Consider the following 57,671-nt stretch of genomic DNA (forward strand, 5'->3'; position numbering starts at 1 on the left):
TGACCGTCAGCGGAGTCTGGCTGTCCTCGAAGAGTATGTAGAATATAGCGGGAAGTTCGTTTTTATTCTATTCTCTGCACAATTATCAGAATAAAATATCATTATATTGGTGTAAATAGTATCTGCCCGGTAAGTCCTTGCCGGATTGAATGGGCGCTGGGGATAAGCATCAATCAGTGTCTGCCGGTGTACGCTGCCGTTGGGTTGTGTGTTGCGGATTAACTGCGATGTGGTCAGGGGGGATAGAAAGATGATAGATATAACAACGGCTTTTTTTGACATACTGATTCTGGCAGGGTTCGCACTGCTGATGTTTCTGATAACGCGCATCTATAAAAAGATAACCGGTAAGAATCTGGATTTTTCAAAAACCTCGGCGGACTTTGAGAAGGAGCGGCAGGAGCGCGATACCGGGCAGAAAAAGGCGGGGCTTGCGGAGCGCTATCTTAACGACGACAAGCTGACGAAGCGCTGGCAGAATGCACAGGACATGAAGCTGGCGAATGAAGGGAAGCTGCCGGTGGGAAACAAGGAGGATCGTTTCCATCTGACGCCGTCCGACCGGGATGTCACCTCTGAGAGCACAAAGGAAAATAACGCAGAAAATGCATAGAGATGCGGTGTGGAAAGTGTCCGGAGTCTCGCAGAAACCGGTCATGACTGAAACCGCAGTTGAAAGCAGGTGAAAAAAGAGCCGTTCAATGTGAACAGCTCTTTTTGAGTGTGAAGCCGCGACCTGCCGGATTGCCGGTCGGACGCGTTTTGTATGCGGTGCCGAATTTCCGCTATTTTCCGATGTAGCGGCTCTCGATGTAGTATCTCTTCTCGTTGGCTTCGCCCATGGAGAATGTCTTGCGCGGCAGCGCGCCGTCTGCGGCAACCGCAGGGAACAGCATGGATTTGTCCATGGCCGGAAGCATGAACCCGGCGTTCCCGGGTTTGCCGGAAAGCGTCTCAACAGCCTTTGTGCCGTGAATATAGTCGATATCCGCATCCCCGCGTTCCTTGACGATAACGTCAAGCGCGTTCTGCAGCGCGCCGACCTCCAATTTGTTCGCAGGATGTTCCACGATAATCGTGCCCTTCTGCTCCGCCGTCAGATAAGGAATCGCGAAGCACCCCTCGCGCGCCTCGGCACCTTCCTCTGCCAGATGCGCACCGCCGTTCTGAGACGCCAGCAGTTCCACAGTCTCGTTGACCAGATCCATGCCGCTCTGACCTTTTTTGGCGAAGATCACGCGGTGAATCGGTTCGAATACGATGCCGTCGTCGTGGATGTTTTCGATCTCACAAAGCGCATAGCGGGCAGGATGTGTCTTCTGTTCCTCGGGGCTAAGTGTCTTCTTCAGGTTTTCCCAGTTCGTTTTGGCGGTAGCCAGGGAATGGTTTCCGTCCCCCATGGCCTGGAAGATGACGTTGCCGTCGCCGTATTTTTCAACGGCCTTGTCGTAGAGATCCGAAAGTGCCTGGCGCATGCCTTCCAGATCAGCTTCTTTAATGAAATCGCCGGTGATATGGCCGCCCTCCAGCATCAGATCGGTATCGTAGATCCGTTTTTTCGGAGCGTCGACCAGCGGTTCGATGACGGTTTTTTCCGGATCATCGATCAGAATCATGATGTGCGGCATTTCCAGAGGTGCACCCTCGCGGATGCGCAGGCGCGGCGGGATGCGCTCTACCACGGTCCCTTCCGTTGCACGGGTCAGAGATGTGGAGCCTTTGCTGAAGTCGTAGCTCTCCAGATCGGTGGCAATGACCAGACCGAGGCGGGTGCGGCCTGCGGCGGTCCGTTTGACCAGCATGCAGCCTGCCGGCAGTTTTTTCAGGATGCCGTGTTCGATGTAGTCGTCCATGGCTTTGCGGATATCACGGATGCGTTCCGCTTCGCCTTCCTTCTCCAGATAGATTTCCGGGAGCATCAGGCGCAGAGTCGAAGGCGCGTCACCCACGATTTTTTCCGCCTCCTGCCAGTATTCCGGCTCGGAAGTGTACTGGTCACAGGCCACGACAGCCCATTTGCTGTAATCGGTTCCCTCCCGCGGAATCATGATCTCCGGGATATGAAGCCCGAATTTTCCCCAATCGTATTTCGACATTGTTAACCTCCTTTGTAATGAGATTCGGTCATATCAGTTCAAAAAAATCTATAGTTCAATTATAGATAAACTGTGTTGAAATTGCAATATAATTGTGACTACTGCTGGTCATTCCCTTTCCGAGGCGGCCATCCCCGAGCCAGCCGACGATGCTCGTGCGGCCAATGCCGGCTATTCCTCAAGACAGCCGGCGACGGCCGAACGACTACTGGCGGTCATCCCCCGAGGCGGCTATCCTCCGAGGAAGCCGATGACGCTCGCACGACTACTGGCGGCCTCCCTTGACGCGTCCCTTCGGGTCGAAAGACGTCAGGTCACGAACGACTTCTGCTGCGATCATCAGTCCTGCGGCGGCGGGCACAAAAGCCGTTGACCCCGGAACGCTTCTGCGCTGCAGGCAGGTTCGCTGAACTCCCGGCGGGCAGATGCAGTGGCTGTGGCACGAATTTGCCTCGCTGATGTAAGGCTTGATCGGAGGTTCCGTCGAATAGACAACCTTCAGCCCGCGAACGCCTCTTTTTTTCAGTTCTCTGCGCATGACTTTGGAAAGCGGATCCATTTCTGTTTTGTAAATGTCCGTGCATACCAGCCTGCCCGGGTCCACGCGGTTTCCGCAACCCATGGCGGCAATGATGGGTACGCCGTGTTTCTGCGCCTGCATGACGAGATCCAGCTTCGCTGAAACGGTGTCAATGGCATCTACAATGTAGTCGTAGTGAACAAAATCAAATTCGGCTGCTTTCTCCGGCAGATAGAAGGTCTGGTGCTTGTGGACGGTCACATCGGGGTTGATCGAAAGGATGCGTTCCTCGCAAACGTCCACTTTCTGTCTGCCAACGGTATCTCTGGTTGCGATAATCTGACGATTGAGATTGGTCAGACACACTTTGTCGTCATCAATAATGTCCAGTTCGCCGATTCCGCTCCGCGTCAGCGCCTCCACCACGTATCCGCCCACGCCTCCGACACCGAAGACCGCTACGCGACTTCTGTTCAGAATCTCCAGGGCTTCTGCCCCCATAACAAGTTCCATCCGCGAAAATTGATTCATTACTGTCTCCTGTTGATATTCTGCTGATAAATTTACGTTAATATGTGTTTTGCCAGTGATTACGAGCACCATGGCACTGCTGACGAGCGAGCACCGGGGCACATCAAGTCCGGCAGGGACTTAATGAGCTGCGCTATTTAATAGTTTATCGCTATCCTTAGTTTTCGTAAAGGTATTTCTTTGTGACGGCGGTGTGTTGCTTTCTCGACTGGAAAGGTAATGGCGACAAAACAACTGAGAATCTGATTCGTTCAGGTACGGATCGGCGGAGGTGAGTTAGATGGCACTCAGGGTTGCCACATTTCTGTTTTTTTTCGAGAAATGTGGCAGATCTTTTGGTAAAAGGTCTTTTAAAGGGATTTGATATCGCTAATTTACGATGCGATATCCGCCGCTGGCTGCAGATTTTTTAGAGAGGGTGGCAGATTCGTTGAATCTGAAACTGCACGTAAATCTTCTATTGTAAATTGGCGATAAAGGTGGGAATTCGGGTCGTTGTTACGCGAGGCGCGAGCGATGTGGCTCAAAAGGATTTTCTGGAAAATGGAGGATTTCGCTGCCCGCGCCGTGCAGGAATTTTGTTGGAATCAGTCATGAGTATAACGAGGCATATAATGCCTGCCTGCGTCTTGCAGGAGTTTGTTGAAAAAACAAGGGCGAATTGGAAGTTTACAATTTTCTGATTCTAATGTAAAATATAACAACAGAAAGGAGGCGTCGAGTTACTCATTGGGGGAGGTGTTATTATGAGCAAGGAGAATATCTTGAGAAAGGCTTATAGGAACGCAACATTCAGAGGCGCGGTTTACCCCTCCGACGAGAAGGTCGCAAAAAAAATCATCGAAAACAACATGATGGAGTTTTTTGAACGATATGACCGGAACGTTACGATTGAGGAGATCCGATACTATATCAATGAGCAGTTCAACGACGTCTCACGTCTGAAGTGGCCGGTTTGGCCAAAGAGAGAGCCGCGGACATAGTCCGTGGTTTTTTTTACAAAGAAAACCCTGCGCTGCAAAATGCTGTGAAGCAGTAAGCATTTCGCAGGCAGGGAGCATGCGGCCGCCGTGCCGTTACACGACGTGGATGTCCGGGGTCTGAGGCTCGCCCTCGTCCGGCATCTGCCAGCTTTCGTGGTCGGTGTGCAGAAGTTTCTCGGCGGCGTCGCTCATAGGTTCACCCAGGGCCTCGGAATAGAGACGCTGGATGTCGGGGTTTTCGTGGCTGAACCGCATCTGCATGTGCTCGTCCAGATTGCGGAGTACTTTGCCGCGGGTTGCGCCGCGTTCAACGTCGTCACGGTGGAAGGGTTGCCCGCCGCCGCCGGCGCAGCCGGTGGGGCAGGCCATGACTTCCACAAAGTCATATTTCACCTGACCGCGGAGCAGCGCCTTACAGAGTCTGTCCGCATTGCGCAGGCCGCTGGTGACGGCGACGCGGATTTTGCTGCCGCCGATGGTGTAAGTGGCCTCCTGCCAGGGATATTCGCCCTCTGCGAACTTTTTGCCTGCGTGGACAAAACCGAATGCGCCTGTGGACGGATTTTTGCCGGTGACCATGTAGCTGGCCGTGCGGAGCGCGGCCTCCATGACGCCGCCGGTGGTGCCGAAGATGACGCCGGCGCCGGAATAGTCGCCCATGATGCGGTCAAAGGGCTTTTCCTCGACCTTGTCAGGCGTGATGTCGCTGAGCCGCAGCATACGGATGATTTCCCGGGTCGTCAGAACGTAGTCCACGTCCTTGACGCCATATTCGTCGCGCATGGCAGGAATATCACACTCCGCTTTCTTCGCGACACAGGGCATCACGGAAATACAGCAGATTTTTTCCGGCGGGACGCCGATGCGTTCCGCGAAATAGCTCTTGATTACAGACCCGAACATCTGCTGCGGGCTTTTGGCGGTGGAGAGCTGAGGAACCAGTTCCGGGTGGCGGCTCTTCAGGAACCGGATCCAGGCCGGACAGCAGCTGGTGAACATCGGATATTTCGCCAGATCACCCTTCTGCAGCCGATGAAGGAATTCCGTCGCTTCCTCCATGATGGTTAAATCCGCAGAGAAACTGGTATCAAACACGTAGTCGAAGCCCATCTGCTTCAGCGCTCCGGCCAGCTGGTTGACTGTGGCTTTGTCAGGCGGAAGGTCCAGCGCTTCACCCCAGGCGGTGCGGACCGCCGGAGCAATCTGGACCACCGTCGTGATTTCCGGATCATCCAGAGCTGCCATGACCTTGGTGGCGTCTTTGCGCTCACGGAGAGCGCCTACCGGACAGTGGACGATGCACTGCCCGCAGAGACTGCACTGAGCTTTGTCGATGGAGCGGTGCTGTGAAACGTCTACCCGGGTGCGCCCGCCGGTGGACATCAGTTCCCAGACGCCCAGCTTCTGGATCTTGTCGCAGACCTGAATACAGCGCATACATTTGATGCACTTGGCCGGATCCCGGATAAGAGGGAAATCCTTGACCCACATCCGGTCTTTGTCGGTGGGGAGGTCGGTGACATACAGGTTTTCAAAGAAATCGTAGTCGTTGGTCAGCTTCTGCAGCTGGCAGGTTCCGCTCCGATCGCAGAGGGAACAGCGTCCTTCATGCTGCGACATGATCAGCATCAGATTGGTGCGGCATGCAGAACGGACGCGTGCAGAGTTGGTGGTGACCTTCATGCCCTCACGGACGGCCGTATTGCAGGAGGGAACCAGCGAAAGCTCGCCCTCCACCTCGACGCTGCAGATGCGGCACGCGCCGATATCGTTGATGCCTTTCAGGTAGCAGAGATGCGGAATCGAGATCCCCGCTGCCTTTGCTGCCTCCATAATCGTGGTGCCGTCCTCCACGGCAACCGGGAGGCCGTTGATTGTCAGTTTTACCATTGTATTTTCCTCCCTCCTCTGAAGCTTCCGAATCCGAAGTGGTCACAGCGCAGGCAGCGCCCGCACTCCTGCTTGACGCCCTGAGGGGTCATTCCGATGCTGACAAGATCGAAGTTGCCCTCGATGTTGTCAATCATCTGGCTCGTCAGATTGACGCGGCCGCAGGGAGGGTTGTTGGTCATCTGAGGATCCGGAACCTCGACTCCGGATTTGATGACGTGGTTATAGCCCAGGAAATAGTCGATATTGTTTGCCGCCACTTTGCCGGCCGCCACCGCCCGGATGACTGTTGCAGGTCCGGAAACCGCATCGCCTCCGGCGAACACGTTGCCGCTGCCGGGAACAAAGCTTGAACTCTCCGCGGCGATGACGCCGTGTTTCAGCTTCAGGCCGCTGCCCTCAAAGGGCTGGGAATGAATGGACTGACCGATGGCGACGATGATGTAGTCGCATTCGATGGGAAAGGCCTTCTCCTCGGCTTTGCGCACGGAGGTGCGGCCGTCCTGGCCGATCAGGGAGATCAGCTGAGGCTGAACCCACAAAGCCTTGGCCCGTTTGGTTTTCTTGTCGAGTTCGATGTGATCCGGCGCAAGAAGCGTGCGGATCTTGACTCCCTCCGCCTGTGCTTCCGCGATTTCCTCCGGAAGCGCGGTCATGTCCGCGATACGGCGGCGGTAAACGCAGGTGACGGAGGATGCGCCCAGTCTGAGCGTGGAGCGGGTCGCGTCCATGGCGACATTTCCGCCGCCTACGACGACGACCTTTTTGCCCTTCAGGTTCGGCGCCTCGTCTTCGCCGATGGCGCGGAGAAGCTCGACAGCGCTGTATACATTAGGGGCGTCCTCGCCCGCAAGCTTCAGTTTTTTGTCATCGTGAGCTCCGATGGACATATAGACGGCGTCGTACTTCGCCTTCAGTTCGTCGATAGACATATCCTCGCCGATATTGGTGTTCAGAATGACGTTGACGCCGGTGTCCAGGATGTACTGGATATCCCGGTCCAGAATGTCGTTGGGCAGCCGGTAGTCGGGAATGCCGTAGCGGAGCATTCCGCCCAGATGATGCCTTTGTTCATAAACGGTCACCTCGTGCCCCATGACAGTGAGGAAGTAAGCCGCGGTCAGTCCTCCCGGACCGCCGCCGATGACCGCCACGGTTTTCCCGGTGGCCGGAGCGCACTGAGGAACCGGAATGTCTCCGGCGTGATCCACAGCGTACCGCTTGATGCCGCAGATATTGACGGAATCATCCACCATCTGGCGGCGGCAGCGTTTCTCACAGGGATGCTCGCAGACGTAGCCGCAGACAGCAGGGAACGGATTGTCCTTGCGGATCAGACGCACCGCGTCTTTATAGCGGCCGGCCTTGACCAGCGAAATATAGCCCGGGACATCGACGTGAGCGGGACATACCGCGGTGCAGGGGATGGCCTGCTCGATGCCGTAGAGACAGCGGCCTCTTTTGATATGCTCTTCCATATCCTTGCGGAAGCCCTGCATCCCCTCAAGCACCATGTTCGCCGCTTCATAGCCGATGGCACAGTCCGCGGACACGCGAATGATGTCGGCGGTTTTTTCGATGAGATCGATGGTTTCCATGTCACCGGTGCCGTTTCGGATGGTTTCCAGCATTTCAGTAAGATGCCACAGCCCGATTCTGCACGGAGAACATTTGCCGCAGGATTGCGCGTGGCAGATGCGAAGATAATTCAGCAGCATATCCACCGGACACAGGCCCAGCGGGCTGGCGCTTATTCTCTTCTTGAAACGTCTGCCGATCTGTTCCAATACCTGCTGACCCTCTTCAGGAGTCTCAATTACAAGTCTTTCCATAAATTAACCTCTGGAATTTCGCAGGAGCACAAATTTTGTGCGCCCACACAACAAATCAATATATACTTTAACATTACGGCATATATTATATACGCATAGGAAACCTCAGACAAGAATAGATAAAAAATTAACGAGATATGTGCGGGCAGTGCGTTCGCCGTTACAAATCCGGGGGAAGATCAGAGCGTTCGCCGTAACGGAATACAGCGAAAACAGCGCTTTCGTCCGGGGTGCTTTTCCGGAAACAAAAAAAGGCCGCCGTCTGACCTCTGATCTGCGCTCTTTCAGGCAGAGCGCTTATCGGTTCTGCGGCGTAAGCCTGTATCGCATGATGCTGCCGCGCCGCAGCCTGCAGAGAATGTCGGCAGTCCAACATTCCGAATCTCCGGTTTGCAGTGCAGAATGATCCGGAATGTGCTATTGCTGCTCGAATACGAGAGTGATGCCGCTCATCGTCGCTGTGGTGGCCTTCCATGTGCCGAGGTATTCACTGTCCGCATACTTAGCACCGCAGGCAGTGAAGAAAAAGACCATAGCACAGAGCGCCAGAACGGGCAGAATCCGGCGCAGACGGTTCCCGGCTGATGCTGCAGGAAATTTTTGTTTCATAGATACCCCCCCATCATGTCATAAATCAATGCTGACTTTGTAAAAAATCCGATTGGGGGATGCGGCGGTTCTTACGCACATCAAACCACATCGAGCGGCTGAACCGGGAACTGAAGCGGCGATCGAAAGCCATCGGGATCTTTCCGAATGATGCCTCACTGGTCCGGCTGATTGGATCCGTCCTGCTGGAGCAGAACAGTATCTGTCAGGCTGGAAGGTCCATCTTCAGTAAGGAGACATACAGCAAACTTCTTGTATCAGATGTAAGGAACAGGCTCCACCTGATTGCGGAGGAACAGGCCTCCCTCTTACAGGTTGCCTGACCAGAATGAACCTAAAGGCAATTTACACACAAATTTGGATTTGACTCTCCGTCGGAGAAAACAGAGGCTTCGCCGGGCTGATATGATCCGGGTCTGCGGGGAGCGTATCACCTTCTAAGGACAGTTTAAACACTTTTGCTCTGAGACGTAACATCGAATTGAATTATGGGTGATGGAATGCCGCCTTCGATTCTTTCCTATGGACGCACAAAGCATTTTGTGATACCATTAAAGGAAGTTAAAGCGATGGCAGGAGGTGCAGAATATGCTTGATAAGAACGTGAAAGAACTTTTGAACACACAGATCAACAAGGAATTTTATTCCGCTTACCTTTATCTGATGTTTGCGAACTATTATGAGGATGAGGGACTGAGCGGATTCAACAACTGGTATACAGTTCAGGCGCAGGAGGAGCGTGACCATGCGATGCTGATGCTCCGGTATTTGCAGATGAACGGGGAGTCCATCGTGCTGGAAGCGATTGACAAGCCGGTGGCAGAGCTGAATAACCATATGGATCCGCTCCAGGAGGCGTATAAGCACGAGCAGTATGTGACGGGACTGATTAACAATATCTACAGTGCGGCCTACGATGTTCGCGATTTCCGTACCATGCAGTTCCTGGACTGGTTTGTCAAGGAGCAGGTTGAAGAGGAAGATAACGCCAGCAATCTCATCAAGAAGATGGAAATGTTCGGTACAGACGCCAAAGGGCTGTATATGCTGGATCAGGAACTGGCCGGCAGAGTTTACGCCGCGCCGTCACTGGTTTTGTAAGAACCGCAATTGACTTAACCGACTGGTCGTCGTGATTCACGGCGCCGGGGCAGGCAACCGTCTGCGTCATGGACGCCGCACGGAGGTCTGCGGCAGTTTCGAACAACGAGTTTGCCGTCCCGCACGGGACGGCATTTTTAGAGAGTCCGCGGCGGCTTCCGGATCGTTTGTCCTCGAGATGCCCGGATACGGGATGGTGCGGAACCACGGCGGAAATATCAGGAGAGCCATGAAAATTCAGATACCGGAAAAAGTGAATTATGTTCTGCGGACGCTCTGCGAGCACGGCTATGAAGCCTTTGTTGTAGGAGGATGCGTGAGAGACAGCCTCCTGAACAAAACTCCCGCTGACTGGGATATCACGACATCGGCGTATCCGGAGGAGGTGAAGGCGTGCTTTCCTCATACGGCGGACACTGGCATTCAGCACGGCACTGTCAGTGTGATCGTGGAGCATGAGCCCGTGGAGGTGACAACCTATCGTGTCGATGGAACCTATTCCGACGGGCGGCATCCCGACAGTGTCCGGTTCACTCGCAGTCTGGAGGAGGACCTGGCGCGCCGGGATTTCGCCATCAACGCGATGGCCTATAATGAAGAGATCGGTCTGCAGGATCCCTGCGGCGGCAGAGCCGATCTGCGGAACGGGGTAATCCGGTGTGTCGGGGCGCCGGAGCGGCGTTTCAGCGAGGATGCTCTGCGGATTCTGCGCGCGCTGCGTTTCGCGTCGGTACTGGGGTTTTCCATTGAACAAAGCACAGAATCGTCAATGTACGATCTGGCTGATCGCGTCCGGCTGGTGGCTGTGGAACGTATTAACGTGGAGTTCAGCAAGCTGATTCTGGGTCAGTGCGCGGATCTGATTCTGACCCGGTATCGTGGCGTGCTGAGCCGGGCGACGGGGCTGCGGATTCCGGCGGTGAATGATCTGGACCGGCTGCCGGCTTCGGTTCCTGTGCGGCTGGCGTCTATGACGGATGTGGATCCGAGGCGTCTGAAATATGATAACCGGACGGTTCGCCTTGTGAGTGATATCCGGAACGCGCTTCTGGCTCTGGGGGATTTCTCCGGCGGTTACAAAGAAAACAGCGCAGATGGAACTGCAGGCGACAAAGAAAACAGCATAGACGGCGCAGGAGGCGCCGGCCGGGCGGTGCCTTTGTACAAAAAAGAGAACCGGAGCGGTGAAGGCACGGAGCCCGCACGCGTACAGCTCCGACATCTGCTTCGCATGTTTGGCGAGGATGCGGTCCGGGGCGCACTGGAAATCCGGGGAGACGATACGGCGCTGCTGGAAAGGATTCTGACAGACGGTGACTGTTTCAGTCTCAGACAGCTTGCAGTGACAGGCCGAGACCTGGGACTTCCGCCGGGACCGAAGGTGGGAAAACGATTGAACCGTCTGCTGGATGCGGTGATCGAAGAGGAACTTCCCAATGAGCGAGAGCTGCTGCTGCGCCGGAATGCGGCCTGGACCAATGAAGGGTGAACAGTGTCGGGCAAGTTGACCGCCCTGTATGAGTGCCTCGGGAGCATTTGCTTCGCCGCGATTTTTCGCTTTACTATGACGCGAGGACGCGTTTTCTGAAGTGGCTTTTCCGGCTGTTTTTTCCCTTCTGTAATATTTGCAAATGCAACCCCTGTATGGTATTATAATTTAGTTATGAGCAGAAAAACAAGGGATTTAGATAACGCACACTATAGTCCGGAGCTGATCCGGAAATATGAGAATCCGGAATATGCCCGCCGGGCAGAAGAATATGAGCGTCAGGCCCGTGCAGAAAAAGGGGGAAGGCACGGGCGGCAGAGGACCTCGCGCCGGGCGGAAAGTCAGCGGAACTATAGTTATGATGAGGGATATTACGATTCGCGGAATTCCCAGGGTGACCCGGCTCGCTATCAGGAGCAGGGTTATTCGTATGAGGATTATCTGGCGGCCCGGGGAGAATCCCGGCAGGGGAAACACGGAGTATCCCGCCGCGCTGGGCGGGGAAGCCGGAAGCAGCCTAAAGCGCCGCGGCAACGGAAACGACATCGTTTCCATCTGGGCCGGCTGATCCGTAACCTTATTATTCTGGCACTGATTTTGGCAGTCGCTTTATTCGCATATATACTTTCGCTGACAAAGAATCTGGATCGCGTTGATACCAGCGGAAAGAATTTCGCGATTAACGACCAGGTTGCTTCAGATCTGAAAGGATACCGCAACATTGCTATCCTTGGTTCGGACGCCAGGAGAGGGGAAAGCTACACGGGAAGCCGCACAGACGCCATTATCATCCTCAGTATCAAGAGAACCACCGGGGAAACGCACATGATTTCCGTGATGAGGGACTCCTATCTGAAGATCCGTGACGGAAGCGGCAACCTGATGCTTGATAAGGTGACGCACGCACACGCATACGGAGGAGGAGTGGACACCATCAGCTCCCTGAACCGGAACCTGGATCTGAATATCCGGGAATATGTAGTGTTCAACTGGCAGGCCGTCGCAGACACAGTGGACACCCTGGGCGGCATAGAGGTGGACGTAAAAAGGAATGAGATCGCAGATCTCAACAAATGGGGACCCGAGACGGGACGTAACGTAGGAAGTAAATATCATAAGATCACCCATACCGGCGTGCAGACGCTGGACGGCGTGCAGGCGACAACCTACTGCCGGATCCGTAAGACTTCAGGAGGCGATACGGGGCGCGCGCAGAGATACAAAAAGATCATGAGCGCAGTGATGAAGAAGGCCGCCTCTTCGCCGACAAAGCTTTCAACGCTTTCAAAGGAAGTAATGCCGGAGATTCGGACGAACATGACGCAGACGCAGCTGGCGACGCTGATGCTGCGAGCTCCCATGATGGACATGCAGAAGAGCATCAGCTGGCCGAAGAGTTATTACGGCGGCATCGTAAACGGTGTCTGGTATGCGATTCCGACGACGCTGAATACCAACGTCAAGAGACTGCACCGGCAGGCCTTCGGACAGACGGACTACGTTCCGACTGCGACCTGCCGTGCGATCAGCGATGAGATAGTTTCCCAGACGGGCATCGCTTACGGCAACAATTAGCCTGCAGACAACTAACTGAACGGAGAAGAAAATGAGCGAGAAAACAAATGAAAACAGGTCTTTGAATTTCATCCATCAGATTATTGAGAAGGATATTGAGGAAGGCACCTACGGCGGAGAGGTGTATACCCGTTTTCCGCCGGAACCCAACGGCTACCTTCATATCGGCCACGCCAAATCCATCTGTCTGAACTTTACCACCGCACAGAAGTACGGAGGCAGGACGAATCTCCGGTACGACGATACTAATCCGGTGAAGGAGGACATGGAGTACGTGGACTCCATCGAGGAAGATGTGAAGTGGCTCGGGTTCACGTGGGATAAACGCCTGTGGGCCTCGGATTATTTCGACACCATGTATGAGGCGGCGATGGAGCTGATCCGCAAGGGTCTGGCTTATGTTGACGACCTGAGTCCCGACCAGATCCGGGAATATCGGGGAACGCTGAAGGAGCCCGGAAAGGAGAGCCCATGCAGGAGCCAGAGCGCTGAAGAGGCGGCGGCTCTGTTTGAGCGTATGCGCGCCGGAGAATTCGCCGACGGCGAACGGGTTCTGCGGGCGAAAATCGATATGGCATCGCCTAACATCAATATGAGGGATCCCGTCATTTACAGAATCGCCCATACGCATCATCATAACACCGGAGATAAATGGTGCATTTATCCCATGTACGATTTCGCACATCCCATCGAGGACGCTATCGAAGGAATCACCCACTCCATCTGCACCCTGGAATTTGAGGATCACAGGCCGCTCTACGACTGGGTCCTGAAAAACGTCGGATTCTGGCCCCATCCGCCGAAGCAGATTGAATTCGCCAGACTGAATCTGACCAATACAGTGATGAGCAAGCGCCTGCTGAAGGCCCTGGTGGATGACGGCACTGTGGAGGGATGGGACGATCCCCGGATGCCGACGATCGCGGGTCTCAGGCGGAGGGGCTATACGCCGCAGGCTATCCGGACCTTCTGCGAGGAGATCGGCGTGGCCAAAAGCAACAGCACGATTGATATTGCCATGCTGGAGCACTTTGTCAGAGATGACCTGAAGGACAAAGTAGAAAACCGGAATGTAGTTGAAGACCCCATTAAGGTGGTCATCACAAACTACCCGGAGGGCAGAACGGAAATGGTCGAGGTGGAGAACAATAGAAACGTGCCTGAGATGGGAAACCGTGAGATTCCCTTCTCCAGGGAGATATACATCGACGGAGCGGACTTTATGGAGGTCCCGGTAAAGAAATATTTCCGCCTTTTCCCCGGAAATGAAGTCCGGGTGAAGGGCGCCTATTTCATCAAGTGTGAGGACGTCATTAAGAATCCCGACGGGACCATAAAGGAGCTGCACTGCACATACGATCCGCAGACCCGCTCGGGAAACGGATTCGAGGGGCGGAAAGTAAAGGGGACGATTCACTTTGTGGACGCCGCCACGGCAGTGCCCGTCCGGGTACGGAACTACAATTACCTGTATGTTGAAAATGAACAGGGCGAGCAGGTCCTGAACCCCGACTCGGTGGAAGAGAAGATATGCTATGCGGAACCGTCCCTTGCAGAGGCAAAGCCCGGCGAGCGGTTCCAGTTCTTCCGCCACGGGTACTACATCGCGGATGAAAAACTGACGAACGACAGGGAGAAGGTCTTCAATCGGATCGTTGACCTGAAGAGTTCCTTCAAGCCGAAGAATAACAGATAAAAACTGATAAGGACAGGAAACTACTGAAACACGCAATTTGTATTTGACAATGTGAGGAGGAAGATCCGGAAATGGAAATCAGAGATATTGAGTTGAAAGAGCTTCAGCAGCATGCTGAACAGTATGCGGACCGGGAGGTCACGGTGAGAGGCTGGGTACGCCAGAACCGCAGCTCCAACCGGTTCGGGTTCATCGCCCTGAATGACGGAACCTGCTTCAGCCCGGTTCAGATCGTCTATGAGGCGGAGGAGCTCGGCAATTTCGAAGAGATCGCCAGGGCGCCTCTCTCCGCCGGGATTCTGGTGAAGGGACGTCTCCTGTTGACGCCGCAGGCCAAGCAGCCCTTCGAGATTCATGCGGAGGAGGTTACGATTGAGGCGGATTCCGCTGCGGATTATCCTTTGCAGAACAAAAGACATTCCATGGAATTTCTCCGGGAGATCGCTCATCTGCGGCCGAGAGCCAATACCTTTCAGGCGGTCTTCCGCGTGCGTTCCCTGGTCGCCTACGCAATTCATCAGTTCTTCCAGGAGAGAGGGTTTGTATACGTCCACACGCCGATTATCACCGGAAGCGATGCGGAGGGTGCCGGCGAGATGTTCCAGCTCACCACGCTGGATCTGAACGACCTGCCCCGGACAGAGGACGGGAGCATCGACTATACAAAAGACTTTTTCGGCAAGGAGTGCAACCTGACGGTCAGCGGTCAGCTGGAGGCGGAGATCTTCGCTCTGGCGTTCCGCAACGTCTATACCTTCGGTCCGACCTTCCGCGCTGAAAATTCCAACACGGCCCGTCACGCCTCCGAGTTCTGGATGATCGAGCCGGAGATTGCCTTCGCAGACCTGGCGGACGATATGGCGCTGGCGGAGGATATGGTGAAATACATCATCAATTATGTGCTGGAGCATGCTCCGGCCGAGATGGACTTCTTCAACCGCTTTATTGACAAAGGCCTGCTGGATCGCCTTCAGCACGTGGCCGGCTCAGAGTTTGAGAGGGTCACTTACACCAGGGCAGTGGAAATCCTTCAGAGCTGCGGTGAGAAATTCCAGTATCCGGTGGAGTGGGGGATCGATCTGCAGACGGAGCATGAGCGCTACCTGACGGAGACCGTTTTCAAAAAGCCTATCTTTGTTACAGATTATCCGAAGGACATCAAGGCGTTTTACATGCGTCTGAATGACGACGGAAAGACGGTCGCCGCATGCGATATGCTTGTGCCGGGCGTCGGTGAGATTATCGGCGGCTCTCAGCGTGAGGAGAGGCTGGATGTGCTGCAGGCGAGGATGAAAGAGCTGGGACTCAGCGAGAAGGATTACTGGTGGTATCTGGAACTGAGGAAATACGGCGGCGTTAAGCACGCCGGCTACGGTCTGGGCTTCGAGCGGATTATCATGTACATTACGGGAATGAGCAACATCCGCGACGTGCTCCCGTTCCCGAGGACGCCCAAGACGGCAGAATTCTAGACGAAGGCAGAACCGGCGTGATATTGAAGAAAAAAGAGGCTGCTGCACGAACGATGAATAATCGCCCGATGCAGCGCCTCTTTAAGTTTACGCCATATTTAGTCATACTGCCGCTGATCGGAATTCCCTTCCCGCTTTCACAGCTTTGATCATCGGTACTGCGTGAGCAGAAAATTCGTGGAGCACTTGATACGACCCGGAATATCTGACTATTCAAAAAGCCATTGTACAGAGGACACATTTATGTTAGAATATTTTTGTTGACTGAAACGGCGGGAGCCCCGCCGAATAATATGTACGAGGAGGTCTTATATGAAAGGCTATACGAGCGAAACCATTAGAAACGTCGCCCTGCTGGGTCACGGCGGATGCGGGAAAACCACTTTCCTGGAAGCTGCGCTTTATGAGACGGGAGTCATCAAGAAGCTCGGCAAGGTCGAGGACGGGAACACTGTATCCGACTATGACAAGATGGAAGTCGAGAAGGGCTTTTCCATCAACACCTCGGTCGTTCCGATCGAGTGGAAGGGCAGCAAGATCAATTTCATAGATACGCCGGGATATTTCGACTTCATCGGCGAAGTCAATGCGGCGCTGAGAGCTGCGGAAGCCGCTGTAATCATGGTGGACGCGGGCTCCGGAATCCAGGTGGGTACGGAAGCAGCATGGAAGGCATGCGAGCGTTACAGTACGCCGAGATTCATCGTCATCAACAAGAGAGATAAAGACGAATTCGATTTCTACAAGACCTTCGGCGAACTGAAGGAGAAGTTCGGGGATGCGCTGATTCCGCTGAGCTGGCCTTTGTCCGCGGAAATCGATGAAGATCTGAAGGAAGCCATCGCCTCGGCGGACGAGGAACTGATGGAGAAATATTTTGAAGGTGAGGACTTTACAGACGAGGAAATCAAGAACGGCATGGTCAAAGGCATTTCCGAAGGCGTGATCGTTCCGGTCTGCTCCTCTGCCTTTGAACTGGGACAGGGCGTTGAAGGTCTTCTGGATCTGCTGCTGACCTACGTTCCCACGCCGCTTCAGCACGGCGCGTATAAAGGCTTTAACGACAACAACGAGCCGGTGGAGAGAATGTGTGTCACCGACGCGCCCATGTCGGCCTTTGTATTCAAGACAATCGTCGACCCGTTCGTCGGCAAGATCTCAATTATGAAGGTCGTGACGGGCAAGATGGAATCCGGTACCGAGGTATATAACGAGAGAGCGGGGAAATCCGAGAAATTGGGCAAGCTGTTCTTCCTGAGAGGAAAAGAGCAGACGGAGCTGAATTATGCGGAGGCGGGCGACATCTGTGCCGTTGCCAAGCTGCAGTACACTAAATCGGGCGATACCCTTTGTGACAAGAGCGACATCATCCGCTACCTGCCGCTGGATTATCCGTCGCCGACATATTTCATCGCCATCGAGGCGGAGGACAAGAACGACGAGGAGAAGATGGGCACCGGTCTCGCCAGACTGCGTGAGGAAGACCCCTCCTTCGTGGTGGAAAGAAATCCTGAGACCCATCAGACGCTGCTGGGCGGACAGGGCGATATGCAGCTGAACATCATCATGGCCAAGCTGAAGGATCGTTTCGGCGTTTCCGTCCGGACCGTTCCGCAGAAGATCGCATACAGGGAGACCATCAAGGGCAGTTCCGACGTGCAGGGCAAGCACAAAAAACAGTCCGGCGGAGCCGGTCAGTACGGCGATGTCCATATCCGGTTCTCTCCCTCGCAGGAGCCGGGTCTGGAATTTTCAGAGGAACTGTTCGGCGGTTCGGTGCCGAAGAACTACGTTCCCGCCGTCGAAAAGGGACTGCAGGAATGCATGGAGAAGGGTCCCCTCGCCGGCTGCAAATGCGTGAACATCAAGGCGGTGCTGTATGACGGCTCGTATCATGAAGTGGATTCCAACGAGGTCTCCTTCAAGCTGGCGGCGGCGCTGGCCTTTAAGAAGGGCATCGTCGAGGCAAATCCGTGCCTGCTGGAGCCGATCATGCACCTGGACATCTATGTTCCGGATGACTACATGGGCGACGTCATGGGCGACATGAACAAACGGCGCGGAAAAATTCTGGGGATGGAACCGCAGAGCAACGGCGAACAGAAACTGCTGGCAGAGGCGCCTCAGTCCGAGCTATTCGACTATGCGCTGGGACTGCGCTCCATGACGCAGGGCAGAGGAACCTTCGAGATGAAGTTCGACCGTTATCAGGAGGTGCCGAAGGCTCTTGCAGAAAAGATTATCGCAGAGCATCAGGCCGAGAATGAGAAATAAACCGATATAACAAAGGCAACCAACAGAGACAAGCATTTCGCGATGCTTGTCTTTTGGGTTAGCGCGCTATGGGCGCGCTTTAACGGGAGAAGAGTGACAATATGGCAAAAAAAGCGAAAACGGTATTTGTTTGCCAGGAATGCGGTTACGAAAGCCCCAAATGGATGGGGAGGTGTATCTGCGGTGCATGGGATTCCATGGTGGAGGAGAAAATACAGGAGGTTCCGGAGAAGGATGCACGGCGCAGGGGCAGTTCCGGTGCGGGAGGAATGGCGGTGCCTTCTCCTCTGACAAAGGTTGGGTCGGCGGATCATCATCGGGTCGATACCGGAATCGGCGAGCTGAACCGGGTTCTTGGAGGCGGACTGGTGAAGGGTTCATTGACACTGATCAGCGGTGAGCCCGGCATAGGAAAGTCCACTCTGATTATCCAGGCGGCGGCCAATATCGCAGAGAAGGGAGAGCCTGTGCTGTATGTATCCGGAGAGGAGTCAGAGGAACAGATTAAAATGCGGGCGGACCGTGTCTGCCCGCAGATGAGCGATTCGCTGCTGGTGCTGGCGGAGACGAACATGGAAAATATCATTGCCGCCTGCGAAAAGGTCCGGCCGGGATTTCTTATCATCGATTCTATTCAGACCATGTATACTCAGGAACTTGATTCTGTACCCGGCAGCGTTTCCCAGGTCCGGGCCTGCGGAAATCTGCTGATGAAGGTGGGAAAAAGCGACAACATTCCGGTCTTCATCGTCGCCCATGTCACCAAGAGCGGCGAACTGGCGGGGCCGAAAATCGTAGAGCATCTGGTGGACTGCGTTCTGAATTTTTCCGGAGAACGGGATCATGAGGTACGCATCCTCAGAGCCTACAAAAATCGATTCGGTACAACCAGCGAAATCGGCGCTTTTCAAATGGAAGGGGAAGGCCTTCAGGAGATCCGGAACCTGTCCGGGAGCTTCCTGGAAAGCACCGAGGAAAAGACAGAGGGTTCCGTCGTCACGGCGGTTTACGAGGGGAGCCGCCCGGTGTTCCTGGAAATTCAGGCGCTGACCACGCCGGCAAACATCGGTTTTGCCCGGCGGACGGCAGTGGGAATTGATCATCAGCGGCTTTCTATGATTCTGGCGGTACTGGAAAAGAAGCTGGGAATCAGGATGATAGACCAGGACGTATATGTTAATGTAGTGGGCGGTTTGAGGCCGGACAGTACATCCGTGGATCTCGGAGTGGCTCTTGCGGTATATTCCTCCCTGCGTGGCGTGACCTGCCGCAGAAGAACTGTTGCCATCGGGGAGGTGGGGCTGACCGGTGATCTGCGTTCCGTATCTGCCGCGGAGAAAATCGCATTGGAGGCTGATCGGCTGGGCTACGAACAGATTATTATGCCTGCCCGGAACGCCGGACGGATGAAGGGGGGAGAAGCCGGGCGCTGCCGGATCTCCGGCGTCCGTTCCCTGTCTGAGGCGGTTCAGGCGTTCAGGGAATGAGGCAAACGGCATGTCCTGAAATTTCAGGAGCATGCCGCTTGCTTTGGTGTATGCCGCGCCCGCGGCTCCGGACTGGCCGGCGGTTTTACCGCCGGTCGTTTAATGTTGGTCCTGCAGGAGCGGACTGTTTGGATTTGTCCAGAGGCAGTTCGAACCAGAAGGTACTGCCTTTGCCCGGTGTCGATTCCACATCGAATCGGGCTTTGTGCAGGACGAGAATCTCCTTGACGATGGAGAGCCCCAGACCGCTGCCCTCGGTGGAACGGACGTGGTGGGTGCTGGATTTGTAGTAGCGCTCCCATACGTGAGGAAGCTCATCGGGAGCGATGCCCTGCCCGTGATCGGTGACGGAGAAGCGGGCGTATTTTCCGTTCCTGCGCAGTTTGATCAGCACGACCTTGTCTTTGCCACAGTATTTGATGGCGTTGTTTACCAGGTTGTTGATGACCTGCTTGATCTTGGCCTCGTCGCCGTGAATCAGGAAGGGACCGCCTTCACACTTGAACCGTATGTGATAGCCTTCGCTTTCCCGGAGAATATCGTAGGAGGCTACCAGAGATTCCGCTGTTTCCTGCAGGTCGAAGTGACTCATGTCAAGGACCACCTTACGCGACTGCATCCGCGACAGGTTCAGCATATCGTTGACCAGATTGTTCAGGCGGTCGGTCTCCTCAATGATGACGCTGAGATGAGCGTTTCTCTTGGGCGGATTGTCTCCGGACAGATCCCGGATCATCTCTGCGTAGGATTTAATCATGGTCAGCGGCGTCCTCAGATCGTGGGATACGTTGGCGATCAGGTCCTTCTGATACATATCGGTTTTTTCCAGTTCACCCTCCGCACGGGTTAGTGTTTCAGCCAGCTCGTTGATCTCAGAATACTGTCCGCCGCGGAATTTGACGCTGTAATCGCCCTTCCCCATCTTCGCTGCGGAACTGGTGATGGCCTTGATCGGGCGGGAGATGCGGTTGGAGAGATAGAGTGCCAAAGCCAGTGCCAAGATGATGGAAATAATCGTGATGTAAATCAGCTGGGAGCGAAGGATCAAAACAGTGGATCTCACCGGAACCAGAGGCGCGAAAATATACATGGCGTATGCGTTTTCTCCGTCGGAATTCTTGAGATAACTGGCGTATCCGATGATCTGCCGCCTCGAAGAATGAGAGGAGCTCGCCTCCAGCGTCGCTTTGTCCAGCGGGCTGTGGGAAAGCCGGGTGTTAAGCTCTGCAAGTTCTTTGGAATAGCGCATGGAAAGCCCCGGGGTTTCCTCGCTCTGCTCGTCGGAATCCTGCTGGATCAGGAACTCGCCGCTACTGAGGTCGATGACGTAGATCGACAGGTCATTGCTGGCCGATTCGACGGCGATTTTTTTCTTCAGCGTTGCGGAGTCGTATTCGCTCGCAACAAAGGTTTCTTGGATATCGCTGAAAATCTCAGTGGTCTGCGCCTTCTTCATTCCCGCGTAGTAGGTGTTCAGGAAGAAGATCTGCAGGCACCAGATCAGCAGGATCAGAATCAGTGCGAAACCGATGAAGGCGATCCACAGCCGGAATTTAATGCTTTTAAAATCGAATTTTTTTCTGAAAAGGTTATTCGTCATATTCAAATTTGTAGCCGACGCCTCTCAAGGTGACGATGTAGTCACGGTAGGGGCCCAGAGCGTTCCGCAGGTTCTTGATGTGGGTGTCGATGGTTCTGTCGTCGCCGAAAAAGTCGTATCCCCAGATGTCGGAAAGCAGCTTGTCTCTGGACAGAGCGATGTTGCGGTTTTCGATCAGGTAGAAGAGGAGGTCGTACTCTTTGGGCGTAAGGTCGATACGCTCACCGTCGACGGAGACTGTGCGGGCTGCAATGTTAATCTCCAGACCGCCGAATTTCAGTACATCGCTTCTGGTCTGAGGCGCCGCGTTTCTGCGGGCCAGCACCACATTGATGCGCGCCATCAGCTCTTTGGGACTGAAGGGCTTCACCACATAGTCGTCGATGCCCAGTTCAAAGCCGAAGAGCTTGTCGTACTCCTCACCGCGCGCGGAGAGCATGATGACGGGGACGTCCTTGATCTTTTTTATCTCCTTGCACGCAGAGAATCCGTCCAGCTTCGGCATCATGATGTCGAGTATGACCAGATCGTAGTCGTTGAGCTTGACCAGCCCTACCGCGCTCATTCCGTCGGCCGCCTCGGTGACTTCGTAACCGTTGAATTCAGCGTATTCCCGGATCACCTCACGGATTTTCGGCTCGTCGTCTACAACAAGTAGCTTATACATAAGAGTTCCTCCTCCTGCTTCCAAAACCATTCTTTGCTTCATACTATATTTCATGTGTGTATTTCTGATGAATACTTCATAATAATTCTATCATAAAAGGACTGAAGTTTAAAGTCGGAACCCGCTTCGCACCCTTGACGCTTCGGGGTGGCATGGATTATACTATCTATTATCGGAAACTGTGCGCGCAGAAAGCGGGTTGGAGCGTGTTCTGCTGTCGCGGGAACCGAAATCGGGGGGAAAGGAGGAAGAGATATGCTGAAAAAATTGTTTCGAGGACTGGTGACGATGTTCGGCGCCATTTTTGGCTATGCCGTCTGCGCTTTGATTAAATATGCCATGAACAGCACGGGTCAGAATGTGGACCGGATGTTCACGGACACGCAGCAGATCGGTATCGCCGTCGTATTCGCCATTATTTTCGCCCTTTTATTCTTCAAGCTGGCGCCATCCTTCGGGCGGCAGGGAAGCAAAGTCGCAAGCAACATTGAGCACGACCTTCAGGACGTCTCCGGCAACAGAATTTTCGCCGGTGCCGTCGGTCTGATCATGGGGCTTCTGATCGCTTTTCTGCTGACGCAGATGTTCACCTTTATCGTTAACAAATATGTGTACGCAGTGATTGTGATCATCGCCTACGGCGTGTTCGGGTTCCTGGGCGTGGTAATCGCGTCCAGCAAGGGATCGGAAATGTATTACGGTGCGCTGCTTGCCCGCAGGACGCAGCAGGAGCAGCCGGCCAAACAGAGCCGGGGGCGGAAGAAAAACACGGAAATTCCCAAGATCCTGGACACCAGCGTAATCATCGACGGACGGATCGCGGACATTCTGAGCACCGGATTCCTGGAGGGACCCATCGTGATTCCGGAATTCGTTCTGGTTGAGCTGCGCCATATCGCTGACTCGTCGGATTCGCTGAAACGGGTGCGGGGAAGACGCGGTCTGGATATCCTGAAGAAGATTCAGACAGAGTACGGCGTGGAAATCTACAACACTGACAGTGAGAAGTCGCTGAAGGAGATTCCGGAAGTGGACGTGAAGCTGCTGAAACTGGCGCAGATCATGAACGGCAAGGTCGTGACGAACGATTACAATCTGAATAAGGTGGCGGCGATTAACGATGTGGGAGTGCTGAACATCAACAAGCTTGCAAACTGTCTGAAGCCGGTGGTACTGCCGGGTGAGGAGATGACCGTGGATCTGGTGAAGCAGGGCAAGGATCCCCATCAGGGAATCGGCTATCTGGACGACGGTACCATGATTGTGGCGGAAGACGGGCGGAGAATGATCGGCAAGACGGCGAAGATCCGTGTGACCAGCGTGCTGCAGACGTCGGCAGGAAGAATGATCTTCGGCCGGCTGAAAAACGGCTGACGAGGCTGTAGGAGACACGGCGCTCCGGTCTTCGGAACGCATGGCGCAGTACGGCGGAAACGCAGAAATGGAGGCGCTGATGAGAATTGGAACAGGCTTTGACGTCCACGGAATCGCAGCAGATCGCAAGCTGATTCTGGGAGGCGTGGAAATTCCCTGCGGATGGGGACTTGCCGGACATTCTGACGCAGATGTCCTGATTCACGCATTGATGGACGCTATCTTGGGAGCGGCGGCCCTGGGTGACATCGGGAAACACTTCCCGGATACAGATCCGGAATACGAAGGGATTTCCAGTCTGGAACTCCTGAAACGGGTAACGGCTCTCGCAGACGCTCAGGGATATGCACTCGGAAATGCGGACATCACTGTGATCTGCCAGCGGCCGAAGCTGGCGGACTATATTGAGAAAATGAGACGGAACATCGCATCGTCAATCGGCGTTCCGACGGACCGTATCAGTGTCAAGGCGACGACCACGGAGAAACTGGGATTCACCGGCCGGGGCGAGGGTATCGCCGCGGAGGCTGTATGTCTCCTTGTAGAAAAGAACAGAAACGAATATAAGATGTTATAACTGGAGGAAAAATGAGACTATCACAAATGCATCTCAGGACACTGAGGGAGGTTCCCAATGAGGCGGAAATTCCGAGTCACATTCTGCTTCTGCGTTCCGGAATGATCCGGAAACAGGTGTCCGGAGTCTACGGCTTTATGAATATGGGCTGGCGCTCGGTTCGGAAAATCGAACAGATCGTCCGGGAAGAGATGGACGCCAGCGGCGCGCAGGAGATCTGCATGTCGGCGATTCAGCCGGCGGAACTCTGGGAGGAGTCCGGGCGCTGGAATGCGTATGGACCGGAGCTGTGGAGAATTAAGGATCGCAATGGCAGAGACTTCTGCCTTGGACCGACTCATGAGGAGGTTTTCACGGATCTGATCCGCAATGACATCTCCTCCTATCGGCAGATGCCCCTGATGCTGTATCAGATTCAGACCAAATACAGAGATGAGGCGAGACCGCGCTTTGGACTGATCCGCAGCCGTGAATTTATCATGAAGGACTGCTATTCCTTCGATACGGACGCGGAGGGACTGGACCGCAGCTATGGGCTGATGTACGACGCCTACACCAGGATCTTTCAGCGGTGCGGGCTGGACTGCCGCCCGGTAGAGGCGGACACCGGTGCCATCGGCGGAAGCAATTCCCATGAGTTTACGGCTCTGTCCGGGATCGGCGAGAGTGAGATCGCTTACTGTGACAAATGCGGGATGGCGGCGACGACAGAACGGGCGGCGTGCGTGGATGCGCCGGCGCAGACGGACGTGGATGCGCTGCCACTTGAGAAAAAGCTGACTCCGGGAACAAAAACCATTGAAGATGTCGCAGGATATCTGAATCTGGATGAGGCGCAGACTATCAAGGCACTGCTCTTTGTCACATACGACGAAGAAGGCAAAGAAAACGGATACGTGGCGGCCTTTGTCCGGGGCGATCGGGAACTGAACATGACCAAGCTTGTCAACGCTCTGGGCATTGCGGAGCATCAGATCGAGTTTGCGGATGAAGAAAAGATGGGTGCGGCGACAGGCTGTGTCGGCGGATTCACCGGCCCCATCGGACTGCATGACTGTACCGTCGTGGTGGACAGCGAGCTGCCTGGGCTGAAGAACCTCTGTGCCGGAGCCTGCGAGGAGGATCATCACTACATTAATGTCAATTACGGAAGAGATTACACCGGCGATATTGTCACAGATCTGAAGACGCTGAAGGAGGGGGATCCCTGCCCGGTCTGCGGCGCGCCCGTCAGACATACGAGAGGAATCGAGGTAGGCCAGATCTTCAAGCTGGGCACCAAATACTCAGAGTCTATGAACGCCAGATACGTTGATGAGAACCAGAAGGAGAAGCCTGTCGTGATGGGCTGCTACGGAATCGGCGTGACGAGAACGCTGGCTGCGATTGTGGAGCAGCATCATGATGAGGACGGGATCATCTGGCCGGTGAGTGTCGCACCATACCACGTGATCGTTACTTTGGTGAAGCCTGCAGACGAGACGCAGACGGCTGTGGCAGAGCAGATTTACGCGGAGCTGCAGCAGGCCGGCGTGGAGACGCTGCTGGATGACCGCAGAGAACGTCCGGGAGTCAAGTTCAAGGACGCGGATCTGATGGGAATCCCGGTTCGCATTACCGTCGGAAAGCTGGCGGGAGAAGGAAAAGTAGAATACAAGCTGCGCCGTGAGAAGGATCGGCGAGAACTGACTGTACAGGATGCGATTGCAGAAGCCGTCGGTCTGATTAATGCGGAGCGCAGAGGATAGTGAAGTCGATGGAAGAAAAAGAGACCGGCGGGAAGAGCATGTATCTGGAACTGTTCTGGACCTTTTTCAAGCTGGGACTGTTCACCATCGGCGGCGGCATGGCGATGATTCCGCTGATGCAGGGAATCATTGTGGATCAGAAACACTGGATGGACGAGGAAGAGATCGTGGACTGCATTGCGGTAAGTCAGGGTCTTCCGGGCGTAATCGCCATCAATATGGCAACCTACATAGGACACTATAAAAAAGGTCTGCCGGGAGCGCTCATCGCCACCTTCGGCGTGGTGCTTCCCAGCTTCTGCATCATCATTGCTGTTGTGGAGATCCTGCACGGCATCGGCGATAACCAGTACGTCAACGGCGCCCTTGCCGGAATCAAGGCAGCGGCCACCGGGCTGATTGCGTATTCGGCGTACAAAGTCGGACGGCAGGTTCTGAAGAACGCCTTTGCCTGGGTTCTCGCCATCGGTTCCTTCGCCGCTATCGCATATTTCGGCTTCAATGCGGTTTACGCAATCCTTGCGGGAATCGTCCTTGGACTGCTGTACGAGGCGGTGAAGACACGGAAGAACGGAAGGGCAGGTGAAGAGCAATGATTTACCTGAAGCTGTTCTGTGTGTTCGCCCGCATCGGGTTGTTCGGGTTTGGCGGCGGCATGGCCATGCTTCCCATGATTTATCAGGGAGCAAAGGAATTCCAGCTGATGGACGCCGGAGAGTTTTCTAATCTGGTGGCCATTTCCCAGGTCACGCCGGGACCTCTTGCCATCAATGCGGCGACTTATGTAGGCTATAACTGCGCCGGGGTACCGGGAGCGCTGGTGGCAACGACAGCCACGGCGCTGCCCTCGTTCATCCTGGTGCTGATATGCTGTTACTTTATCAACAAATTTAAAGAGAGCCGGGCAGTCGAGGGAGCCTTTACGGGAATCCGTCCCGTGACTGTGGGTCTGATCGGCTCAGCCGTGATTTTCATGGGACAGAGCGCCTTCACCTCTCTGGCGCCGGTACCGATTCTCATCGGGATTGCCAGTGTGGTGCTGGTGGGAAAACTGAAGGTCAGTCCTGTAATCATCGTGCTGGCTGCCGGCGTGATAGGAGCATTTTTATGTGGGTAGGCGGAGTACGAGTACTGATTGCCAATGACAGAAACGAACTTCTGATGCTCAGACAGCATCATGAGGACAAAGATATCTGGATGGTGCCGGGAGGCGCCATCGAGGACGGAGAAAATTCCATTCAGGCGGCGGTCCGCGAGGTGAAGGAAGAGACCCATCTGGATGTCCGGATTACCGGAGTCGCCTGGCATGTAGAAGAGGTGTCGCCTCAGCGGGGACAGCGGTTCGTCAACTATATGATCGGAGAAATCATCGGCGGAGAACTGGAACTTGGCTGGGATCCGGAACTTCCGGAAACCCGCCAGATCCTTCGTGAGGTCCGGTTCATGAGCCGGGAGGAAATCGGGACGCTGGAACATCTGTATCCGCGGTTCCTTAACGACGAGGTCTGGGATGTCCTTAAAGAGGACGTGGACGGCCGTGCGTATTACAAACTGAGAGAGCCTTACGATCCGAAGGGATATATGAAGGACAAGAAAGGAAGAGAAGTATGAAGACAGTAACGATTGAAATGGAAAACGGCGGAGTCATGAAGGGCGAGCTGTATGACGATATTGCGCCCATCACGGTGGAGAACTTCGAAAAACTGGCAGTCGACGGGTTTTACGACGGACTGACATTTCACCGGGTCATTCCGGGTTTCATGATCCAGGGCGGCTGCCCCAACGGCAACGGTACCGGAGGACCGGGACATACCATCAAGGGAGAGTTTGCGTCCAACGGCGTTAAAAATGATCTGAAGCACACCACCGGCGTTCTGTCCATGGCCAGAACAATGGATCCGAACTCGGCCGGCTCCCAGTTCTTCATCATGGTTGCAGATGCGCCTCATCTCGACGGCGAGTATGCGGCCTTCGGAAAGATCCTGGAGGGTATGGAGGTTGCTCAGGAGATCGCGAAGGCAGAGCGGGATTATATGGATAAGCCGGTAGACCCCATCGTGATCAAGACGATTACGGTAGAATAATTTTCCGGGAGTGAAACAAATGAAGGTATACAATACATTAACGAGAAGAAAAGAGGAACTGGTTCCCATCCGCGAGGGAGAGATCTCCATGTACGTCTGCGGGCCCACCGTATATAATTTCTTTCATATCGGAAACGCCCGTCCGCTGGTAGTCTTCGACACCATGCGGAAATATCTGGAATACCGGGGCTACAAAGTAAAATACGTGCAGAACTTCACAGACGTGGACGACAAAATTATCAACCGTGCCCGCGAGGAGGGCTGCACCGCGCCGGAGATCGCAGAAAAATATATCCGGGAATATTTCACGGACACGAAGGCGCTGAACGTCCGGAAGGCGGACGTCCACCCGAGAGTTTCCGAACACATTCCCGACATCATCAGCTTCATCCAGACGCTGATCGACAGAGGATACGCCTACGAGGCGGACGGGGATGTCTATTTCTCAACGAGGAAGTTCCCTGAGTACGGGAAACTTTCCGGACAGAACATTGACGATCTGGAATCCGGAGCCAGAATCGCCGTCGGCGAGGTCAAGAAGGATCCGCTGGATTTTGCTTTGTGGAAGGCGCAGAAGCAGGATGATGAGATTGCCTGGGAATCTCCCTGGGGCATGGGCCGACCGGGCTGGCACATCGAGTGCTCCGCTATGGCGAAGAAACACCTGGGAGACACCATCGACATCCACGCGGGCGGACAGGATCTCCAGTTCCCTCATCACGAGAACGAGATCGCTCAGTCAGAGTGCTGCAACGGCGCGCCCTTCGCACACTACTGGATGCACAATGCATATATTACGATGGATCGTCAGAAGATGTCCAAATCCAAAGGGAATTTCTTTACGGTCAGAGACATCCGCAAGGAATACAGCGGCGAGGAAATTCGGTTCTTTCTGCTCTCCGGACAGTACAGGAGCCCCATCGACTTCAGCGAGGATCTGATGAAGCAGGCGCGGGCGAGTCTGGAGCGCATGCGCAACTGCAAGGAAAACCTGATTTTCCTCCGCGAAAACGGCAGCGAGGGAGAGATGACGCCGGAGGAGCAGAAGGCTGTGGAGGGCTTTGACGAATTCCGGCAGAAATTCATCCGCGTAATGGATGATGACCTGAACACCGCGGACGGTATCAGTGCTGTATTCGAGCTGATCACCGCCATCAACACCCGGACCTCCGGCGGCGCCACCAGAGCCTTTGCCGGAAAAGCGCTGGAAACTCTGATGGAGTTCTGCGACATTCTGGGACTTCTTCAGGAAGAAGAGGATGAGAGCGTCGACCCGGAGATCCAGAAGCTGGTGGATGAACGTCAGGCTGCAAGGAAGGCGAAGGATTTCGCCAGAGCAGACGCGATCCGCGATGAACTGAAGGCCCGCGGCATCACGCTGAAAGACACCCCTCAGGGCGTGCAGATCATCCGGGAGTCATGAGGATGGAAGTCGATCCTAAACTGAGCAACACGACGGCGCTGGCCTACATAGGCGACGCCGTCTATGAATTATATATCCGGAAATATGTGATGGAACGCGGCGGAGTCAGGGTGGACCGGATCAACCGCATGGCGATATCCTTTGTGAAAGCAGACGCCCAGGCACTGGCGGCCCGCGGACTGATGGAGAATTTCCTGACAGAGGAGGAACTTCGGCTGCTGAAGCGCGCCCGCAACCACACCAGAACGTCGAAGCCGAGGGGCTCCACACCCATCGACTACAAGCTGGCGACCGGCCTGGAGGCGCTGGTGGGCTACCTGTATCTGTCCGGGAACAAAGAACGGTGCGACGAGGTTATCGCGCGAGCCATCCGTCTCATCGAGGAAGGAAGAGAATGAGTTACGCAGACAAAGTGTTCGTGCAGAACATAAACGATATTCTGGAGCACGGCGTTTCCGACCGGGATCTGGACGTCCGTCCCCACTGGGCGGACGGCACTCCGGCGCACACCATCGCTCTGTTCGGCCTGGTGAACCGCTATGACCTGAGCCGCGAGTTTCCGATCATCACGCTGCGCCGCACCTACTGGAAAAGCGCCTGGGATGAGATCTCCTGGATCTGGCAGAAAAAATCCAGCAACATCCATGACCTGTCCGGCCACGTCTGGGACGAATGGGCGGATGAGAACGGCTCCATCGGCAAGGCTTACGGCTATCAGATGGGTGTGAAGCATCATTATCCTGAGGGAGATATGGATCAGGTGGACCGGGTGATCTGGTGCCTGAAGAACGATCCGGGCTCACGGCGTATCCTGACCAACATGTACAATCATCATGATCTGTCGGAGATGGCGCTGTATCCCTGCGCCTACTCCATGACCTTCACGGTGATCGGAAACCGCCTGAACGCTGTGCTCAACCAGCGCTCCCAGGATATGCTCACCGCAAACAACTGGAATGTGGTGCAGTACGCGCTGATCGTCTATGCGATGGCATCTGCCTATGGCTTTGAGCCGGGGGAACTGATTCACGTGATCGCCAACGCCCACATCTACGACCGGCACGTGGAGATCGTCCGGGAGATGGCAGCGGGCAGGCAGCATGAAGCACCGGAACTGTGGGTCGATCCGGAGGTAAAGGACTTCTACGGGTTCAGCCGTGACAGCTTCCGGCTGGACGGCTATGAATATGAGGAGTTCCATCACGAAATCGAGGTGGCGATATGAACATGATTCTTGCCGCGGACAGGAACTGGGGCATCGGCAACAAAGGACAGCTGCTATGCCATCTGTCCGGCGATCTGAAATATTTCAAACAGACTACGCTGGGGCATACGGTGATCATGGGCAGAGCGACGCTGGAGAGCCTTCCGGGGAAACGGGGACTTCCGGGGCGGCGCAACATCGTGCTTACATCACAGCCGGATTTCGAGGCAGAGCGGGTGGATGCGGTGTGCCATAATCTGGAGGAACTCCGGGCGGCAACAAAGGACGATCCGGACGCCTTTGTCATCGGCGGTGCGGAGGTCTACGAACAGCTTCTGCCCTGGTGCGATACGGTTTATGTCACAAAGATCGACGCGGAATTCCCGGCGGACCGCCGGTTCCGGAATCTTGACATGGATCCCGCGTTTCAGGTTACCGGTCAGAGCGGAGAGATGGAGGAAAACGGAATCCGGTACCGTTTCGTGAAATATGAAAGAAAAGAAAACTGATATGATCATCGGCCGAAATCCGGTCGCTGAGGCGCTGAAGAGCGGCAGAGAGATGGAGCGCATCCTTATTCAGAAGGGAGCCGGAGGCTCCGTGGGAAAGATTTTGTCCCTGGCAAAGGAGCGGGGCGTAATCCTCCAATATGAGGAGAAGGAGTTTCTGGATAGAAAAGCCGGAGGCGGACGGCATCAGGGCGTGATTGCCTTTGTGTCTGCGCACGAATACGCCGGCGTGGAAGACATGCTGGCGCTGGCTGAGAAACGGGGGGAACCGCCATTTCTGATCGTTCTGGACGAGCTGGAGGATCCCCACAATCTGGGTGCGGTAATGCGGACAGCGGAATGTGCCGGGGCTCACGGAGTGATAATCTCCCGGAGACGGGCTGGCGGGCTGACGGAAACGGTTGCCAGAACCTCGGCGGGAGCGGTGGAATATCTGCCCTGCGCGCGGGTAACAAACATCCCCCGAACGCTGGAGGATCTGAAAAAGAAAGGAATCTGGGTCTACGCCTGCGACATGGACGGCGAGACGTACTGGAAGCAGGATCTGACGGGCCCGGTGGCTCTGGTCATCGGCAGCGAGGGACGCGGCATCAGCAGACTGGCCAGGGAGAAATGCGATTTTGCAGTTTCGATTCCTATGGTGGGGAAAATTACGTCTCTGAACGCATCCAATGCGGCGGCGATTTTAATGTATGAGGTCAGGAAGCAGCGAGATGGAAAATGATCTGAACATTCTGCGGGACGAGGAGCTGGTGCAGATGGCACACGAGGGAAGCCGTACTGCGGAGGAATATCTGATACAGAAGTATAAGGCGCTTGCCCGGAACAAGGCGAAGAGTTATTTCATCGCGGGAGGCGACAATGAGGATGTGATTCAGGAGGGAATGATCGGACTGTTCAAGGCGATCCGGGATTACGACGGAGCCGGCGGCGCATCCTTCCGGACATTTGCTGACATGTGTGTCACGCGGCAGATTCTCTCTGCGATTGAAGGCGCCAACCGCAAGAAACATCAGATTCTGAACGATGCGCTGTCTCTGAACGACCGGGAGCCGGAGGACGGTGAAGAATGTGCGCCGCTCATCGATCGGATCGCGGCGGCAGAGGACATGGATCCGGAGAAGGTTGCGCTTGCATCAGACCTTGTGGAGCGCTTGGAGGCGGACGGCGTGCGTGTGTTCAGTCCTCTGGAGAACAAAGTCTGGGCGGCGCTGCTGCAGGGCCTTTCCTACCGGGAGATCGCGGAGCGGCTGGGGAAAACGCCGAAGTCCATCGACAACGCAATTCAGCGGATAAAGAAGAAACTGAGCGCGTATCTGCGGGGGTGATTCCCGGAGGCGACGCGACGCTGAATTTTAACGGGATTTTCGCGGGATTTTTAACATAAAATGAATTGACAACCGGCGAAAAATATAGTACGATTTAAATGTTGTGACAGGCTGTTGTAGCTCAGTTGGTAGAGCGCATCCTTGGTAAGGATGAGGTTCGGCAGTTCGAATCTGCTCAACAGCTCCAATTTTTGTAAATAGAGAAATTATTGTTATGTAAAAGGAGTAAGGAAATGGCAAAACAGAAATATGAGAGAACCAAGCCGCATATCAATATCGGAACCATCGGCCATGTAGACCACGGAAAAACTACTCTGACGGCTGCGATCACCAAGGTACTGCATCAGAGATACAGCCTGGGTGAGGACGTAGAGTTCGACCAGATTGACAAAGCACCGGAAGAGAAGGAAAGAGGAATCACCATCTCCTCCGCACACGTTGAATATGAGACCCCGAACAGACACTACGCGCACGTAGACTGCCCGGGACACGCGGACTACGTAAAGAACATGATCACCGGAGCTGCTCAGATGGACGGAGCGATCCTGGTCGTCGCTGCAACGGACGGACCGATGCCGCAGACCAGAGAGCACATCCTGCTGTCGAGACAGGTAGGCGTTCCTTACATCATCGTATTCCTGAACAAATGTGACATGGTCGACGATGAGGAGCTGCTGGATCTGGTAGAGATGGAAGTCAGAGAGCTGCTGAGCGAGTACGACTTCCCGGGCGACGACACGCCGATCATCAGAGGATCCGCGCTGAAAGCGCTGGAAGATCCTGCCGGAGAGTGGGGAGACAAGATCGTCGAGCTGATGGAAGCAGTAGACAGCTACATTCCTGAGCCGAAGAGAGACAACGACAAGCCGTTCCTGATGCCGGTAGAGGACGTATTCTCCATCACCGGACGCGGAACCGTAGCGACCGGAAGAGTCGAGAGAGGCGTGCTGAAGGTCGGAGACGAGGTGGAAATCGTCGGACTGTCTGATGAGAAGAGAAAGGTAGTCGTCACAGGCGTAGAGATGTTCCGTAAGATTCTGGACGAGGCAGAGACGGGCGACAACATCGGAGCGCTGCTGAGAGGCGTACAGAGAAACGAAATCGAAAGAGGACAGGTACTGGCTGCACCGGGAAGCATCCACCCGCACACACAGTTCAAAGGTCAGGTGTACGTACTGAAGAAGGAAGAAGGCGGACGTCATACGCCGTTCTTCAACGGATACAGACCGCAGTTCTACTTCAGAACAACGGACGTAACGGGCGACCTGAAGCTGCCGGAAGGAACCGAGATGTGCATGCCGGGAGATAACGTTGTGATGGAGATCAAGCTGATCACCCCGATCGCTATCGAGGAAGGTCTGAGATTCGCTATCAGAGAAGGCGGAAGAACCGTAGGCTCCGGCGTTGTAACCGAAATCATCGAGTAATCGGACGGTGAAGCAGGGAACCGGTCTGCCAGGATCGGAGAACCGGTTAAACGTGAATTACAATCAGAATATGATCAGAAGACGCTCAGATGAGCGTCTTTTGTTGTGGTTTCATTGACACCGGAGGATCATCATAGTAGAATAGACCAGTATAATGAAACGCAGACACCGTAAAACCGGCATGCCCGAAGCCTCTGCGGAGTCTGTGAATGGAAAAGACAGGAACATCTGAATGCATGACATTCAGATGTATGAAATCTATTGAAAATGGTGATCTGATATGTGGAATAAACGCAATAAAACGGATAATGCCGAGCGATCCGCCACTGCGGAGATCGGTGCCGAGGCCGGACAGAAGGAGTCCCGGGGGCGGACATATCTGAACCGCTTCAGCAAGGTCTGGTCGGTACTGTACATCCTGATGCTGGCGGGCTTTGTCGGAATGATTCTTCGTCTGGATATGCTGCCGGCGAATCTTTTGTACAAGGTTCTGACGGTGCTGGGCGCACTGAGCCTTCTGATCTTCCCTATGCTGTACTTTAAAAACATACACAGGAGCAGGAAGATCGTTGCCATTGTTTTGTCGGTGGTGCTGATGGGCGGATACGCCTACGGCATGGTGAATCTCAACGACACCTCCAGCTTTTTCAGAGAAGTCACCGATGTCGGTAATCAGACAGAGGACTTCTATCTTATCGTGAAGAAAAGCAGTTCCTATGAGAAACTGAAGGATCTGGACGGAAAGACTGCAGGAACATACTTTACGACGGAAAGCAATTATTCCAGTGCAAAAAGCAAACTGGCGGGAAACATCAACATTACCTACAAGATTATCAAGACGCTGTCCAAGCTAGACGACGGGCTGCTCAAGGGCGACTACGAATCAGTCTTTGTCAGCGCGGCACAGTACAAAACCATGTGCGAGAAGGTCAGCAACTTCAAGTCGAAGACCCGGATAATCTACACGATCCGTATCGACGTTTCGCAGAAGGATCTGTCAAAGAAGGTAGACGTCACGCAGAACTCCTTCAATATCTACGTCAGCGGTCTGGATACCAGCGGCAACATCCGGGAGATGTCCCGCTCCGACGTCAACATGATTGTTACAGTGAATCCCAAGACGCACGTGGTGCTGCTGACTTCGATTCCCCGGGATTATGAAATTCAGCTTCCGTCCTACAACAACGCAACGGACAAGCTGACGCACACGGGCATCTACGGCATTCAGGAAACTATAGGCGCGGTGGAAAAACTGACGGGCATTGATATGAACTATTATGTCAAGGTGAATTACAGCACGGTCCGCAGGTTTGTGGACGCCATCGGCGGCATCGACGTCTATTCGGATTACGACTTCACGACGCACGGCATGGCGGTTCAGTATACCTTCAGGAAAGGGAAAAACCATCTGGACGGAAAGAAGGCGCTTGCCTTTGCCAGAGAGCGGAAATCCTTTGAGGACGGTGATGTGCAGCGGAACCGGGATCAGGCGAAGGTCATGTCGGCGATCATCAGTAAATGCACATCGAGCACGACGATTCTCGCCCGGTATTCTACGATTCTGAACTCCTGCAAGCAGTATATGGAGATCAACATGGAGGCCGCCCAGATCAAGCAGCTTGTGAAGATGCAGGTCAACGGCGGCTACAAATGGAAAATCAGAAAGCAGAATGTAGAAGGGAACAGTGTATTGGAAACATGTTATTCCTCCGGCGATTATCAGGTCTACGTCATGAAGCCCGATGATGACGATGTGACCAACGCCACGGACAAAATCATCGGCGTCATGGATGGGACTGTCCGGTAATGGCGGGAAATGTTCGGTAACGGCTGTAATCCACACCGGCGGAGCCGGCGGCGTGCACCACACTGCCGGGCCGGGAATTATCCCGTAACGGCTGCAGTCTGCGGCGCCACAATACACAATAACGAAATTTCCCGAAGCGAGTACCGCATCAGAATGAAAACTGGTGCGGTACTTTTTACGGCTGCCTGTCCTCGATCGGTTCTGGTGCTGTGCTCATTATTCCTATAAAATTGCAGGAAAGTAGTTTATCGGTTGAATTTGTGATGATTATGTGATATAATTTGTTACGTGATATTGTGTTGGCTGGTATTAAACAGCAGGTGTTTAGATGTGTGTGTCGCTTTTTCTGCGATATTTGTGAAATTCCATCTTGTATAATGCAGAGAAAATCCCTCAGTGAGCCGGGGGCTTTCTGTCATAGCCTGTTATCTGTATCGGCTGGCGATAGTTATGATGACTACTTAATTATAGGAGGGTGGTTATGAAGAAGTATGTTTCAAGGAGAGTTGCGACTCAGGTAGCGACTGTCCTGTTGGCGATTGCGGTGATGTTCGCATTTGGAAATCTTTCATCATTTGCAGCCACGACAGGTAGTTCGTCCCCGGACAAGTCCATCCAGAAAATGGAAAAGGGGGGGTACAGTCTCTGCTGAAGAATCCCTCTCGAAGGCAATAACCGATAAAACCGCAGCGGATGCGGCGCTGACGAAGGCAAAGGAAGAACAGGCTGCAGCAGACGCGGCGCTTGCAAAAGCAAAGGAAGAGCAGGCTGCAGCGGATGCGGCGCTGACGAAGGCAAAGGAAGAGCAGACTGCGGCAGATGAAGCGCTGACGAAGGCAAAGGAAGAGCAGACTGCGGCAGATGAAGCGCTGACAAAAGCGAACGAAGAAAAAACTGCGGCGGATGAAGGGCTCACAAAAGCAAATGCAAATGTAGAAAAGGCCAAAACCGATGCGAAAACGGCTCAGGAAGAGTATGAGAACGCATTGGGGGCGTTAAAGAAAGCTCGCGAAGATCGCGACTCGAAAGAGGCAGCGGCAAAAGCAGCAGAACTGAAGAGAAACCAGATCCAGGACAGGGTTGAAAACTTTGGTGAAACAAAGAAACAGGCAAGTGCGGATCTGGAAGCAGCAAAAGCTAAGACTGCAGAAGCAGAAAAAGCATATAAAAAAGCTGAAACTGAATTAAAGACCGCAGAGAATGGCTTGGAGGAAAATAAGGCCGCGCTGAAGAAGATAGAAGATGCAAAGGCGGCGATGGATGCGGCTAAGGCGGATAGCGAAAAAGCGGATAACGAGTATCGCGAATATGCCAGCAAGATTGATGATGATGGATATTTGACTGAGGAAGAACGCGCAAAGTTAACAGAGGAACAATTAAAGCATCTTGACGACTTGTATGCTGCAGCAGAGGAAAAGGGAAAAGCCTTTGAAGAGGCGGAGCAGCACTATAGGGAGGTAAAAGATCTTTACGGAACTGCCGACGAAATGAAGGCCACGATTTCTGCGGTGGAGAAGCAGGTAAAAGAGGCTAAGGTCGAACTCGAAAAGGCAAAGAAAGCGGTAGAGGATGCTAAGGCTGTCCAGGAAGAGAAACAGAAGGCGTATGATGACTTGACGCTGGAGAATCTTCAGAAAGAACTGGACGCGGCAGTAAAGGCTGAAAATGAAGCCAATGACAGTTTCGAGAAAGCGGCAGAGAGTGTTTTCGACACTAAGGATGCTGTACAGAAAGCTGATGAGCACCATGACAATATGGTAGCAAACATCGAAACTGCTGAGAAAAAAGCAGACGCTGCCAAAAAAGCGGCAGAAGCAGCTGCAAAGACAGTAGAAGAAAAGAAGGCTGTCTCTGACAAGGCAGCGGAAGCTGTTAAGGCAAAGGAAACGGATGCTGCAACGGCTGCAAAGGCAGTAGAAGAAAAGAAGGCTGTCTCTGACAAGGCGGCGGAAACTGTTAAAGCAAAGGAAACAGATGCTGCAACAGCTGCAAAGACAGTAGAAGAGAAGAAGGCTGCTGCTGATGAGGCGGCTAAGGTCGTTGAGGCAAAGAAAGCTGAAGTGGCGGCTGCTAAGGCCAAGGCAAAGAAGTACACGCCTGCCAAGGTGAAAATCACGAAAGCCAAGAAAAAGGGCAAAAAGATTACTGTCACCTGGAAAAAGGCTAAGAAGGCCAAGAAGTATAAGGTTGCGTACAGATATGTCAAGAAGGGCAGCAAGAAATACAGCGGTTGGAAATACAAGACAACATCCAAGAAGTCTGTCAAAATCAAAATCGCTAAGAAGAGCAAGAAGTACCAGATTAAGGTAAGAGGTATGAATGGCTCATACATGGGAAAATATTCCAAGACCAAGACGGTTAAAGTCAGGAAATAGTTTCCATTAAATAAAGACGGCTCACACGGCTGCCGCGGTAGACGATAATGCGTTTACTGTGGCAGCCTTTTGTTACTGCGTACATGGTAAGCGTTTACCGACTATTGGCGGGATTTGCGAGAAAATGCAGAATTGAATTGAAATTAATTCCGAAATATGCTATACTGACGCCGTGAATGTAACGACTGTCATCTTTTATTATTATCTGGCGGGTCGGGAATCCGGCTTGCCTGAGTTTATGGGAGGGAACAGATGAAAATCAAAAGCAAATCTTTTGCTCTGCTTCTTTCGCTGGCAATGTTCTTCGCATACATGCCGGCGTTTGCTTTTGCGGACGACACTGCGCCCGCAGAAGGCAACGGAGGCGGAACGGCTGTCGCGCAGATCGGCGACGTGAAGTATGCGACTCTGCCGGAAGCAGTCGCCGCGGCGAAGGACGGGGATACCGTCACTCTGCTGAAAGACGCAGAAGGCAACGGCGTCGCAATCATGGCGAAGGATGCGAAGAAACTGACCTTTGACTTCGGCGGACATACTTACACCTTTAATGGAACAGGCGTAGGAAGCCCGGGATATGAAACTCAGGCCATGCACTTCGAAAAGGGTTCGACCATTACCCTGAAGAACGGAACGCTGAAGGTTGAGCGCTTTAATATGGGAATCCAGAACTACGCCAATCTGACGCTGCAGGACTTCAACGTGGATGCGTCCATGAATGATAAATGCACCTACGCGCTGAGCTGCAACAACGGCGATATTAAGATTCTGGGCAGCTCAAGCATCAAGGCGGCGGAAGGGAAGAACGCCTTCGATGTCTGCGTGACCACGAACTATCCTGACGGTGCACGGGTTACCGTGGACACCACCGGCGAGATCGTCGGAAATGTGCAGTATGACGTATGGAAAGGAATCCCGGAGAATAACAAGACCGGGCTGACTATCAAGAACGGTAAATTCAACGGCAAATTCGATGTCGAAGAAGCACTGAAGGATGCCGCAAAAGAGAAATTCAGTATTTCAGGCGGAACATTCACAGATTCAGCTGCAGAAAATTACGTGTCAGAAGGTTTCTTCCTGACAAAGAATGAGAACGGAACCTACGGGGTTCTGGACGATGCAGATGCAGTCGCCGCAGTAGGAACAAAGAAATTCGCTTCGTTGGCGGAGGCAGTCGCAGCGGCGAAGGACGGGGATACTGTCACTCTGCTGAAGGACGCTGAGGGCAGCGGCGTCGCAATCATGGCGAAGGATGCGAAGAAACTGACCTTTGACTTCGGCGGACATACTTACACCTTTAATGGAACAGGCGTAGGAAGCCCAGGATATGAAACTCAGGCCATGCATTTCGAAAAGGGTTCGACCATTATCCTGAAGAACGGAACGCTGAAGGTTGCCAGCTTTAATATGGGAATCCAGAACTATGCGGATCTGACCCTGCAGGACTTCAACGTGGATGCGTCCATGAACGACAAGTGCCTTTATGCATTGAGCTGTAACAACGGCGATATTAAGATTCTGGGAAGCTCAAGTCTCAAGGCGGCGGAAGGACAGAATGCTTTCGACGTCTGCGTGACTACGCACTTCCCAGATGGCGCACGGGTCACCGTGGACACCACCGGCGAGATCGTCGGAAATGTTCAGTATGACATATGGGGAGGAATCCCGGAGAACAATAAGACCGGACTGACCATCAAGAACGGTAAATTCAGCGGTAAATTCGATGTCGAAGAAGCACTGAAGGACGCCGCAAAAGAGAAATTCAGCATTTCAGGCGGCTCATTCTCAGAAGAGATCCCGGAGGAATATCTTGCGGACGGCTTCTCCTGCATCGCAAGCGCGGATGGAACCTACGGAGCCCTTACATCCGGAGATGCGGTCAAGACGCTGAAGGAAGAAAAAGCCAAGGCTGAGGCGGATGCGAAAGCCGCTCAGGAGGCGCTGACAAAATCAAATGCTGATCTGAAGGCTGCTCAGGATGAACTTGCGAAGGCGAAGACAGAAACAGCAGACGCAAAGGCAGAAACCGAACAGGCGAAGAAAGACCTTGCAGAGGCACAGAAGGCTAAGCAGGAGGCAGAGGCCAGAGCAGATGCTGCGAAGAAGGAACTTGATGAGGCGAAGAAGGCGACCGCTGCAAATGAAGAGCGGATCCGCCAGCTGGAAGCGGAGCTTGCCGCTGAGAAGGCAAAGAACGCAGCGAAGCCCGCAGCTCCGGCGAAGAGCTCGATCAGCAAGCTGACTGCCGGCAAGAAGAAAATCACAGCAAAGTGGAAGAAGGTAACCGGAATCAAGGGATACCAGCTGCAGTACAGCACTTCGAAGAGCTTCAGCAAGAAGTCGACGAAGAGCAAAACCATTAAGTCGTACAAGACCACGAAGATGACGATTTCCAAGCTTAAGGCGAAGAAATACTATTATGTACGCGTCCGTACGTATAAGACGGTAGACGGCAAAACGGTATACTCCGGCTGGTCCGCATCCAAGAAAGCAAAAACCAAATAATACCATCTTACATTTTACAGAGAGCGCCGCGCCTGAAAACGCGGCGCTCTCGCAATGAAACGCAGGGCGTCTCGATTCGCAACGGGTTTGTGCACTGATTCGGAACGTGTGCATTGATTCGGAACAGGGGTTGACATTGACAGTGCTTTGTTGTACACTTATTAAGCGACTTTATGTGAAAAAATATTACAGAGCTGAGAATGCAGCTCTGATTTTGGGTTAGAAAACGGAGGACTAACATGAGAGTGAAGGTAACGTTGGCCTGCACAGAGTGCAAGCAGAGAAACTACAATACGATGAAGAACAAGAAGAACGATCCGGATCGTATTGAGCTGAAGAAATACTGCCCGTTCTGCAGAAAATCTACTGTCCACAAAGAGACGAAGTAAGGAGCGTCTGCGATGTCGAACAAGAAACCGAAGGTGAAGAAGGCCGTAACGACGGAAAGCGTAAAGGCTGACCGCGCGCGGCGAGCCGCACAGGCCGCCAATCAGAGGAAAGACAAGGATAAGATCACCAGCCGCGAGTACTGGAAGGGTGTCAAAACGGAGATGAGCAAGGTCGTCTGGCCGACGAGGAAAGAGCTGGGCGCGTTCACCGTGGTGGTCATCTGCACCTGCGCCGTGTTTGCGCTGGGCTTCTGGGCAGTCGATTCCGGCTTCCTGGCGATTCTGAAGGCGATCCTGGGCGTTACCTTGAGCTAAGGATAGAAGGGTACAATAATGTCAGATTCTGAAAACAAAAGCACCACGAATATCTTTTCGCCTCTGGAGGGCGAGGGGATCCGGGGTGACGGCCAGGCCAAGTGGTATGTGGTGCATACCTACTCCGGGCATGAGAATAAAGTAAAAGTCAATATTGAAAAGATGGTCGAGAACCGGGGAATGCAGGATTTGATTCTGGACATCGTCGTACCTACCGAAGACAGAGTAGAAGTCAAGGATGGACAGAGAAAAATCAAGACGAGGAAAATGTTTCCCGGATACGTCATCATCAAGATGGTCGTAACCAATGAATCCTGGTATCTCGTCAGAAATACACAGGGCGTGACAGGTTTTGTGGGACACGGCTCCGAGCCGATTCCCCTTACGCCGGAGGAAGTCGCGCGCATGGGTATTGAAAAAGTCAATATCGACCTGGATGTCAATACCGGCGATACAGTACGTGTGATCAGCGGACCCTTTGAGAGTCTGATGGGTGAGGTCCTGGAGGTTAATCCGGACAAGCAGGTGCTGACCGTCAAGGTGTCGATGTTCGGTCGGGACACCCCGGTTGAACTGGAGTTCAGCCAGGTGGATAAATTAAATTAGAGGAAAGGAGGAGTCAGAATGGCAAAGAAGGTCGAAGGCTATATTAAACTTCAGATTCCCGCGGGCGGAGCTACTCCGGCACCACCGGTAGGACCTGCGCTTGGTCAGCACGGAGTCAACATCATGGACTTCTGCAAGCAGTTCAATGCGAAGACACAGGATCAGCCGGGCATGATCATTCCGGTCGTCATCACGGTTTATGCGGACAGATCGTTCTCATTTATCACAAAGACACCGCCGGCAGCTGTTTTGTTAAAGAAAGCGGCAGGCCTGGACAAAGCGTCCGGAGAGCCGAACAAGACAAAGGTAGCAACCCTGTCGAATGCGCAGATTGAAGAGATCGCGAAGATCAAGATGCCGGATCTCAATGCGGGAAGCCTGGAAGCGGCGGCGTCGATGATCCGCGGCACTGCGAGAAGCATGGGCATCGTAGTAGAAGATTAGTGTTTTGTGGGAGAAGAGGCGCCTGACAGCAGGGCGGAGCTTCGCATGTACCACGAGGAGGTTTTAAATGGCTAAAAAAGGAAAGAATTACAAGGCCTCACTTGAGAAGTTTGACAAAGCGAAACTTCACGAGGTTGACGAGGCAATGAAACTCGTCACGGAGACTTCTAAAGCGAAGTTTGACGAGACGATTGAAGCTCACATCAGACTGGGCGTAGATGGAAGACATGCGGATCAGCAGGTTCGCGGCGCGATCGTTCTGCCGAACGGAACCGGAAAAGACGTCCGGGTTCTGGTATTCGCCAAGGGTCCGAAGGCTGAAGAGGCTGAGGCGGCCGGTGCGGATTACGTCGGTGCGGAAGAACTGGCGCAGAAGATCCAGAACGAGAACTGGTTCGATTTCGATGTCGTCGTCGCGACCCCGGATATGATGGGAGTCGTAGGAAGACTCGGAAGAGTGCTGGGACCGAAAGGCCTGATGCCGAACCCCAAGTCCGGCACGGTAACGATGGATCTGACGAAGGCTCTGGCAGAGATCAAAGCCGGTAAAGTCGAGTATCGTCTTGACAAGCAGAACATCGTGCACACGGTCATCGGGAAAGCATCCTTTGGTCCGGAAAAGCTGGAGGAGAACTTCAGAGTTCTCATCGACGCCATCATCAAGGCGAAGCCGTCCGCAGCCAAAGGTCAGTACCTGAAGAGCGTTGTCATCACGTCCACAATGGGCCCCGGAATCAAAGTGAATCCGGCAGTTCTCGGACAGTAAGACAGAAAACTGAATTTGAAATTAACACCGTAGACAGCGGGGGCCTGGGGCTTAATCATCCCGCCGAGGTACAATATAAAGAATATTGACCTTGTCTCGTGTCTGCGAGGCAGGGTTTGCTTTTTATAGAGTACCGGACCATCCGTGAATCAGGAGCCGGAGGGCACTGATTCCAGAAAGGAGAAATAATGTCTGAAGAAGCCAAAAAGCAGAAACAGATCATCATCGATGAAATCAGAGAAAAGCTGGATGGCGCACAGTCAGCAGTCATCATCGACTACATGGGAACGACTGTCGCAGAAGCCGACGCCATGAGAAAAATGATGCGCGAAGCGGATGTGGATTACACCGTTTACAAAAATACCCTGATGAAGAGAGCCGTGGAAGGCACAGATTTTGAAAAGCTGGCTGAGGTGATGCAGGGACCGAGCGCGATCGCGATCAGCAAGACGGACGCTACGGCGCCCGCGCGGATCCTGAAGAAGGCCATCGACGATTTCAAGAAGATGGAATTCAAGGCCGGCGTTGTAGAAGGAGCCTTCTATGACAAAGAAGGCATCGAACAGATCGCGAGCATTCCGTCCAGGGAAGAGCTCATTGCCAAGTTCATGGGCAGCATCCAGTCACCGGTCGGCAAATTTGTCAGAACGCTGGCAGCTATCGCAGATGCGAAGCCGGCAGAGGCAGATGCTGAATAATCGACATCGCATACAAAACGCATGTTAAATATGAATGTAAAGGAGAAAAATAATGGATAAGGATCAGATCATTGAAGCGATAAAGAACATGTCAGTTCTCGAGCTGAACGAACTCGTTAAAGCGTGTGAAGAAGAATTCGGCGTTTCCGCTGCGGCTCCGGTCGCGGTTGCAGGTGCGGCAGCAGGCGGCGCTGCGGAAGAGCAGACGGAATTCACCGTTGCTCTGACGGAAGTCGGCGGAGAGAAGATCAAGGTCATCAAGGCTGTCAGAGAGATCACCGGCCTGGGTCTGAAGGAAGCGAAGGCTCTGGTAGACGGAGCTCCGGCGAATGTCAAGGAAGGAATCGAGAAGGCAGAGGCCGACGAGATCAAGGCGAAGCTGGAAGAAGTCGGCGCTACTGTCGAGGTAAAATAAGAGATTTTTCTTCCGCGGTACCGCCGCGGAAAAATCCGGATAGTATGCAGGAGACGCCGCGCGCAGCATCATTCCCGATGCCCGTGCGGCGTCTTTTTCGCATTCCGGAACAAATAAAATTTCCGACATTTTTCTGCTATTTTTTGTTATACTATTGACCGTTTGACGAAAGTGCAGTATAATATTAGACTGCCATGCGAATGTAATGAAGTAGGAAATAAGGAGTGATAGGAATGCCAAAACCAATCCAAGTTGGTAGAAAAGAACGTATGTCTTTCGGTAAAATCAATGAGGTAGGCAAGATGCCGAACCTGATTGATATCCAGACGAGTTCTTACGACTGGTTCATCAGGGAAGGTCTCCGGGAAGTCTTTGAGGATATCTCACCGATTAAGGACTATGCCGGCAACCTGAGCCTGGAGTTCATCGATTATTCTCTGAACGATCCTCCGAAGTATGAGCAGGAGGAGTGCAAGGAGAGAGACGTGACGTACGCAGCTCCACTTAAGGTCAAGGTACGTCTGGTTAATCGCGAAACCGGTGAGGTCAAGGAGCAGGAAGTGTTCATGGGCGATTTCCCGCTGATGACTGAAAAGGGTACGTTCATCTACAACGGCGCCGAACGGGTCATCGTTACGCAGCTGGTACGTTCCCCGGGACCGTATTACTCGGTGGAAACGGACAAGTCCGGAACGAAGCTGTATTCGTCCCAGCTTATCCCGAACCGCGGAGCCTGGATCGAGTACGAGACGGATTCGAATGAGGTCATCTCAGTCCGTGTCGACCGTACCAGAAAACAGCCGATGACCACACTTCTGCGTGCGCTTGGAATGGGCAGCAACGAGGAAATTCTCGATACATTCGGTGCAGATCCGAGGCTGATGAAGACTCTGGAAAAGGACACGACCACCGATTACGAGAGCGGACTCAAAGAAATCTACAAGAAACTGAGACCTGGCGAACCGCCTACCGTGGACAGCGCCAAGTCACTTTTGAATTCTTTGTTCTATGACCCCAAGAGATATGATCTTTCTCATGTAGGGAGATATAAATACAACAAGAAGCTGGGCCTGTCCAACCGTCTTGTTGACGTTGTCGCGTCAATGGATGTCATCAGCGACACCGGTGAGATCCTCGCAGAAAAGGGACAGAGAATTACCCGTGAGATGGGGAAAGCCATTGAAAACGCGGGAGTTCTGTATGTGATGGCATATGCCCGGACTGACGAGACCAGCGAGACGAAGATCATCGGAAACCAGTTTGTCGACCTTTCGGCGCATGTGGACGTTGATGCGAAAGCACTGAAGCTGCCGGAGAAGGTCTATTATCCGGTTCTCAAGGAGATCCTGGAGCAGGGACTGTCCGGGAAGGAGCTGGAGAAGGAGCTGGTCAGACGGAAGGACGAACTTTCGCCGAAGCACATCATCATGCCGGACATCATTGCTTCCATCAGCTATATTCTGAACCTGAATTACGGAATCGGAAATGTGGATGACATTGACCATCTGGGCAACCGTCGTCTGAGAACGGTGGGAGAGCTGCTGCAGAATCAGTTCCGCATCGGTCTTGCCAGAATGGAGCGCGTGGTGAAGGAGCGCATGACCATTCAGGATATGGAGGTGTCAACGCCTCAGGCGCTGATGAACATCCGCCCGGTAACGGCAGCGATCAAGGAGTTCTTCGGAAGTTCCCAGCTGTCGCAGTTCATGGATCAGAACAATCCGCTGGCAGAACTGACCCACAAAAGAAGGCTTTCCGCGCTGGGACCCGGAGGTCTGTCCAGAGAGAGGGCAGGGTTCGAGGTCAGAGATATTCACCAGTCTCATTACGGCAGAATGTGCCCGATTGAGACGCCGGAAGGTCCGAACATTGGTCTGATCGGCTCACTCACAACGTATGGCATCATCAACGAGTACGGATTCATCGAGACGCCGTATCGTATTGTAGATAAAGAAAAAGGAATCGTAACTGACGAGATCCGCTATTTCGCGGCAGACGAGGAGGAACTTCTGATCATTGCGCAGGCCAACGAGCCGCTGGATGAGGAAGGTCACTTTGTCAACGAAAAGGTCGCGGCCAGGGGCATCGGCGGAGAAATTGCCATGTTCCCGCGGGAAGAGGCGGATCTGATGGACGTCTCTCCGAAGCAGGTTGTTTCCGTCGCCACGGCGATGATCCCGTTCCTGGAGAACGACGACGCGAACCGTGCGCTGATGGGATCCAACATGCAGCGGCAGGCGGTACCACTCCTCGTGACAGAGGCGCCTATCGTCGGTACCGGTATTGAATACAAAGCGGCCAGAGACTCCGGCGTTGTTATCCTGGCGAAAAGCGCAGGAACCGTCGAGTTCGTCGATGCGGACCATATCCGCGTACGGCGGGACGACGACAATGGCCTGGATGAATACAAGCTGCTGAAGTTCAAGAGATCCAACCAGGGAACCTGCATCAACCAGCGGCCTATCGTTTCCCACGGCGAGCATGTGGAAGAAGGCGAAGTCATAGCGGACGGTCCGTCCACCGATCTGGGCGAAATCGCCCTGGGCAAGAATCTACTGATCGGGTTCATGACCTGGGAAGGCTACAACTATGAGGACGCAATCATCCTGAACGAGAAACTGATCATGAATGATGTTCTGACGTCTCTTCACATCGTGGAATATGAGTCCGATGCCAGAGACACCAAACTGGGACCGGAGGAGATTACCCGCGATATTCCGAATGTCGGCGACGACGCGCTGAGAGACCTGGACGAAGAAGGGATTATCCGCGTCGGAGCGGAGGTAAGCTCCACTGATATTCTGGTCGGAAAGGTCACTCCGAAGGGAGAAAACGATCTGAGTGCAGAGGAACGCCTTCTGCGGGCGATTTTCGGCGAGAAGGCCAGAGAAGTGAGAGACACCTCTCTGCGAGTGCCTCACGGCGAACAGGGAATCGTCGTGGAGGTTCGTGTGTTCTCGAGAGAGAACGGCGATGAACTTCCGCCTGGTGTAACCAAACTGGTACGTTGCTATATTGCGACAAAGAGAAAGATCCAGGTCGGAGACAAGATGGCCGGACGCCACGGGAACAAGGGTGTTATCTCCCGGATTCTTCCGGAGGAGGATATGCCTTTCATGGAGAACGGACAGGCTCTGCAGGTCATGCTGAACCCTCTGGGCGTACCTTCCCGAATGAATGTCGGGCAGGTTTTGGAGGTTCACCTGGGACTGGCGGCCAAGAAAAAGGGCTGGTACATCTCCACACCTGTATTCGATGGCGCGACGGAAAAGGATATCCGGGAGCTCCTGGTGGACTGCGGATATTCTGAGACCGGAAAACTGATGCTCCGGGACGGACGTACCGGTGAATTCTTTGATAAACCTGTTACCGTCGGATACATGTACATGCTGAAGCTGCATCATCTGGTTGACGACAAGATCCACGCCAGAAGTACGGGACCGTACTCCCTCGTCACGCAGCAGCCTCTGGGCGGAAAGGCTCAGTTCGGCGGCCAGCGTTTTGGAGAGATGGAAGTCTGGGCGCTGGAGGCTTACGGCGCTGCGTACACGCTGCAGGAAATCCTGACGGTCAAGTCGGACGACATCGTCGGACGCGTCAAGACGTATGAAGCCATCGTCAAGGGCGAGAACATTCAGGAGCCGGGAATTCCGGAATCCTTCAAGGTGCTGATCAAGGAACTGCAGTCCCTGGCGCTGGATATCCGTGTGCTGTCGGAGGACGATCGGGAGATCGAGCTGAAGGAGATGTCGGATTACGAAGGAAACGATTCCATCGACGGAATTATGAATATGAAATCGGAGCTGGAAAGTGAGGACAAGCTGTTCGGAAGCGGATTCACGGAAGCTTCTTCTGATAATGAGAACGCTGCGCCGGAAATGCCTGCCGGCGATGACGAAATGTAGGAAAGGGGAGTAAGTCTGTGCCTGAGAACAAAAATAACAGCGGGAATTTTGAACTGAACAATTTTGAATCGCTGCAGATTAAGCTTGCTTCGACAGAAAAGATCCTGGAGTGGTCCTACGGCGAAGTCAAGAAGCCTGAGACGATCAATTACAGAACCCTGAAGCCGGAAACAGACGGACTCTTCTGCGAGCGGATCTTCGGACCGATGAAGGACTGGGAGTGCCACTGTGGTAAATACAAGCGCATCCGCTACAAAGGAATCATCTGCGACCGCTGCGGCGTTGAGGTCACAAAGGCCAAGGTCAGAAGAGAGAGAATGGGGCACATCAAGCTGGCGGCTCCTGTCTCTCACATCTGGTACTTCAAGGGAATTCCGTCCCGGATGGGACTGATTCTGGACGTTACGCCCAGGAATCTGGAGAGGGTTCTGTATTTTGCCTCCTACATCGTACTGGACGCAGGAGACGAGAAGGAAACCGGACTTGTCGAGAAACAGATCCTCTCTGAGCAGGAGTACAGAGAACTGAAGGATCAGCACGGAAACGGATTCCGCGCGGCGATGGGCGCCGAGGCGATCCGCGAACTCCTGGAGCGCATCGATCTGGACGAGCTCTCCGCGAAACTCCGTGAGCAGCTGAAAAATTCCACCGGACAAAAGAAGGTCCGCATCATCCGCCGCCTGGAGGTCGTGGAGGCATTGCGGCTTTCCGGAAACCGTCCGGAATGGATGATTCTGGAGGTTGTTCCGGTTATTCCGCCCGACCTGCGCCCGATGGTGCAGCTGGACGGCGGCCGTTTCGCCACCTCCGACCTGAACGATCTGTACCGTAGAGTCATCAACCGGAACAACCGTCTGAACCGCCTGCTTGAGCTGGGCGCTCCGGACATCATTGTAAGAAACGAGAAAAGAATGCTGCAGGAGGCGGTAGACTCTCTGATCGATAACGGCAGAAGAGGAAGACCTGTCACGGGACCCGGAGGAAGGGCTCTGAAATCCCTGTCCGACATGCTGAAGGGTAAGCAGGGCAGATTCCGTCAGAACCTGCTGGGCAAGCGTGTCGACTATTCCGGCCGTTCCGTAATCGTCGTCGGACCTGAGCTGAAATTCTATCAGTGCGGTCTGCCGAAGAAGATGGCGCTGGAGCTGTTCAAACCGTTCATCATGAAGGAACTGGTTGAGCAGGGTCACGCCCATAATATCAAGAATGCGAAGCGCATGGTCGAGAAGGTGAGACCGGAGGTCTGGGATGTGCTGGAAGGCGTGATCAAGGAGCATCCGGTTATGCTGAACCGTGCCCCGACGCTGCACAGACTGGGCATCCAGGCGTTCGAGCCGGTGTTGGTCGAGGGCAAGGCCATCAAGCTGCATCCGCTTGCCTGCACCGCTTTCAACGCTGACTTCGACGGAGACCAGATGGCGGTTCACGTACCGCTTTCCGTTGAGGCGCAGGCAGAGGCCAGATTCCTGATGCTGTCAGTGAACAACATCCTGGCGCCGAAGGACGGCTCGCCGATCACCACGCCGACGCAGGACATGATTCTGGGAGCGTACTACCTGACTTATCCGGGAACAGCGAAGAAGGTGGTCACTGTCGACGGCAAAGAAAAGGTTTCCTACACGATGGACGAATTCGGCGATCCGGAGATCGTCGAGGCGAATCGGAAGAATGGATTTGAGCGAATCCCTGAAAAGGGCGACGGCAAGGTATTCACAGATATCGACGAAATGCTGATGGCCTATCAGAACGGCAACGTGAAAATCCACGCGAAGGTCCGGGTCAGAATGTACCTGGAGGGTGACACCACCGGGAAACTGGTGGAATCCACCGTCGGCCGGTTCATCTACAATCAGGGAATTCCGCAGGACCTTGGTTTTGTTGACCGCAGCAAAGACAGATACGGCCTGGAAATCAACATGCTCTGCGGCAAGAAGAAGCTGGGCGATATCATCGACCGCTGCTTCAAGGTTCATGAGAACACCGGCACCGTGCTGATGCTTGACTACATCAAATCCATGGGATATAAATATTCCACTAAAGCGGCCGTCACCATCGGAATCGACGACATGGCCATTCCGGAAGGGAAATGGGAGGTCATCGATGCGGCTCAGGCTGAGGTGGACAAATATGAGAAGGCGTACCGCAGAGGTCTGATCTCCAACGACGAACGTGTGAACCGTCTGGTGGAGACCTGGAACAAAGCTACGGATGACATCGGAGACGCGCTGATGGATTCCCTGGAGCCGGACAACAACCTGAACATCATGGCAACTTCCGGAGCCAGAGGAAGTAAAAACCAGATCCGGCAGATCGGTGGAATGCGCGGACTGATGGGTACCGCGACCGGTAAGACCGTAGAAATTCCGATTAAGGCCAACTTCCGTGAGGGACTTTCCATTCTGGAATACTTCATTTCCTCCAACGGAGCCCGTAAGGGGCTGGCGGATACTGCGCTGCGTACCGCAGACTCCGGGTACCTGACCAGACGACTGGTCGACGTCTCCCACAACGTGATTGTGAGAGAAGAGGACTGCGGAACCACCGACGGCGTTGAAGTCTCCGCATTCGTGGACGGAAAGGAAGTTCTGGAGCGTCTGCAGGACAGAATTGAAGGACGGACAGCTGCCGAGGACATCGTGAATCCGGAGAACGAGAAGGAGATCATCGTTGCAGCCGGCGAGGAAATCAGCGATCAGCAGGCGAAGAAGATCGAGGCGTGCGGAATCGAATCCGTGAAGATCCGCTCGGTGATGACCTGCAAGAGCAAAACCGGCGTCTGCGCCAGATGCTACGGACGGAACCTGGCTACCGGCGAGAAAGTCAATCTGGGCGAATCCGTGGGAATCATCGCGGCACAGTCCATTGGTGAGCCGGGTACACAGCTGACCATGAGAACCTTCCATACCGGAGGCGTCGCAGGTTCCGACATCACTCAGGGTCTTCCGAGAGTCGAGGAGCTGTTTGAGGCCAGAAAACCGAAGGGTCTTGCAGAGATCTGCGAGGAGAACGGCACCGTACAGAAGGTCGAGAACAAGCCGAACGGCAAGATCGGCGTGACGATTCTGGGTGCGGAATCCGGGGAGTCGAAGGAATACGATGTCCCTTACAATGCCACCATCGTGGTCCGTCCCGGAGAGAAAATCGAAGCCGGAGAGAATATCACCAGAGGTCCGCTGAATCCTCACGATATTTTCCGGCTGAAAGGCGTCAAGGGCGTTTACGATTACCTGCTGATGGAGGTACAGAGAGTATACAGGAACCAGGGTGTAGATATTAACGACAAGCACGTTGAGATCATCGTCAGCCAGATGCTGTCCAAGTACAAGGTAGAGGATTCAGGCGATACCCACCTGCTGCCGGGCGGCATGTACAGCATTACCGAGCTTGAGGAAGCGAACGCGGAAGCGGAGGCTGCCGGAGGAGCGCCTGCGAATTACAAGCAGCTGCTTCTTGGTATTACAAAGGCGTCACTGGCGACGAACTCCTTCCTGTCCGCAGCGTCCTTCCAGGAGACCACGCGTGTTCTGACCGATGCGGCTATCAAGGGTAAGAGAGACCACCTGCAGGGACTGAAAGAGAACGTCATCATCGGTAAGCTGATCCCTGCCGGAACCGGTATGAAACGCTATAAAAATATCAAAGTCGATTACGGCGAGAATACGGAATACATGGAATCCTTTGACAGGAGACCGGAAAACGATGAGTTCGTCAGGTTTGATTCCAACCGGCCGGAGGCCCGCTACGACAGCTTCGCTGTGGCGGACGAATACGTCAGCGACGAGTTCCTGGCACCCTCGGAGGAAACTCCGGAGGAATCCGAAATTGTTGAGATGGACGACTGATGGAAAATTCGGTTGCAATCGGCGAGGTGTTATGATAAACTAATCGGTAGTTGCGGTCATTCTGACCCTGAAAAAGGTATCAGGGTCAGTTTGGCTGTGAATATAAAATATCAGAAGAAAGGAGAAACGAATGCCTACTATTAATCAGTTAGTACGTCAGGGCAGAACAAGTTCTGTCAAGAAGTCCGACGCACCGGCCCTGGGCAAGGGAATGAATTCTCTGAAGCGCACCGCTACGGACAACAATTCCCCTCAGAAAAGAGGCGTCTGCACTTCCGTCAAGACAGTTACCCCTAAGAAGCCGAATTCCGCTCTTAGAAAGGTTGCCAGAGTACGTCTGACCAACGGTATCGAAGTGACGGCATACATTCCGGGGATTGGCCACAATCTGCAGGAGCACAGTGTCGTTCTGATCAGAGGCGGAAGAGTCAAAGACCTCCCGGGCGTCAGATACCACATCGTCAGAGGAACACTCGATACAGCCGGAGTAGCTGAAAGAGGACAGGCTCGTTCCAAGTACGGAACCAAGAGACCTAAGAAAAAGTAAACCGGACTGAACTCAGGAAAATGGGAACTTTAGTGTGCGCTTAAAGTCCTGCCGTATATTTCGACGGGACTGCATGTACTGCAGAATAGTTTGTATTCGTGTACCATATAAGAGCACCGCGGCATCCGAAGGAGTGATGTCGAGTACCCCCGGACAGACTGGGCGGTCACATTAATTGCCGGGCCGCGCAGAGTAACCCGCGGTTTGCGGGCGAAGACAGTCGCGCAATTAGAAAATTCACAGGCAAGGAGGGAAGAGAAGTGCCAAGAAAAGGTAAGACACCAAAAAGAGAAGTACTTCCGGATCCAGTATACGGCAGCGTTACGGTCTCCAAGCTGATCAACAGCATCATGCTCGACGGAAAGAAGGGCGTTGCCCAGAAGATCGTCTATGACGCATTCGATACGATCAGAGAAAAGACCGGCGAGGAGCCGCTGGAAGTATTTGAGAAGGCAATGAATAACATCATGCCGGTATTAGAAGTTAAAGCGAGAAGAATCGGTGGTGCGAACTACCAGGTTCCGATCGAAGTAAGACCTGAAAGAAGACAGACTCTCGGTTTGAGATGGCTGACCAAGTACACCAGACTCAGAGGTGAGAGAACCATGTCTGACCGTCTTGCGAAAGAGCTGATGGACGCGGCGAACAACACCGGCGCATCCGTCAAGAAGAAGGAAGATACCCACAAGATGGCAGAGGCCAACAAGGCTTTTGCGCACTTCAGATGGTAATGGAACGGAGGAACAATGGCAGGTAGAGAATTTCCGCTTGAAAAAACAAGAAACATCGGAATCATGGCTCATATCGATGCGGGCAAGACAACTACCACAGAACGTATCCTTTTCTACACCGGGAAAACCCACAAGATCGGTGAGACTCATGACGGAGCCTCCCAGATGGACTGGATGGAGCAGGAGCAGGAGCGCGGTATCACCATCACGTCTGCTGCGACGACCGCCCAGTGGAAGGGCAACCGTATCAATATCATTGATACGCCGGGACACGTAGATTTTACCGTTGAAGTTGAGAGATCACTCCGCGTGCTGGACGGCGCTGTTACCGTTCTCTGCGCGAAGGGCGGCGTAGAGCCGCAGTCGGAAACTGTCTGGAGACAGGCAGAGGGATATGGCGTTCCCAGGATGATATTCGTGAACAAAATGGACATCATGGGAGCAGACTTCTTCCGCGTCGTTGACATGGTGAAGGACAGGCTGAAGGCGAATGCTGTGCCTGTTCAGCTGCCGATCGGAAAGGAAGAGACCTTTAAGGGGATCATCGACCTGATTACGATGAAGGCAGAAATTTATGAGGACCAGCTGGGAACCCAGATCGACGAAGAGGCGATTCCGGATGATATGCTGGAACTCGCCCAGGAGTGGAGAGATAAGATGCTGGAAGCTGTCGCGGAATGCGACGAGGATCTTATGATGAAGTTCCTGGAGGGTGAAGAACTGACAGAGCAGGAGATCAAGGCGACGATCCGTAAGCAGACGATCGCGAATGAGATGGTGCCTGTGATGTGCGGTTCCGCATATAAGAACAAAGGCGTCCAGATGCTGCTGGACGGCATCGTCGATTATATGCCGGCGCCGATCGACATCCCGCCGATTAAGGGAGTGGATCCGGATACCGGAGAAGAGGTCGACAGACCTTCCGACGACAAAGCGCCGTTTTCTGCACTGGCGTTCAAGATCATGACCGACCCGTATGTCGGTAAGCTGGCGTTCTTCCGGGTTTATTCCGGAACGATGGATTCCGGCTCCTACGTCTACAATTCCACGAAGGGACAGAAGGAGAGAGTCGGACGTATCCTGCAGATGCACGCCAACAAGAGACAGGAAATCTCCAGAGTGTACTCCGGCGACATCGCCGCGGCGGTGGGACTGAAGAACACCACGACGGGAGATACTTTGTGCGATGAGGATCACGAGGTAATCCTGGAGTCCATGGAATTCCCGGATCCTGTTATCGAGATCGCCATCGAGCCGAAGACCAAGGCCGGTCAGGAAAAGATGGGTGTTGCTCTGGCGAAGCTGGCGGAGGAGGATCCGACGTTCAAGACCTACACCAACGCAGATACTGGACAGACAATTATCGCCGGCATGGGCGAGCTCCATCTGGAGATCATCGTGGACCGGCTGCTCCGTGAGTTCAAGGTTGAGGCGAACGTGGGCAAACCGCAGGTATCGTACAAAGAAACTATTACGGCTACCGCAGATGTGGATCACAAATATGCGAAGCAGTCCGGAGGACATGGTCAGTACGGTCACGTCAAGATCAAGGTTTATCCGAGAGAGCCGGGTTCAGGATTTGAATTCGTCAACTCGATTGTCGGCGGTGCGATTCCGAAGGAATACATCGGACCTATCGAGGAAGGAATCAAGTCCGCGATGGAAGTCGGACCGGTTGCGGGATATCAGGTCGTCGATGTGGGCGTAGAACTGTATGACGGTTCTTACCACGAGGTTGACTCCTCCGAGATGGCGTTCAAGGTTGCTGCCTCCATGGCGTTCCGCGAAGCGGCGCAGAAGGCGAAGCCGGTTCTGCTGGAGCCTGTCTTCAAGGTAGAAGTCACGGTACCGGAGGAATATATGGGAGATGTCATCGGCGACATTTCCGGAAGACGGGGACGTATCGAGGGATCCGATATGAACAACGGAGCTGTTGCGGTCAGAGCAATGGTACCGCTTTCGGAGATGTTCGGATACGCTACCGATCTGAGATCGAGAACACAGGGCCGGGGCATTTATGTAATGCAGTTCGACCACTTCGAGAAGCTGCCTGACAGCCTGGTAGAGAAGGTCAGCAGCAAATAATAAAGGAGAATAACAATGGCAAAACAGAAATATGAGAGAACCAAGCCGCATATCAATATCGGCACCATCGGTCACGTAGACCACGGAAAAACTACTCTGACGGCTGCGATCACCAAGGTACTGCATCAGAGATACAGTCTGGGTGAGGACGTAGAGTTCGACCAGATTGACAAAGCACCGGAAGAGAAGGAAAGAGGAATCACCATCTCCTCCGCACACGTTGAATATGAGACCCCGAACAGACACTACGCGCACGTAGACTGCCCGGGACACGCGGACTACGTAAAGAACATGATCACCGGAGCTGCTCAGATGGACGGAGCGATCCTGGTCGTCGCTGCAACGGACGGACCGATGCCGCAGACCAGAGAGCACATCCTGCTGTCGAGACAGGTAGGCGTTCCTTACATCATCGTATTCCTGAACAAATGTGACATGGTCGACGATGAGGAGCTGCTGGATCTGGTAGAGATGGAAGTCAGAGAGCTGCTGAGCGAGTACGACTTCCCGGGCGACGACACGCCGATCATCAGAGGATCCGCGCTGAAAGCGCTGGAAGATCCTGCCGGAGAGTGGGGAGACAAGATCGTCGAGCTGATGGAAGCAGTAGACAGCTACATTCCTGAGCCGAAGAGAGACAACGACAAGCCGTTCCTGATGCCGGTAGAGGACGTATTCTCCATCACCGGACGCGGAACCGTAGCGACCGGAAGAGTCGAGAGAGGCGTGCTGAAGGTCGGAGACGAGGTGGAAATCGTCGGACTGTCTGATGAGAAGAGAAAGGTAGTCGTCACAGGCGTAGAGATGTTCCGTAAGATTCTGGACGAGGCAGAGACGGGCGACAACATCGGAGCGCTGCTGAGAGGCGTACAGAGAAACGAAATCGAAAGAGGACAGGTACTGGCTGCACCGGGAAGCATCCACCCGCACACACAGTTCAAAGGTCAGGTGTACGTACTGAAGAAGGAAGAAGGCGGACGTCATACGCCGTTCTTCAACGGATACAGACCGCAGTTCTACTTCAGAACAACGGACGTAACGGGCGACCTGAAGCTGCCGGAAGGAACCGAGATGTGCATGCCGGGAGATAACGTTGTGATGGAGATCAAGCTGATCACCCCGATCGCTATCGAGGAAGGTCTGAGATTCGCTATCAGAGAAGGCGGAAGAACCGTAGGCTCCGGCGTTGTAACCGAAATCATCGAGTAACAGATGGAACCCAGTCAAAAGACGCTCCAACGGGCGTCTTTTGTTGTATTAAACGGAGTGATAAGTGAAACGGCAACGAGATAGGAGATGTCGCCAATGAAGGAAGTCAAAAGGCCGAGAAGGCCGATGATATTTTATTATCTGCTGATCCTTTGCGTGATACTGGCGTTCAACATGTTTGCTCTGCCGGCCATGCAGCAGAGCCAGATCACCAAAGTAGACTATGGAACGTTCATGAAGATGACGGAAGACCGGGAGATTAAGCAGGTCCAGATTCAGAGCAGCAAGATCATTTTCACCGACAAAAACGGTAAATACTATTCCACCACACCCATGGAGGGGGATGCAGGACTGACTGAGCGCCTGTATAAGTCCGGAGCGAAATTCACCACCAATATCACGAACAGCGGAAGCGCATCGCTGCTGATTTCTCTGCTGGGATGGATTCTGCCGATTATCATCTTCCTCTGGCTGGGACAGGTTCTGTCCAAACGAATGATGGACAAGGCGGGAGGAGGTCAGGGCTCCATGATGTTTGGAATGGGCAAGAGCAACGCCAAGCTTTACGTCCAGTCCACCGAGGGCATTCACTTCGACGATGTGGCCGGAGAAGACGAGGCGAAGGAGAACCTGATGGAGATCGTGGAATATCTCCACAATCCAGAGAAGTATACTGCTGTGGGCGCATCTATGCCCAAGGGCGTTCTGCTGGTAGGGCCGCCGGGAACCGGAAAGACCATGCTGGCGAAGGCTGTGGCTGGCGAGGCGAACGTACCGTTCTTCAGCATCAGCGGATCTGAATTTGTCGAGATGTTCGTGGGAATGGGTGCATCCAAGGTAAGAGATCTGTTCAAACAGGCCAAGGAGAAGGCGCCCTGCATCGTGTTCATCGATGAAATCGACGCGATCGGAAAGAAGAGAGAAAACCAGCTGGCCTCCAACGATGAACGGGAGCAGACGCTGAACCAGCTGCTGACGGAAATGGACGGATTTGAGAGCAACAACGGCGTCATTATTCTGGCTGCGACTAACCGTCCGGAATCTCTGGACGCCGCGCTTCTGCGGCCGGGCAGATTCGACCGCCGGGTGCCTGTAGAACTGCCGGATCTGGCGGGAAGAGAAGCGATTCTGAAGGTTCACGGAAAGAAAGTCCGCCTGGCGGAGGACGTGGACTTTCATACTGTTGCCAGAATGGCCTCCGGAGCTTCCGGCGCGGAGCTGGCCAATATCATCAACGAGGCGGCGCTGCGGGCTGTCCGGGACAACCGGACTACAGTCTGCGAGGCTGATCTGGAGGAGAGCATTGAGGTCGTCATCGCCGGATACCAGAAGAAGAACGCGATTCTCTCCGACGATGAAAAGCGGACTGTCGCATATCACGAAATCGGGCACGCACTGCTGGCAGCGCTTCAGACTGATTCCGCACCGGTGCAGAAGATCACCATTATTCCCAGAACATCGGGAGCGCTTGGCTATACGATGCAGGTGGACGAGGGAGATAAATATCTTCTGTCCAAGGAAGAACTGGAGAACAAAATC

The 57,671-nt window shown here is 53.8% G+C and carries 50 protein-coding genes, 1 tRNA gene, 1 pseudogene and 1 other annotated feature (2 of these 53 only partly in view); of the genes and pseudogenes, 45 read left to right on the forward strand and 7 right to left on the reverse strand.

The window, feature by feature from the left end:
- Positions 1–41, forward strand: the 3' portion of a protein-coding gene (locus FYJ64_RS03380) for a DMT family transporter (RefSeq protein ID WP_206045526.1). Its footprint begins 844 nt before the window's first position; 41 of the gene's 885 nt are visible here — the last part of the coding sequence; the start codon falls outside the window, past its left edge; it ends in the stop codon at positions 39–41.
- Positions 42–250: 209 nt separating this feature from the next.
- Positions 251–613 (forward strand): hypothetical protein, encoded by a 363-nt coding sequence (locus FYJ64_RS03385; RefSeq protein ID WP_154573843.1) that lies wholly within the window; start codon positions 251–253, stop codon positions 611–613.
- 172 nt (positions 614–785) lie between these two features.
- Here the strand turns inward: FYJ64_RS03385 and FYJ64_RS03390 are convergent, their stop codons facing one another.
- The gene (locus tag FYJ64_RS03390; RefSeq protein WP_154573844.1) at positions 786–2,096 is read right to left on the reverse strand and encodes a DUF1015 domain-containing protein; all 1,311 of its coding nucleotides are present in this window, start codon (positions 2,094–2,096) and stop codon (positions 786–788) included.
- Between the two features lie 265 nt (positions 2,097–2,361).
- Entirely contained in the window at positions 2,362–3,147 is a 786-nt protein-coding gene (locus FYJ64_RS03395; protein ID WP_235897096.1) for a tRNA threonylcarbamoyladenosine dehydratase, read from the reverse strand.
- 746 nt (positions 3,148–3,893) lie between these two features.
- Between FYJ64_RS03395 and FYJ64_RS03400 the strand changes: the two genes are divergently transcribed.
- On the forward strand, positions 3,894–4,130 hold the full coding sequence (locus FYJ64_RS03400; RefSeq protein WP_075712848.1) for a hypothetical protein: 237 nt from the start codon (positions 3,894–3,896) through the stop codon (positions 4,128–4,130).
- 93 nt (positions 4,131–4,223) lie between these two features.
- On the opposite strand, the gene FYJ64_RS03405 is transcribed toward FYJ64_RS03400, so the two are convergent.
- The 3 genes from FYJ64_RS03405 to FYJ64_RS03415 form a co-directional block, all read right to left on the reverse strand.
- Entirely contained in the window at positions 4,224–6,020 is a 1,797-nt protein-coding gene (locus tag FYJ64_RS03405) for a [FeFe] hydrogenase, group A (protein ID WP_154573846.1), read from the reverse strand.
- Positions 6,014–7,852, reverse strand: a complete 1,839-nt coding sequence (locus FYJ64_RS03410) for an NAD(P)-binding protein (protein ID WP_075712844.1) — start codon at positions 7,850–7,852, stop codon at positions 6,014–6,016. The genes FYJ64_RS03405 and FYJ64_RS03410 overlap by 7 nt, the downstream gene beginning before the upstream one ends.
- A gap of 417 nt (positions 7,853–8,269) precedes the next feature.
- Positions 8,270–8,461 (reverse strand): hypothetical protein, encoded by a 192-nt coding sequence (locus FYJ64_RS03415; RefSeq protein WP_154573847.1) that lies wholly within the window; start codon positions 8,459–8,461, stop codon positions 8,270–8,272.
- A 77-nt stretch (positions 8,462–8,538) separates the two neighbouring features.
- Between FYJ64_RS03415 and FYJ64_RS11860 the strand changes: the two are divergent.
- The 9 genes and pseudogenes from FYJ64_RS11860 to radA form a co-directional block, all read left to right on the forward strand.
- Positions 8,539–8,784 (forward strand): annotated as a pseudogene (locus FYJ64_RS11860) (transposase); the annotation flags it as partial.
- Positions 8,785–9,049: 265 nt separating this feature from the next.
- Positions 9,050–9,562 (forward strand): ferritin, encoded by a 513-nt coding sequence (locus tag FYJ64_RS03425; RefSeq protein ID WP_154573848.1) that lies wholly within the window; start codon positions 9,050–9,052, stop codon positions 9,560–9,562.
- Positions 9,563–9,791: 229 nt separating this feature from the next.
- The gene (locus FYJ64_RS11315) at positions 9,792–11,051 is read left to right on the forward strand and encodes a CCA tRNA nucleotidyltransferase (protein WP_206045528.1); all 1,260 of its coding nucleotides are present in this window, start codon (positions 9,792–9,794) and stop codon (positions 11,049–11,051) included.
- Positions 11,052–11,225: 174 nt separating this feature from the next.
- The gene (locus FYJ64_RS03435; RefSeq protein WP_154573849.1) at positions 11,226–12,626 is read left to right on the forward strand and encodes an LCP family protein; all 1,401 of its coding nucleotides are present in this window, start codon (positions 11,226–11,228) and stop codon (positions 12,624–12,626) included.
- Positions 12,627–12,657: 31 nt separating this feature from the next.
- Positions 12,658–14,322 carry a glutamine--tRNA ligase/YqeY domain fusion protein gene (locus FYJ64_RS03440; RefSeq protein WP_154573850.1) on the forward strand — a complete coding sequence of 555 codons (1,665 nt, stop codon included), beginning with the start codon at positions 12,658–12,660 and terminating at the stop codon, positions 14,320–14,322.
- 71 nt (positions 14,323–14,393) lie between these two features.
- The gene (gene asnS / locus FYJ64_RS03445) at positions 14,394–15,794 is read left to right on the forward strand and encodes an asparagine--tRNA ligase (protein ID WP_154573851.1); all 1,401 of its coding nucleotides are present in this window, start codon (positions 14,394–14,396) and stop codon (positions 15,792–15,794) included.
- Positions 15,795–15,817: 23 nt separating this feature from the next.
- Positions 15,818–15,943, forward strand: a complete 126-nt coding sequence (locus tag FYJ64_RS11640) for a hypothetical protein (protein WP_268891391.1) — start codon at positions 15,818–15,820, stop codon at positions 15,941–15,943.
- A 163-nt stretch (positions 15,944–16,106) separates the two neighbouring features.
- Positions 16,107–18,068, forward strand: a complete 1,962-nt coding sequence (locus tag FYJ64_RS03450) for an elongation factor G (protein WP_075712824.1) — start codon at positions 16,107–16,109, stop codon at positions 18,066–18,068.
- Positions 18,069–18,169: 101 nt separating this feature from the next.
- The gene (radA, locus tag FYJ64_RS03455) at positions 18,170–19,555 is read left to right on the forward strand and encodes a DNA repair protein RadA (RefSeq protein ID WP_154573852.1); all 1,386 of its coding nucleotides are present in this window, start codon (positions 18,170–18,172) and stop codon (positions 19,553–19,555) included.
- An 85-nt stretch (positions 19,556–19,640) separates the two neighbouring features.
- Here the strand turns inward: radA and FYJ64_RS03460 are convergent, their stop codons facing one another.
- Positions 19,641–21,155: a sensor histidine kinase gene (locus FYJ64_RS03460; RefSeq protein ID WP_154573853.1), complete on the reverse strand. Its 1,515-nt coding sequence runs from the start codon at positions 21,153–21,155 to the stop codon at positions 19,641–19,643.
- Positions 21,145–21,822: a response regulator transcription factor gene (locus tag FYJ64_RS03465; RefSeq protein WP_154573854.1), complete on the reverse strand. Its 678-nt coding sequence runs from the start codon at positions 21,820–21,822 to the stop codon at positions 21,145–21,147. The genes FYJ64_RS03460 and FYJ64_RS03465 overlap by 11 nt, the downstream gene beginning before the upstream one ends.
- Positions 21,823–22,077: 255 nt before the next feature.
- Here FYJ64_RS03465 and FYJ64_RS03470 point away from each other — a divergent pair, with 255 nt between their 5' ends.
- The 33 genes from FYJ64_RS03470 to ftsH all read left to right on the forward strand — a co-directional run.
- A complete protein-coding gene (locus FYJ64_RS03470; protein ID WP_154573855.1) occupies positions 22,078–23,196 on the forward strand; it encodes a PIN/TRAM domain-containing protein in 1,119 nt (372 codons plus the stop codon).
- Between the two features lie 79 nt (positions 23,197–23,275).
- Entirely contained in the window at positions 23,276–23,773 is a 498-nt protein-coding gene (gene ispF, locus FYJ64_RS03475) for a 2-C-methyl-D-erythritol 2,4-cyclodiphosphate synthase (protein WP_154573856.1), read from the forward strand.
- 11 nt (positions 23,774–23,784) lie between these two features.
- Positions 23,785–25,521 (forward strand): proline--tRNA ligase, encoded by a 1,737-nt coding sequence (locus tag FYJ64_RS03480; RefSeq protein ID WP_154573857.1) that lies wholly within the window; start codon positions 23,785–23,787, stop codon positions 25,519–25,521.
- A gap of 8 nt (positions 25,522–25,529) precedes the next feature.
- Positions 25,530–26,117, forward strand: a complete 588-nt coding sequence (locus FYJ64_RS03485; RefSeq protein WP_154573858.1) for a chromate transporter — start codon at positions 25,530–25,532, stop codon at positions 26,115–26,117.
- Positions 26,114–26,638 (forward strand): chromate transporter, encoded by a 525-nt coding sequence (locus FYJ64_RS03490; protein WP_154573859.1) that lies wholly within the window; start codon positions 26,114–26,116, stop codon positions 26,636–26,638. Before FYJ64_RS03485 ends, FYJ64_RS03490 begins: the two co-directional genes overlap by 4 nt.
- Positions 26,629–27,132 carry an NUDIX domain-containing protein gene (locus tag FYJ64_RS03495; protein ID WP_154573860.1) on the forward strand — a complete coding sequence of 168 codons (504 nt, stop codon included), beginning with the start codon at positions 26,629–26,631 and terminating at the stop codon, positions 27,130–27,132. Before FYJ64_RS03490 ends, FYJ64_RS03495 begins: the two co-directional genes overlap by 10 nt.
- Positions 27,129–27,605 carry a peptidylprolyl isomerase gene (locus tag FYJ64_RS03500; protein ID WP_154573861.1) on the forward strand — a complete coding sequence of 159 codons (477 nt, stop codon included), beginning with the start codon at positions 27,129–27,131 and terminating at the stop codon, positions 27,603–27,605. Before FYJ64_RS03495 ends, FYJ64_RS03500 begins: the two co-directional genes overlap by 4 nt.
- Before the next feature lie 19 nt (positions 27,606–27,624).
- Positions 27,625–29,028 carry a cysteine--tRNA ligase gene (gene cysS, locus FYJ64_RS03505; protein ID WP_154573862.1) on the forward strand — a complete coding sequence of 468 codons (1,404 nt, stop codon included), beginning with the start codon at positions 27,625–27,627 and terminating at the stop codon, positions 29,026–29,028.
- Positions 29,029–29,030: 2 nt separating this feature from the next.
- Positions 29,031–29,426, forward strand: a complete 396-nt coding sequence (locus tag FYJ64_RS03510) for a Mini-ribonuclease 3 (RefSeq protein WP_206045529.1) — start codon at positions 29,031–29,033, stop codon at positions 29,424–29,426.
- Positions 29,423–30,253: a thymidylate synthase gene (gene thyA, locus FYJ64_RS03515; RefSeq protein WP_154573864.1), complete on the forward strand. Its 831-nt coding sequence runs from the start codon at positions 29,423–29,425 to the stop codon at positions 30,251–30,253. Before FYJ64_RS03510 ends, thyA begins: the two co-directional genes overlap by 4 nt.
- Entirely contained in the window at positions 30,250–30,741 is a 492-nt protein-coding gene (locus tag FYJ64_RS03520; RefSeq protein ID WP_154573865.1) for a dihydrofolate reductase, read from the forward strand. Before thyA ends, FYJ64_RS03520 begins: the two co-directional genes overlap by 4 nt.
- Positions 30,722–31,465, forward strand: coding sequence for a 23S rRNA (guanosine(2251)-2'-O)-methyltransferase RlmB (rlmB, locus tag FYJ64_RS03525; RefSeq protein WP_154573866.1), 744 nt, complete (start codon positions 30,722–30,724; stop codon positions 31,463–31,465). Before FYJ64_RS03520 ends, rlmB begins: the two co-directional genes overlap by 20 nt.
- On the forward strand, positions 31,455–32,069 hold the full coding sequence (gene sigH / locus FYJ64_RS03530) for an RNA polymerase sporulation sigma factor SigH (protein WP_206045530.1): 615 nt from the start codon (positions 31,455–31,457) through the stop codon (positions 32,067–32,069). The genes rlmB and sigH overlap by 11 nt, the downstream gene beginning before the upstream one ends.
- 110 nt (positions 32,070–32,179) lie before the next feature.
- Positions 32,180–32,256: transfer RNA gene (locus FYJ64_RS03535), tRNA-Thr, on the forward strand.
- Positions 32,257–32,302: 46 nt separating this feature from the next.
- The gene (tuf, locus tag FYJ64_RS03540; protein ID WP_075712785.1) at positions 32,303–33,496 is read left to right on the forward strand and encodes an elongation factor Tu; all 1,194 of its coding nucleotides are present in this window, start codon (positions 32,303–32,305) and stop codon (positions 33,494–33,496) included.
- Positions 33,497–33,776: 280 nt separating this feature from the next.
- Positions 33,777–35,303, forward strand: coding sequence for an LCP family protein (locus FYJ64_RS03545; protein WP_154573868.1), 1,527 nt, complete (start codon positions 33,777–33,779; stop codon positions 35,301–35,303).
- A gap of 481 nt (positions 35,304–35,784) precedes the next feature.
- On the forward strand, positions 35,785–35,955 hold the full coding sequence (locus FYJ64_RS03550) for a hypothetical protein (protein ID WP_154573869.1): 171 nt from the start codon (positions 35,785–35,787) through the stop codon (positions 35,953–35,955).
- A 334-nt stretch (positions 35,956–36,289) separates the two neighbouring features.
- A complete protein-coding gene (locus FYJ64_RS03555) occupies positions 36,290–37,678 on the forward strand; it encodes a hypothetical protein (RefSeq protein WP_154573870.1) in 1,389 nt (462 codons plus the stop codon).
- A gap of 252 nt (positions 37,679–37,930) precedes the next feature.
- The gene (locus tag FYJ64_RS03560) at positions 37,931–40,180 is read left to right on the forward strand and encodes a hypothetical protein (protein WP_154573871.1); all 2,250 of its coding nucleotides are present in this window, start codon (positions 37,931–37,933) and stop codon (positions 40,178–40,180) included.
- A 239-nt stretch (positions 40,181–40,419) separates the two neighbouring features.
- Complete coding sequence (gene rpmG, locus FYJ64_RS03565; protein WP_075712794.1) at positions 40,420–40,569, forward strand: 50S ribosomal protein L33; 150 nt, start codon at positions 40,420–40,422, stop codon at positions 40,567–40,569.
- A 12-nt stretch (positions 40,570–40,581) separates the two neighbouring features.
- Positions 40,582–40,884: a preprotein translocase subunit SecE gene (gene secE, locus FYJ64_RS03570; RefSeq protein WP_154573872.1), complete on the forward strand. Its 303-nt coding sequence runs from the start codon at positions 40,582–40,584 to the stop codon at positions 40,882–40,884.
- A gap of 18 nt (positions 40,885–40,902) precedes the next feature.
- Positions 40,903–41,490, forward strand: a complete 588-nt coding sequence (gene nusG, locus FYJ64_RS03575) for a transcription termination/antitermination protein NusG (protein ID WP_154573873.1) — start codon at positions 40,903–40,905, stop codon at positions 41,488–41,490.
- Positions 41,491–41,508: 18 nt separating this feature from the next.
- Positions 41,509–41,934, forward strand: coding sequence for a 50S ribosomal protein L11 (rplK, locus tag FYJ64_RS03580; RefSeq protein WP_154573874.1), 426 nt, complete (start codon positions 41,509–41,511; stop codon positions 41,932–41,934).
- Between the two features lie 67 nt (positions 41,935–42,001).
- Entirely contained in the window at positions 42,002–42,700 is a 699-nt protein-coding gene (gene rplA, locus FYJ64_RS03585) for a 50S ribosomal protein L1 (protein ID WP_075712792.1), read from the forward strand.
- A gap of 9 nt (positions 42,701–42,709) precedes the next feature.
- Positions 42,710–42,830: a sequence feature (ribosomal protein L10 leader region), on the forward strand.
- A 58-nt stretch (positions 42,831–42,888) separates the two neighbouring features.
- The gene (gene rplJ / locus FYJ64_RS03590) at positions 42,889–43,398 is read left to right on the forward strand and encodes a 50S ribosomal protein L10 (protein ID WP_154573875.1); all 510 of its coding nucleotides are present in this window, start codon (positions 42,889–42,891) and stop codon (positions 43,396–43,398) included.
- A gap of 52 nt (positions 43,399–43,450) precedes the next feature.
- Positions 43,451–43,813, forward strand: a complete 363-nt coding sequence (gene rplL / locus FYJ64_RS03595; RefSeq protein WP_154573876.1) for a 50S ribosomal protein L7/L12 — start codon at positions 43,451–43,453, stop codon at positions 43,811–43,813.
- A 233-nt stretch (positions 43,814–44,046) separates the two neighbouring features.
- Positions 44,047–47,718, forward strand: coding sequence for a DNA-directed RNA polymerase subunit beta (rpoB, locus tag FYJ64_RS03600; RefSeq protein WP_154573877.1), 3,672 nt, complete (start codon positions 44,047–44,049; stop codon positions 47,716–47,718).
- 17 nt (positions 47,719–47,735) lie between these two features.
- A complete protein-coding gene (rpoC, locus tag FYJ64_RS03605) occupies positions 47,736–51,560 on the forward strand; it encodes a DNA-directed RNA polymerase subunit beta' (protein WP_321040798.1) in 3,825 nt (1,274 codons plus the stop codon).
- A gap of 130 nt (positions 51,561–51,690) precedes the next feature.
- The gene (gene rpsL, locus FYJ64_RS03610) at positions 51,691–52,107 is read left to right on the forward strand and encodes a 30S ribosomal protein S12 (RefSeq protein WP_075712788.1); all 417 of its coding nucleotides are present in this window, start codon (positions 51,691–51,693) and stop codon (positions 52,105–52,107) included.
- Positions 52,108–52,367: 260 nt separating this feature from the next.
- On the forward strand, positions 52,368–52,838 hold the full coding sequence (gene rpsG / locus FYJ64_RS03615; protein ID WP_075712787.1) for a 30S ribosomal protein S7: 471 nt from the start codon (positions 52,368–52,370) through the stop codon (positions 52,836–52,838).
- A gap of 15 nt (positions 52,839–52,853) precedes the next feature.
- Positions 52,854–54,923 carry an elongation factor G gene (gene fusA, locus FYJ64_RS03620; RefSeq protein WP_154573879.1) on the forward strand — a complete coding sequence of 690 codons (2,070 nt, stop codon included), beginning with the start codon at positions 52,854–52,856 and terminating at the stop codon, positions 54,921–54,923.
- A gap of 15 nt (positions 54,924–54,938) precedes the next feature.
- A complete protein-coding gene (gene tuf / locus FYJ64_RS03625) occupies positions 54,939–56,132 on the forward strand; it encodes an elongation factor Tu (protein WP_075712785.1) in 1,194 nt (397 codons plus the stop codon).
- A 96-nt stretch (positions 56,133–56,228) separates the two neighbouring features.
- A protein-coding gene (gene ftsH / locus FYJ64_RS03630; RefSeq protein ID WP_154573880.1) for an ATP-dependent zinc metalloprotease FtsH crosses the window boundary here: on the forward strand, positions 56,229–57,671 show its 5' portion. Its footprint extends 426 nt past the window's final position; the window shows 1,443 of its 1,869 coding nt (coding positions 1–1,443); its start codon is at positions 56,229–56,231; its stop codon lies off the right edge, out of view.

This window comes from Hornefia butyriciproducens (genome assembly GCF_009695915.1).
Lineage (GTDB): Bacteria > Bacillota > Clostridia > Peptostreptococcales > Anaerovoracaceae > Aminicella > Aminicella butyriciproducens.

Bases quoted from the DNA above. Each gene is read 5' to 3' on its own strand.
- rplJ (WP_154573875.1), top strand. From the start codon at position 42,889: ATGTCTGAAGAAGCCAAAAAGCAGAAACAGATCATCATCGATGAAATC.
- rplK (WP_154573874.1), top strand. From the start codon at position 41,509: ATGGCAAAGAAGGTCGAAGGCTATATTAAACTTCAGATTCCCGCGGGC.
- FYJ64_RS03490 (WP_154573859.1), top strand. From the start codon at position 26,114: ATGATTTACCTGAAGCTGTTCTGTGTGTTCGCCCGCATCGGGTTGTTC.
- rplL (WP_154573876.1), top strand. From the start codon at position 43,451: ATGGATAAGGATCAGATCATTGAAGCGATAAAGAACATGTCAGTTCTC.
- FYJ64_RS03450 (WP_075712824.1), top strand. From the start codon at position 16,107: ATGAAAGGCTATACGAGCGAAACCATTAGAAACGTCGCCCTGCTGGGT.
- FYJ64_RS03485 (WP_154573858.1), top strand. From the start codon at position 25,530: ATGGAAGAAAAAGAGACCGGCGGGAAGAGCATGTATCTGGAACTGTTC.
- FYJ64_RS03415 (WP_154573847.1), bottom strand. From the start codon at position 8,461: ATGAAACAAAAATTTCCTGCAGCATCAGCCGGGAACCGTCTGCGCCGG.
- tuf (WP_075712785.1), top strand. From the start codon at position 54,939: ATGGCAAAACAGAAATATGAGAGAACCAAGCCGCATATCAATATCGGC.
- rpsL (WP_075712788.1), top strand. From the start codon at position 51,691: ATGCCTACTATTAATCAGTTAGTACGTCAGGGCAGAACAAGTTCTGTC.
- FYJ64_RS03440 (WP_154573850.1), top strand. From the start codon at position 12,658: ATGAGCGAGAAAACAAATGAAAACAGGTCTTTGAATTTCATCCATCAG.
- FYJ64_RS03400 (WP_075712848.1), top strand. From the start codon at position 3,894: ATGAGCAAGGAGAATATCTTGAGAAAGGCTTATAGGAACGCAACATTC.
- FYJ64_RS03435 (WP_154573849.1), top strand. From the start codon at position 11,226: ATGAGCAGAAAAACAAGGGATTTAGATAACGCACACTATAGTCCGGAG.
- FYJ64_RS03480 (WP_154573857.1), top strand. From the start codon at position 23,785: ATGAGACTATCACAAATGCATCTCAGGACACTGAGGGAGGTTCCCAAT.
- cysS (WP_154573862.1), top strand. From the start codon at position 27,625: ATGAAGGTATACAATACATTAACGAGAAGAAAAGAGGAACTGGTTCCC.
- FYJ64_RS03545 (WP_154573868.1), top strand. From the start codon at position 33,777: ATGTGGAATAAACGCAATAAAACGGATAATGCCGAGCGATCCGCCACT.
- FYJ64_RS03390 (WP_154573844.1), bottom strand. From the start codon at position 2,096: ATGTCGAAATACGATTGGGGAAAATTCGGGCTTCATATCCCGGAGATC.
- tuf (WP_075712785.1), top strand. From the start codon at position 32,303: ATGGCAAAACAGAAATATGAGAGAACCAAGCCGCATATCAATATCGGA.
- FYJ64_RS03560 (WP_154573871.1), top strand. From the start codon at position 37,931: ATGAAAATCAAAAGCAAATCTTTTGCTCTGCTTCTTTCGCTGGCAATG.
- thyA (WP_154573864.1), top strand. From the start codon at position 29,423: ATGAGTTACGCAGACAAAGTGTTCGTGCAGAACATAAACGATATTCTG.
- FYJ64_RS03405 (WP_154573846.1), bottom strand. From the start codon at position 6,020: ATGGTAAAACTGACAATCAACGGCCTCCCGGTTGCCGTGGAGGACGGC.
- rpoB (WP_154573877.1), top strand. From the start codon at position 44,047: ATGCCAAAACCAATCCAAGTTGGTAGAAAAGAACGTATGTCTTTCGGT.
- FYJ64_RS03470 (WP_154573855.1), top strand. From the start codon at position 22,078: ATGCTGAAAAAATTGTTTCGAGGACTGGTGACGATGTTCGGCGCCATT.
- FYJ64_RS03410 (WP_075712844.1), bottom strand. From the start codon at position 7,852: ATGGAAAGACTTGTAATTGAGACTCCTGAAGAGGGTCAGCAGGTATTG.
- FYJ64_RS03465 (WP_154573854.1), bottom strand. From the start codon at position 21,822: ATGTATAAGCTACTTGTTGTAGACGACGAGCCGAAAATCCGTGAGGTG.
- FYJ64_RS03520 (WP_154573865.1), top strand. From the start codon at position 30,250: ATGAACATGATTCTTGCCGCGGACAGGAACTGGGGCATCGGCAACAAA.
- rpmG (WP_075712794.1), top strand. From the start codon at position 40,420: ATGAGAGTGAAGGTAACGTTGGCCTGCACAGAGTGCAAGCAGAGAAAC.
- radA (WP_154573852.1), top strand. From the start codon at position 18,170: ATGGCAAAAAAAGCGAAAACGGTATTTGTTTGCCAGGAATGCGGTTAC.
- rplA (WP_075712792.1), top strand. From the start codon at position 42,002: ATGGCTAAAAAAGGAAAGAATTACAAGGCCTCACTTGAGAAGTTTGAC.
- FYJ64_RS03510 (WP_206045529.1), top strand. From the start codon at position 29,031: ATGGAAGTCGATCCTAAACTGAGCAACACGACGGCGCTGGCCTACATA.
- asnS (WP_154573851.1), top strand. From the start codon at position 14,394: ATGGAAATCAGAGATATTGAGTTGAAAGAGCTTCAGCAGCATGCTGAA.
- FYJ64_RS03500 (WP_154573861.1), top strand. From the start codon at position 27,129: ATGAAGACAGTAACGATTGAAATGGAAAACGGCGGAGTCATGAAGGGC.
- FYJ64_RS03460 (WP_154573853.1), bottom strand. From the start codon at position 21,155: ATGACGAATAACCTTTTCAGAAAAAAATTCGATTTTAAAAGCATTAAA.
- fusA (WP_154573879.1), top strand. From the start codon at position 52,854: ATGGCAGGTAGAGAATTTCCGCTTGAAAAAACAAGAAACATCGGAATC.
- FYJ64_RS11315 (WP_206045528.1), top strand. From the start codon at position 9,792: ATGAAAATTCAGATACCGGAAAAAGTGAATTATGTTCTGCGGACGCTC.
- ispF (WP_154573856.1), top strand. From the start codon at position 23,276: ATGAGAATTGGAACAGGCTTTGACGTCCACGGAATCGCAGCAGATCGC.
- FYJ64_RS03425 (WP_154573848.1), top strand. From the start codon at position 9,050: ATGCTTGATAAGAACGTGAAAGAACTTTTGAACACACAGATCAACAAG.
- FYJ64_RS03550 (WP_154573869.1), top strand. From the start codon at position 35,785: ATGAAGAAGTATGTTTCAAGGAGAGTTGCGACTCAGGTAGCGACTGTC.
- sigH (WP_206045530.1), top strand. From the start codon at position 31,455: ATGGAAAATGATCTGAACATTCTGCGGGACGAGGAGCTGGTGCAGATG.
- FYJ64_RS03495 (WP_154573860.1), top strand. From the start codon at position 26,629: ATGTGGGTAGGCGGAGTACGAGTACTGATTGCCAATGACAGAAACGAA.
- nusG (WP_154573873.1), top strand. From the start codon at position 40,903: ATGTCAGATTCTGAAAACAAAAGCACCACGAATATCTTTTCGCCTCTG.
- secE (WP_154573872.1), top strand. From the start codon at position 40,582: ATGTCGAACAAGAAACCGAAGGTGAAGAAGGCCGTAACGACGGAAAGC.
- FYJ64_RS03385 (WP_154573843.1), top strand. From the start codon at position 251: ATGATAGATATAACAACGGCTTTTTTTGACATACTGATTCTGGCAGGG.
- FYJ64_RS03395 (WP_235897096.1), bottom strand. From the start codon at position 3,147: ATGAATCAATTTTCGCGGATGGAACTTGTTATGGGGGCAGAAGCCCTG.
- rlmB (WP_154573866.1), top strand. From the start codon at position 30,722: ATGAAAGAAAAGAAAACTGATATGATCATCGGCCGAAATCCGGTCGCT.